We start from the raw sequence: 56,931 nt of genomic DNA, 5'->3' as shown, positions 1-56,931 counted from the left end.
ATTTTGTACTTGAGCGCAAGCGACGGCGTGCGTGTCGTCCGACCGGTGGATCGCACCATGATCAATACGTTCTCTTTTTCGAACTGAAGAATCCTGTCCGCGAATGTTTCATAGGTCTGAAAAAACGGCGTGAGCAGTTTCTCAAGCTCGCCTAACTCAATGGTTTTCTTTGAAAATTCTGTTAAACACTTTGTCACTTCATCCAATCACGCGCACCTCCGCTCACAGTTCGCTTATAGTCTCATTATACTTAACTTTCGATGTATTTGCGGCATAGTTTTTAAGCCAACGGGGATTTTACCAGGTGAACGTGGTATTTATGAATGAACACCTGAACTGCGGAGGTTCGGATTTCCTGATCTTATCGGCCTGTTTCCGGAGTTTATCGGTCCGTTTGAAGAATTTATCGGTCCGTTTGCGCGTTTTATCGGTCCGTTTCCGGAGTTTATCGGTCTCTTTATACGTTTTATCGGCCTGTTTAATTCTCTAGCAATCACAGATGGATCCATACCCATTTTTCTGCGAGCATCTATTCATTCTCCAAGCTCCTTGTACTTTCCTGAATGATCAGCTTCGTCTTGAGTTTGATGTTTGCAATCTGCGCTTTTGGTTGATGGATTTCCTGCATTAAATAGTAAATGGTCAACTGAGCCTTTTCTTTCACGTTCTGTTCAACCGTTGTTAGCTTTGGCCGGGATTGCTCCGAAAAAATATTATGATCAAATCCGGTAATCGACATGTCCTCTGGAATCCGAAAATGATTATCTTGCAGCAAATTCAACGCGTCAACGGCTAAGTAATCAGAAGTAAAAACGAGCGCTGTATAGGATTTAAATCGTGTTTTTATTAATTGAGTTAAATAGTCATGACGTTCATGAACTTTATAAGGAAGTCCAAAGAAATCTTTTTCTTGATCGAATTTAATACCGGCATCCGCCATTGCCTGATTAAAACCACTAAGTCTCTGCTCATCAACACCAATTAACTGATTTCCATCAGCACAAAACCCAATGTTCTTATGCCCTAAATGAATTAAATAGTTAGTCACATCATAACAACCTTCATAATCTTGCAAGCCGACGTTGATAAATCCTTTTTTCATTACAGGCTCGTCAACATACGTATCAATAAAAGCAATCGGCATCTGCGCGACCTGACTAAATTTTTCCGCATCAGCAGGTAAAGCCCCCAGGATAACAAGGCCTTCAATTTTCCACGCTGAGGCTAGATTGAGGCTTTCTTGAACACTCCCAGATGTGTACAGCATCATATAGTAGCCATTCATCCGTATCTGCTCCTCTAAATACCCAATAATTTGGTTGTAAAAAGGATCAGACACAACGTTAACTTCAGAACGTCGCGAATAATTTAAAATCACGCCAATGATTTTCGAACCATTTTGAGATAGAATTCTGCCACTCATATTGGAAACGTAATTTGCTTGATTCAGTGCCTCTTTTACCTTCTTGTAATTTTCTTCTGATACCTTATTCTTCCGTCCATGAATCACATTCGAAACCGTTGTCGGACTAACGCCAACCATTTCAGCTATTTTTTTGATAGTTACCATAGGAAACTCCTTTTGTCAGCATGGTTTTTTGGCTGCCTTTCATAAGCTATCGTTCTATTAACTACTGATATGATAGCGAATTAAGGGATGAATAATCAACTCATTATGTCAGCCGTCGGACGCACCGTGCTATAATCGGTACATAGATGAACACTTGAAAAATCCACCTTTAGAGGAGCAGATACGTCCCATGAACGAAACACTTAAGACCCTTTTGAACCACCGCAGCATTCGAAGCTTCACGAAACAGCATATCCCGCAGGAACAAGTCAATCTGCTCATCAGTGCTGCCCAGCATGCAGCGACAAGCAACTTTTTTCAGCAATACTCCATTATCGGTGTGACCGACCCGGAAAAGAAAAAAGCATTGGCTGAGATTGGCAACCAGCATTACATAGCAGAAGCAGACCGTCTTTTTGTACTTGTCATCGACATGCACCGCAATGCGAAGATTGCCGAAGCAAAAGAACAGCCGACCGACGTCCTGAGCTCTACGGATTTCTTTTTCAGAGCATTCAGCGACACGGTCATTGCGGCACAAAATATAGTCGCAGCAGCCGAAAGTCTGGGACTTGGCACCGTATACCTCGGCAGTATTCTGAATGATCCTCAGGCCGTGATTGATCTTTTAAAATTGCCAAAGTTCACCTTTCCGGCCTTCGGAATCGCAATTGGCTACCCGGATCAATCGCCACAGCTTAAGCCGCGTCTGCCTAAGGAAGCCGTCTATTTTGAAAACGAGTACCAGTCACCTCAACATCCGCTGGAAGAATTAGAGAACTATGACCATGACGTGAATCAGTATTACGATCTGCGCGATGCCAACCGCCGTGTGGATACTTTTACCAATCAAATTGCCAAAGCCGTTTCCGGCAAACAATCGGAAGCAAAGAAGAGAATGTTGGAGACATTAAGAAGTCAGGGGCTTGTAAAGTATTAAATAGAAAGAGGAAACTATATGGGGTCAAAACCCGTCTACAAAACATGGATCAGAAAACATAAGTTAATTACATTTTTAGCCATCAGTGTTTGTCTTATTGCTGCCGCTTTTTGTCCCATAAACCTGTATATACGTATTTTGTCGGGGCTGTTCGCACTTCCGTTTTGCTATATTTCCTTTATCGTTTCCTACACGTACTATCAATTTGCAACGTTTGGGAATAATTTTCAATCGATCATCCATGATTTGATTTTACAAAAATTAAAATGGGATGGAGAGGGGAAATTACTCGATATCGGTACAGGAAGCGGCTCCCTTACCATCAAAGGAGCGAAAGCATTTCCAAAGGGGCAATTTGTAGGAATTGATTATTGGGGCAGCAACTGGGAGTATTCGCAAAAGTTATGTGCGCGTAATGCTGAAATTGAAGGCGTTTCGGATCGAATTGTATTCATTAAGGCGAGTGCGTCGAAGCTTCCGTTTTTAGATAATGCATTTCAATCAGTTATTAGTTGCTTGACGTTTCATGAAGTTAAGGATGAAAAAAATAAAATTCTGCTTCTAAAAGAGGCTATCAGAGTCTTAGATTCAGACGGTGTTTTCGTTTTTATGGATCTATTTACAGACAATAAGACATACGGAAACTATAGTGACTTTTTAACCGAAGTGAAGAAACTCGGGGTTTCCGAACTCGAAGCGGTTAAGCTCAGTGATTTGATAAAATTGCCTCGTGTCCTTCAAAGTAAGAAAGCTTTGGGGAATGCAGTGCTTTTAATTGGGAGAAAAGGCTCAGCCGTCTGATTTTTTAATAAATGATCTAAAAGAGCCAATAGATACTTTAGAAAGAGGCGAGTGCGGATGTCTTTTGCGGAAACACCTACCCCACCTTATTACGCAGTTATTTTCACCTCAAAACGAACTGAGATTGAGGAAAAAGAATACGGCATTGTCGCCGATCGAATGGTTGTGCTCGCTAGAGAACAGCCTGGATTCCTTGGCGTCGAAAGTGCGCGGGACGAACGGGGCATCGGCATAACCGTTTCGTACTGGTCCTCACTCGACGCCGTCAAGCAGTGGAAAAAGAACGCAGAGCACCAAATGGCTCAGGAAAAAGGCAAACGTGACTGGTACGAATCGTTCGTCACGCGCATCAGCAAGGTCGAACGGGATTACACATTTAAGTGCTGATTACAAAAGTGCGCAGGGTGCGGTGGCTTTGCGTTCAGGACACATGCGCATTTAGCGAAAATTCCTCCATCTCACTTCTGCTCCCTGATTATGTAACGAGTAAAATAAGCGGAGAATTTCCGGTTATATGCATCATCGCGCTTGTTTTACAGGTACATAAGGGTAATTTTTCCGGTTATACACAGAAAAGCCCGCCATTTTCACGTTTTTCGATTCGATAAGCGGAATTTCTCCGTCTATTTAAGCTATTTTTTCGTTCATTTTCTAAATAAGGGTAATTTTTCCGTCTATTTATCAGATTGGGCGCTTAATCAGATCGCCCAACCGATAAGTGCTGATTAGAAACGCACGCAGACTATCCAATCTTCCATCTATTAAGGGGGTGTTTTATTAATGGCTGAATGGGGCACCCATTATCTGGATTTAAGTGAAGAAACAAGGGAAGAATTGTTGCACTATCTTGGCAAGAATGACGAAACCTATGAGAAACGGTGGACGAAAATGAGTGAAAAACGCCATTTTTTCTCGTGGAATTGGTCGGCGTTCTTTGCTTTCACTTTTTGGTCCGCACACCGAAAAATGTATTACTTGTCCTACGGATATTTAATACTCTCTACACTTTTCGGCTTACTCTTCAGCAGTATACCTGATCTTGCTAATCTGTTTTTTAGCCTTCTAATTGGCGTTTTGTTCGCTTTATTTAGCAACTATTTTTGCTTCGTAAACGCCTTGACAGCGATTAAAAAATTGAAAACAGAAATTCCGGATCGCAGCGACCGCATTCACTACCTTCAAACTCATCCCGGATATAGTTGGCCCGCATTTTGGATCTATTTGCTCGTTGATATTGCTGTAACGGTTGCTACAAGCTTTATTTGACTCCAGGTCCTAATCATTTTTTCTCGTTTGCAGCTGTGGTTTAAGATCAGATGCTAAATTCCCTTGTTAATCAAAATCGCAAGCTCGTGCAGGCGGTCATATTGCCAAGCACGCTCTTTCTCGACCGCTTCCTGTTCACTGTCCGCAACATAAAATACGCTTTTTGCAGCATAGGTAGACGCATGGATCGCGTGACCAAACATGTACGCAGTCGCAGCAGCTTGGCCTGCCGCTCGAGCAGCGGCGATGGCTGCAGCTCCTGTTGCTTCGCGCGCCGCGGCATCTGCCGCAAAAGCGGCTTTTCGCGCTTCATCGACGCTGATTCTGCCCCTTGCCCACAGACGAGCCGCTGCAATCGCTTGCCGAGGCCGCTCATCTTGAGGACGTTCCTGTTCAAAATACCGGATGACGTGATCGGAGCAAACAGCCGCCCATAATGCTGCTGTCTGTTGTTTTACCAATTCTAGCTTTGCATCAATTTCTTTTTTACGCTCTGTGTCCACAAATTTCATCGACAAATCCGCTCCTTTCCCTTAAACAAACATTTATATGCATCTTATGTTCCCTTTTTTACCCTTTCATCGTTCTTAACGAGATACATATAGAGTACCCTACTGGTCAGCGAAAATAGTCAAAGAAAAACGTCCACTTTAATCTTGTGGACGTTTTTATAGTTGTAGGCACTCAAGAAGACAAAATATTTTATAGGTTCTCCATTTACCTGTTTTTCGGAACTTGATGTGCTTTATACTATTCTTCCTGTTATCTCTTTTATGATTTTTGTAAAACAGTATCTGAAAGTTGGTGTTTGTTAAGGAATTGATCGAGAATTTCATTAAACCGATCCGCGTATTCCCAAAATAACAGATGATTGCCAAACGAATGCACGTCACTATTTGGAAATTCTTTTTGTATATAAGGCGTAGCGGCATCTGCGCGCGCGGATGAAGTAAATGTTAACGAGGGCACTGTTTCATCAATCGTTTTTGCCGCTGCTTTTTTGTCTGTAAGCCAGCCGTCGACATAGAGCGCATCGGCAATTTGATGCGGAATGCGCAAGCTTGGCGCTGTAAATCGACTCTTTTCTTCAGCAGTAATCGCGTGGTCGAATAGGAGATTTTCAGCAAATGAATCAATAAACTGACGATAATGTTCGGCAGAATCCAGAGAATGATTGTGGACGGCTATGAGGTCTTCAAGTGTCCCAGCTACCCACTCATCAGAATCCGAGCTAAGGGTCCGCGGGGATACATCAATGGTGACAGCAGCCGAAATGTTTTGAGTTCCAAATTGTTCCACATAAGACCATAAGGTTAGACCACCAAACGACCAACCGGCCAACACGACATTTTTTAAATCAAGGTGATCGATCAGTTTTCCAAGATCCGCTCCCTGCACATCGTACGTATTTCTGTTTACGCTGATCGTTGATTTTCCATGATTTCGCGGATCTACCGCAATCACTCGATAACGCGTGGAGAAGTAAGCAATCTGTTTTTCAAATACATCAATACTGAATGTCCAACCCGGAATAAAAATGAGCGGCCGTCCACTCCCTTCATCACGATAGTGCAACTCAATACCTGGCTCTACTTCAAAATAGTGTTCTGCCATGTTCATTCACCCTTTTTCGTTTTTTAATCACCCTTAATTTTTCTCGGACTAGCTCAGATGACTATTTATCCATTTATTGAGGCAAATAAAAAAGAGATTTCCCGTGTTCAGAAAACCTCTTTACAGGTTCTGTTTATCTGCCGGGATTACCGCTGGATTTAGCACAGTACCTCTTTGCAAGGTCCGCTGCTGAGGGATCATCAGGCCAGATCCTTTACCCTCTCTGGATAAACAAACATATAACCAAGTATTTAGGTGTGATTTATTGTATTATAGCACTATTCCCACCTGTGTCAATAAGAAAAACCGGGCACAGAGCGGGCGATCCTTACTTTCGCGTTGCGTACAGGACATACGCGTGCTTAGCGAAATTTCCTTACATACGAAAGTTCATTTGCTCCAAATACCATTTTGAATCATCAACCTTGTCTTGAACAGACATTTCTAGTTCACACTGGTAGGAAAGTATAAGAAAACATTTAAAGGAAACGAGTGTAAGCGGTCCGAAAAAACGCCGCGTCCTGCGGCTCACCGGACACTAGGCCGTCCATGGCCGTCGCAACTAAGGCTTCGCCTTCGCCAGGGGCTTGGCGAAGCCAAGTTTTCTAATAAATCATTTCGATCCTTAATTCAGTATCGCGGGGGAAAATAAGCGGAGATTTTCCGGTTATTTGCACCATAGAGCTTGTTTTGCAGGTAAATAAGGGTAATTTTTCCGGTTATGCACTGCAAAACCCGCTATTTTCACGTTTTTCGATTCGATAAGCGGAATTTCTCCGTCTATTTAGGGAATTTTTTCATTAATTTTCTAATTAAGCGGAATTTTTCCGTTTATTTATCAGATTTGACGCTTAACCTGATCGCCCAACCGATAAGTTCGGATTGGGAATCAGCCTCTTATGACGCTTATCGTCGTACCAGCGGGACAAAATCATAAGTTTTTTTACTTGTAAGAAAAATCGAGCGAAAAGTGCCCGGTCCTCTGCTGTCAATCTGTATGGAGCTTTGATCCATCAACCTTGTGACTTGAACGAGCGTCGCTTCAGCTGCTCGCTTGCCGTGGCGATCTGGGAGCCTTCTCAAGCAGACGCATGCCAGCGGTATCTCCCCTGGCGCGCGATTCTTTCTTTCGTTCATTCTCATCAAATGAACACACCAAAATGAGGGATAGCGTCAATGCTATCCCTCCTGCATTGCCTATTCGATTCAAATGACCCACATTAACGATAGTTGTTATGCGTCGGTTGAAACACGTCCTCGTCTGAATTCCGTACCAGCGAGAAATGGTCGTCATTGTCGTAACCGTTCAGCACTCGATTGTGATGTTGGATAATCTGCGCCGCAGATAATATCGGAGTATCCGCAGTCGAGTGGGCATCGCCGACCAGTGTCACATCAAAGCCGTTGACCGTAGCCATTCGAACGGCGGTATCAATACAATATTCGGTCTTACATCCTACAATAACGAGATGTTCACTACCACGCTCCTGAAGGAATTTTAATAAAGGTGTGTGATAAAAAGAACTTGTTGCGCTTTTATTAAAAATCTCAGCATCATCCGGTATATGAATTGCCGGGTGAACCTGGAATCCTTCTCCTTCACCGCCGGATACACTGGTGTCGCGGACAAAAACTATGGGAATATCCAATCCCACAGCTTTTTCGATTACAAGATTGATTTTCCGAAGCAACTCTTCTTTATTATATACGCCGCGCTCCTGTGAATCACCCTCAATCAGCGTCAGTTGTGAGTCAATAACAAGTAAAGCCTGGTTCATCAGCAGCACTCCTTTACCGTTTGCAGCATAACTAGTTGCCAAGTTATTGATTAAAGTATAACAGATTTGTATTGAAGCTGATCAACACTTATCGAGATCAATGTAAATTTTGCCCCGACCGGCGGATTTAGCGCGCTTCTCACGATACAGGCGGTTTAGTAAACGGCTGACGGTTTCCGGAGTGACACCAATGTACCCGGCCATATCCTGTTCCGTCATCATAGCCGAGATAAGGACCCAGCCGTCCGTCGCCCGGACACCTGACTGCTGAGCGAGCCGCTTCAATAGCGAAACCAGTTGAACGAGGGCCGGCTCAAGAACCGAATCAGAGTATCGGTTCATCAGCTCCTGACTTTTCTTAGCGAAAAATTGTGTAAGTTGACGTTCGATTGAAGGAAAGCAATTCATCAGTTCATGCATCTTCTCCCGTCTGATCATAAAAAGCGTACACGGTGTAATCGTCTCGCCATTCGCAGGATACCGATTTTCTTCATCAACCAAACCGGTATGCGGAAACAGGTCGCCACAAGAGAACAGACTTGCGATCCACTTCTTCCCATCCCTATTTTGATGATAGGCATGGATCAATCCGTCCACAACAAAGAAATAATGAGTCAATATTTCTCCTTGGACAAACACTGCCTCTTTAGCACGGTATTGTTTCATGATCCCCATTGCTTCCACTTGCTTCAGTTCATCATCCTTAAGATTTTGAAACCAGCCGATTGCCTTTAGTTCAGACATCGAACCTCTTCCTTTCCGTCATTTTTCATCACTATTCCATCCGTAGATAGACTTTTTCTATACAGTCAGTCGAAACTTGATCTCGATCATGTTCAAATTGATTCGAAACACTATATAGTATAGATGATAGCAGTTCTCAATTAAAGTAAACTTAAACGTATTTAAATAGAAAAGGAGCGAACACCAATGCAACTTCTTACATGCCAAAATCAGACAGCTTTAAAGGAACGACTTTATCATGACGAATACCAGACCGTCATGCATTTATCCCTGCAAAAAGGACAGCGCATTCCGGAACATCATGGAGGCGATGCGGAGGTTACCGTTATTCCTGTGCGCGGTGCGATCCTATTCACCGCATCCGGTCAATCGGAACATCTTGTACCCGGTAGGCTTGTGCACCTGAACGCAATGGAACTTCATTCCGTACATGCCGAGGAAGATAGCGATGTCATTCTCGTTAAATCGGCTGCCGGTCCCGTACGTGGATGCTGATCCACCTAATACATGAATAGGGAAGTGATTTCCATGGGAGAAAAGCCGAAGTATACACGAGTCGATCGGGATACATGCATCTCTTGTGGTGCATGTGAAATGGCTGCTCCGGACATTTTCAATTATGACGATCAAGGTCTTGCCTTTTCGATTATCGACGACAACAAAGGAATCAAAACGATTCCAGAGGAATTACTTATGGACCTGGACGATGCTTATGAAGGATGCCCGACTGAATCCATCCTTGTTTCAGATGAACCTTTTGAACAGTCAGACGCTCAGCATGGTGAATAAAATGGGCATAGCAATTAAACGTGTGTATGAACCTGCGCGCAGCTCCGACAGTTTGTAAGTTCTTGTTGACCGTCTATAGCTCAGAGGTTTATTGAAAGCCCGAGCTCATTTAAATCATTGAATGAAAGATATCGCGCCACACATCATTTAATAAATCAAACGACCGCCCACTCACTTCAATCGAAGGAGCAGAGCGGCCGTTTTGCTGTCGCTAATTTCATTTCGTCTGTAACTGATATTCTTTCCGTCGATCGATGATCCAAAAGGCCATACCGAAAAGGATCATCACCGTCATCACACCTGTATATAAAATGATTGAGTTGTTCAGCCCCACCCAACGGGCAGTGAATCCCAGGCCCAAGATTGGCAGGCTTACACCGAGATAAGTCAATACATAGAATGATGCAATGATATCGCCGCGCGATTCGTCCGGTGAAATGTGATTGGTGAGCGCCAGACTTCCCGCAAACGTTGGCCCATGTCCGAATCCAATCAGTACGGTTGTCAGGAATAAAAACAGGATTGATTTCGTTTCGAGCGTAAACACTAATGCTACTAACCCCAAAAGAATTAAGAAAAAGCCGAAAATGGACAGATTTTGCAGTGACATGCGTTTCAGCACAATTTGGCTGATTGTGGAAATGCTCAGTACTAAAGCCACAATCGCACCTGCAACCGCTAAATTTGAGCTTCCCACCAGTTGATCGGTATAACTTGGGATGATCGACAGCATTAAGCTCATAATTGACCATGCAATAAAAGAGGTCATGCCGGACAGGTAGAAGCGTTTTCGAATACTTTGCGGAACAGCAGGCCGATGCATACGTATTTTAGGAACTCGTTTAACCTTTTCACTCATACATAAAAGCCCGAAAAAACCTGGGAGTGCAAGAAACATATGAATAAAATAGGCCAATTTCAGTGGAAACGGTGCGTACTCGCCGAGGAAACCTGAGAGCACAGGACCGAGTGCGTTGCCTACTGTGACGGCCATTGATCCGATAAATGCGGCTTTGATTCGATTCCCTTTTTCATCAAGTTCCGTTAATGCTGCAACGGCAACGCCATTCATCATTCCGACTGAAATGCCTTGAAAGATCCGCGAAATGATCAGCATCGTAAAATTGGTGGAAAGAACAAATAATATGGAGCCGATAATAATGAAAAAAACGCCTGGAATCAGCAGCTTTTTCCTTCCTAATTGATCGGACAGCTGACCGGAGATAATAATTGTTGGAATAACGACAACGGCATAAATTGCAAAAAGCAGCGTCACCATGCTTGGTGACAAGTGCCACTGAACGCGGTATAGTGCGAGCAGGGGTGAGGGGATATTCGTCCCCAGCAATGTAATACATAGACTATATGCAACGAGCCAAAAGGCGACCGCGCGTTGTGAAAACAAGGCGCTTAATCTCCCGCCCATCGGTTTATTCGAAATAATTGGGTGTGCAACGTTCACTTGAATAACGTCCATTAACCCATTGAGTTGCTTAATCACTTGATCAAGGACTGTCTTTTCAGAGCGCAATGAAATCTTCATTCGTGATGTACGCATTTCTTTATAAGTGCCAACCGTTAATGTATCAATATTCAAGCCGCGTTGACTAAATAATCGGGAAACCTGTGCCAGAATTCCCGGCTGATTTTTGACAATCACTGAGATGCGGTGGGTTTTCATGTTGCTTCCCCCTTTTTGCTTGTTAATTTTTATGATATCATCCAATTAACCATACGAAAAATATCTGTTTTATTCATTTATCATACTTTTAATATATGAAGAAAGAAGGACTGCTAATGGATATCCGCCAGCTTCGTTACTTTCTCGCAATTGCCAAAGAGGGCCAAATTACGCGTGCTGCCAAAAAGCTGAATATCGAGCAGCCGCCTCTGAGCCGGCAGCTAAAGCAAATTGAAGAAGAACTCGGCGTCATCCTGTTTGATCGTCAAGGCAAAGGCATGACACTTACCGAAGCCGGTGCCGTTTTGCAAGTTAAAGCTGAAGCAATCCTCCAGCAAATGGACGAAACCGTTACTGAAATTAAGGAGCTTGATCTGGGCATTCATGGCACACTGAAAATCGGCTCGGTATTCTCATGTGTTTCCCTGCTCCCGGAGAAGATTGCCTATTTTCGCGAGCATTATCCTCAGGTCACGTTTAAGATTTTAGAAGGGGATCATGTTGTCTTAGGCGACTATTTGGCCAATCGCAGTATTGACTTGGTTGTCACACGACTTCCGTTTGAATCGAACTATGATTCCAGCAATTATGGAATCCTCCGCCTGCCTTCCGATCCATTCGTGATGATTGTGCCGACAAATCAAAAATGGCGACCATCAAATTCAGATGTCCATTTAAAAGATCTTGCATCCATGCCGCTTATTGCCTTGAAAAGCGACAAAACCGTACAGCTTAACGAAAAAGTTGTGAACGAATGCCGCCGGTTAGGCTTTGAGCCGAATATTGTCTGTGAATGCTCCAGTGTATCGATTACCATTGCTCTAGTGATTGCCGGAATCGGAGTCACTGTTCTTCCTAAATCTGTCCTTTCAGCCTTTTCGGTAGCCGACATTGATCTGTTCGAGCTTCCTGATATCACGGTCCAATCCGATGTTGGTATTATTTGGATGAAAAATCGCTATCTCACAAAAAAAGCACGTCAATTTATTGAATTGTTTAAAGCTAAGAATGAGGATGAGAAATGATGCATATTCGGAATGTTCGAAAAGAGGACTTAGAGCAGCTCATAGCCCTTGAAAATACAGGCTTTACTCCTGAAGAGGCTGCGACTAAGCAGGCATTTATCAATCGAATTGCGACGATATCCGATACCTTTTTGATAGCAGAGGAGAAAAATCAAATGATCGGTTATGTGAACGGTCCGGTTCTATCTGTTCCCTTTATTACCGACGACCTTTTCGACCAAACAATCCCTAATCCGAAAAGCGGCGGTTACCAAAGCATTCTGGGCATTGTTGTCGCTCCTGATTATCAAGGAAAAGGCGTAGCCGGCAACCTTCTCCATGCATTTGAAGACCAGGCTCGTGAAAAATATCGATTAACGGTAACGCTTACTTGTCGTCAATCGCTCATCGCCTTCTATGAGAAGAAAGGCTATACAAACCGAGGAATTGCCGCATCCCAGCACGGAGGCATTCAGTGGTTCAATATGGATAAAAAGCTGTCATGAAATGATGTTTCCCACCCATCTTCTATAAAAGCCGCATTTCTCTTGCATCATCTATACGTGTCTCAAGAGCGTTGCCAAGCATAAATTAGTTTAGCTGTACAAGGAGCATCTTTCCATGCACAGTAAACTAATTTCAGAAAGGATGCAGTTTTATGCCCATTGTTAAACCTTTTATGGCCAGTCGAAAATTCACGTCAACACTTGGTGGAGGAACAGGTACAGGCGCAACCTTTGCTGTGACAGCAACCAGCTTTACTGATGATACTGGTGCCGCGGCAACTGCCTTTCCAAGCTCTTTCGCCTATTATGAACTCTATATTAATGGTGTGATTCAAACCTCAGATACCTCTACGGTTACGACAACTGCCATTACAATTCCTGACGGCGACACCCTTGATGGTGCAACACCGATTACAGTCGCTTTTGTCGTTAACTGAACGTGACAGAGAAAGAAAGGTGCAGACTTAACAAGGTCTGTACTTTTTTTAACCCGATTGAATCTTAATGGTTTGAAGGATAATAGGTACACCAGTTGTAAGTACATCATTAGGACCAATAAAGGAAAGTGTTCCTGCGGATACCGTATAAAAGACGGATGGCTGAAGCATCCCATTGACAAATAAGTTAAAAAACGTAACATCGCCCGGATCAGGGATGCTCTGGCTTCCATATTGGGATAATCCGTCAGCATTTGTATAGGTTCGTTTCCCCTCCACCCCAGTAGTGATATAGTAGGTTGTTTCCGCTTTGAGAGAATTTCCCGGGACAGATACTGACCCATTACAATTAATCGTAATGGTTTGATTCAATCCATTTGAATTTGTATTCGTATTTATGTTTCTTTTTTCCGATCTCAGCTTTGTTTTCTGTAGTCTGCGGGCCGGTGTCTCTTTCTTTCTATGTGAGCTGCATTCATCCGGTCTGTCAAAAAAATCGGTCAACACATACCACCTGCCTCGCGCATTGATACCATAGTGTATTAAGTCATTTAACTACTTGTTTGTGCATCCGCCTTGTGTTCCGAAAATCTTATACTAAAAAAGCGAGTGGACACAGTGTCCGCTCGCTTTTTCATGGTTTCGTTTTTTCATCTGTTATTTTTCCGGTTTAAAGGTCTTGCAGTCTGTTTCTTCGACGTTTGATGCCTGCTTGCCTTTATGACTGATGACGTAAATGGCATTTGCAGAGCAATGGTTTCCTTCATCCCAAAACGTACAATTGTTCACTTCACAGAGTACATCTTTAGCCAAAGTCGCTCACCTCCTCCGGAACTAGTATGAGCAAGCTCCGAGGGTTCAATACGACAACAAATCGGGTTCATTCACTGTTTGCTACACTACTTTTACACGTTCAGTCCATGATGCTTATGGCTTTGACTGCTCGCTTGACCATGATCAATATTCTGGTGCTTGAGCGTTGGGAAAACCGTCTTATCAAACACGCCAACCAATGTGCCTTGAAACAGTAAAGCGAAAATAGTACCGACATTGATCGCGTAGAGCTGATGTGAATCGATCCAGCAAATGAGGAGGATCACAATCGGCGGAGAAAAGGTTACAAGCTGTGCGACCGTCGCATTACCTTTAAAAAATTTAAAACGAATAATCTGCATCAAATCATCGCAAGGATGAAGCATCAGATTCACACGTTGGTAGATCGAAATCGCAAGCGAAATAAAGCATACGCCTACAATATCTAGAACGACACGCACGATAAGCGGCAATTCATTAATCCCTATAGCAACAAGATAAGTGCTGATCATCCCAATTAAATAGCTGAACGGGACCATAAAGATCATGTTGCCAATAATGCGGTGCCAATCAATTTTACCGATAATCAGGGCATTGATGATAACGACAAGAACACCTGAGGCAATCAAAATGATGCTTAATGAAATACTTGTCAGTGCTGTAAAATTAACTGCTGATGCTGTCCAGAGCGCGCTTCCCAGATTCAGTGAAACGGTCAGCGCATTTCCAAAGGCGTTAAAGAAAATCGAAATCATGAAATACAAGAGATTCTCATTATGATTGTGAGTGCGAACGGGCAGTGCATGCTTAGCGTACACGAACATTTCCTTCCTTTAGTTCATTTCTTTTTTAATCGCTATGAATGAGTGCATAAAGCAACGGTGAAGAATAGTCAATAAGGTATTACATTCTTCACTCAAGTTGTTTCATTTTAACTCTTCCCCAGCATATGTTCAATGTATAATTCATGTCGAAGTGCACAGCACCCAAATAGTGCAATAAACTTGCACGTCATTAGATTAATTCTTTTTTGGCTTGTCTCATTGATGTAAACAATCCGCTCTTCATAAATAAGAGAAGAGAAATAAGAAAACAAATAATCGTAAACAGATCAAGCGTTTTAAATCCTCCGGCATGCGCGTAAAGCAAGCCACCAAGCGATGAACCGATGGTCGTGCCCAAATATATCGAGGCATTAGCCATTGATGAAATGGTGCCTTGTACCAAGGAACAAAAATAACAAAGACTGTCGCAAATGAGCGGCAGCCTTTGTTATTCATTAACTTAATTAGTTATCAGATACGGTCAGCTTATCATCCGGATAGATTAGATCAGAGGACAAATTGTTTGCTTTCATTAATTGATCCACCGTTGTTCCATGTTCCTTAGCGATCGACCAGAGCGAATCTCCTGACTTTATCGTGTATTTTTCGGATGGATCCTGTAACTGGATTTTCTGTCCCGGACGAATCATCGTATCCTCCAGCTTGTTGATTTGCTGGATCTTTTGCACGGAGATGCCGCTTTTATTCGATATTGCCCACAACGTATCCCCTGTCTGCACAATGTATACCCCATTATTTATCGTTTGTGATGAGCTTGTCTCATTTGAACTGGAATTTGAGTTATCTGCTGTAGATGCGGTCGTCTCAGAAGTCTGGTTTTCATTTACAGATGCTTGGTCATTTTGGGTCGATTTTGTCTGATCTGTTGTTACTGACCGGCTGCTTTGTGTTGATTGTGTCTGATCAGTAGTTGATGCTTGGTCACTTTGTGTCCCATTCGTCTGAGCAGCTGATGATGATTGATCAGTTGACGCACTGCTTTGTGTTTGATCGTTTGAACCCTGAGTTGATGAAGATTGAGAAGTCGCTGATTCTTGTGTCGTTTTTTGCGGCTGAACTGTTTTTACAGATTGCTGCGCTGCTGTTTGAGCGTTCGTTGCGATCCTTCGGGCAGTCACGTAACGCGGCTCCCAATAACTTGACGCGCCTCCACCAAATATCTGCGTTTCACGTACCCCGGTTTTTTCTGTTTCCGCACTAATCATGCGATTATTGCCAACATAAATTCCAACATGTGAAATACCTCCACCTGATGTGTTAAAGAAGACGAGATCTCCAGGTTGAAGATTCGATCGGCTGACTGCAGTACCATAACCCGCTTGTGCTGCCGCGCTATGAGGCAATTGAATACCAAAATGTGAAAAGACGCGCATTGTAAATCCCGAGCAGTCATTCTGTCCCCAAGAGTAAGCTGAGCCGACACCTTGCTGTGCTAAATTCACTACAGATGTTGCAGATGCAGCATCCGCTTGATGAGATCCAAGTCCGGTTACGGTCAACCCACCGATCAATGCTAACGATAATATGCTTTTTTTCATCATGTTTCCCCCTATGGTATGCTCCCAAAATTTCTCTCTTTCAGTCATTGTTCTATGTAACCTTGCAACACAACTAATCATAGGTCTTAGAGGTTGCATTCCAATAACATCCTATTGACAGCACTGATACATTCTGATGACAAAAAGGGTCAATAATTTCATATTCAAACTATATTCTAGAATCACTAGCATCCGGAAACAGTTATGGAATTATATGGGTGGGCAGCAATGAGTGCGCGGAGGCATACACCTCAATAGATCAGTCATAAGCTTTAGAAATGAGCATTCACTATTAGAAAAATCAGGCGAGTAAATAAGCGGAAATTTTCCGGTTATTTGCATCATGGCGCGTACTTCGCCGGTAAATAAGGGTAATTTTTCCGCTTATGCAAAGTAAAACCCTACCATCTTCACGTTTTTCGATTCGATAAGCGGAATTTTTCCGTCTATTCAAGCTATTTTTTCGTTCATTTTCTAATTAAGGGTAATTTTTCCGCTTATTTATCAGAATTAGGCGCTTACCTAATCACCCGGTCCTAAACCCCCAGCCGTGTGTTATTGGTTCATGCCTTTGCGGTACTGTTGAATCATCGCTTCGGTTACTCGCTTGCTGCGGGCGATGGCAAACATCTAGTTGCGCTTAAACTATAAGCCTTAAAATTATATTCTTTCTTATAATACAAAAAACATTGCTCTGCAAGGCATACTCTCGAGCAAATCAGGGAAATACATTAGTAAAGTGGAAAAGATGAAGTGAGTTGACAGTGATGGCGGGTTTATGAGGATGATTTATTCAACCGGTGATCATCATTGAGGATGCATTGGTCTGATTCCAAATAATCGCGCATGATTATAACTTACAAAAAGGAGTTTTCAAATGCTGCATGAGTTGTCTGCATTGAATCCGGTACTACTTTCTTTGCTTGCCGGACTTTTTACCTGGGGCTGCACTGCAGCCGGAGCATCACTCGTTTTTTTCTTCAAAGATTTAGATCAAAAGATGGCCAACGTCATGTTCGGCTTTGCTGCCGGTGTTATGATCGCGGCTAGTTTTTGGTCATTACTCGCACCTGCAATTGAGATTAGTTCCGGAATGGGTAAATTCTCGTTTGTTCCTGCACTTATTGGCTTTTTACTAGGCGGGGCTTTCTTAAGACTCGTTGATCGTCTCATTCCTCATTTGCATTTTGGTTTCCCTGTAGCTCAAAAAGAGGGGCCAAAGACTAAACTGCGGAAGATCATTTTACTCGTTCTTTCCATTACTATTCACAATATTCCGGAAGGCGCAGCGGTCGGAGTTGCTTTTGGCGCCATTGTCACCGGAGACACAGAATTATTAATCGCAGCACTTGCTCTTGCTTTCGGCATCGGCATTCAGAACTTTCCAGAGGGTGCGGCGGTATCCATTCCACTTCGAGGCGAAGGTCTTTCACGAGCGAGAAGTTTCTGGTACGGACAATTATCTGCCATAGTGGAACCGATTTTTGCTGTCATTGGTGCTTATTTGGTTGTCCACGTTTCCCCGGCCCTTCCCTATGCTCTTGCATTTGCAGCAGGCGCAATGATCTTCGTTGTTGTTGAAGAACTCATTCCAGAGTCTCAACGTGAAGGATCAACCGATTTAGCTACAGCCGCAACAATGCTTGGCTTTGCCGTCATGATGGTACTGGATGTAGCATTGGGATGACTTGTAGAGGAACAAACTTACTCATGTATCCCTTAATGAACAACGCTAATTGACGAATCAGTCTACTAAATAAATGTTTGTTTACCGATTATTCGTTTCAAGAAGTTCTCGATCGACAAATAGCCCTAAATCCCGATGTACCTTTTAAACAGAAAATAGTTATTCATTTCTTACTTCACTATTCCCGCAATTAGCTCAGCCGATTGCGACGCGGTCCGATTGCTAACATCCACTTTGGTGGTGTCCATCTTTTTATAGAATTCTAAGCGAGCAATGCTGCCTTCGATTGAATCAATGGTCCGTATTCCCTTTTGCACATCCTGCATGATGTGAGACCTGAGTACATCCTCGGAACAGATAAGCGAAATCTTGTGCAGCTCATAGTCACCATGGAGATGGCTCAAGATGTCTTCAAAAATTTGCTCTTGGTGCATGACCCAGCAAAAAATGATGTAGCGAAAGCCGGAATTCGTCAAATATGCGTTAAGCAGATGTGTTATGTTATCGATGACCATTCGCTTATTTTCTTCTGTGAACACCCAAGGATTCATCTTCCAGCACCAATCACCATCTAGATACACACTGGGCACGAGCTGGTCGGACAGTTGTTCGGATACAGTACTTTTTCCAACCCCCATCGTGCCATTGATCATAATTAATTTTTTCATGTTCTTACCCTCTTTTTATGATGACTTTTTGTTGCCAATGATGGGGGCGATCAAGCTCGGACGGCAGCTTGGTAGCCGCATCACCCTTTGCAGCATTCAACTGCGCCTGCGTCAGAAAAATGCTGCCCGTTAAATCGGCACCTCTTAGATCGGCATCGCGCAGATCAGCGCCAATAAAATCGGCGGCTCTTAGGTCTGCATTCCTCAAGTCGGCAGCGATTAAGTAAGCACCTCTGAAATTCGCGCCTACTAGATCAGCGCCACTCATCTTCTTCCCCATAAGATCGGCGCTCCGGTAATTTTTCCGCTTTTTCCGACTAAGCTTCATGTCTTGTCGCTGTGCTTCCTGCCACACAAGTTCGCTCGTTCTCAAAAAAAGATCATTCAATTTTGCATGCTGTAATTGAAGATCCAAGTTCATCATTGAATCTGAACTGAGTTGAGTCAGTTGTTCGATCTCATCGAATGCTTGGTAAATCTCATTATAAATGGGCTTTGACGCAGTCCGTAGCATCGACATTTGGAGGTACCAAAGCAGTTCATGCAGCATAATCATTTTTGGAAACACAGCAAACATATTGCGAGCAGTTTCCGCGTCCTCATGCCAGTCTACTCCATGAAAAGTGATTTGGGACACTTTTTGCCCCGCGCCAAAGCACTCAAAAGCTGTGCATCCTTTAAATCCTTTTTCCTTCAGTCCACTATGGATACGGCAGCGAAAGTCTTGTTGCAGATTTGAACAGGGCACACCCGCCTGCTTATTGAAAGCAAAATCCGCAGAATTCGAGAAGGGCAGCGCCACGCAGCAGAGGCCAAAACATTTTTCACATTCTGGTCGCAGCATACTTCGAATCATCTGGTTATTACGGGTCTCAGGCACAATCAACACTTCCGTTCATATAACTCGCATGGTACAAGTATACAGGATCCATCGTTCAATTGTTCGTCTATCAAGAGCAAAAAAAATAGATCATTTCCATTTCGAAACAGATGAACTGATCCACTCATTGGACTAAAATTAGGTAAAGGAGCTGTTTTGATGAGACACTGCGCATTCAAGAAATTTGGAAAAGGAACGGAAACGATCCTGTTTTTTCCTGCTGCCGGTTTTTCCGGAATGGAGGGCGAAATGATTGCCGATTTTTTTCAGGAGGATTATCAATTCTATCTCTGTAATTCGCCGGGATACGGAGAGAGCTCGGGCTTTGATCGTTCCATTAAGCCGAGAGCTATTGCCGACTGGGTAATCAACTTTCTAGATGAAGAAAAAAAAGATCAGGTTCATCTGATTGGGCACTCGGCCGGAGGCTTCGTCTGTCTCTGCTACGCCTCCTATGAAGGCATTAATCAAAAAAGAGCACAATTTGAGCAAAAAAATAGTGCAGCATTTACTGCTCAATCAAATTGTGACATCGTAAAGGTTCCTGGTGCGCATTATGTACTGTGGGCAAAGGAATTCCCGCTGTCGAAACTCAGAGCATTTATCACTAATGCCTCGTCACGTTGAACGTTTGCCTGCCAACAATCGTTTATAACATTTTTGTCATAAAAACACTATTTGGATCTGCCCTGTATTCTGAAAACGGAGGACACTCATCAATTCCAAAACATTCGCAAAGTCTTCTCGCTGGTTCAAAAGCATCCATTGATCCGGTTTCCAAACTGATTCGCCGATAGGCACGCTACCTTGCGACGTCAATGATGTGCTGAAGAATATTCCTTGCGACCATCTTCCTCAAATGCAGCAAGGATGTTCGCATTGATTTTAACTCTCTATGTTGATCATCAAGCTCCTTCAGTGCGCCGCAGCCAAGCAGTTTTTCTCCTTTCCACGCACTCCAGAATGTGATTTTCGGGCCTCTCAATGCGGCAAGATCAGGAGCATGAATACTTTCGGGCGGCGAATTTTTTGCCATCCCTTAGATGCTCGCTGATCAATTCAATGACCGTGGTTCCGGTCAAATCATCCTTTTTGATCTCCATTCATTGCCTCCAAAAATCATTTATTTTATTTGGAATCATAACGTTTCCGACTGAGGAGATACAAAGAAACATGTACCTACCCAGATCAAACCTATGAAAAAACAATAGATCACTAAGAATAAGATGGGAGAAACATTCAGTATATACTTCAAAAAAACTGCTCTAATGGTTGTGCGAAGATCCTTACGGCGCAACCTCTTTTTTCTATTTGATCGTTGATCGTACATGAATGACGCGTTAGAGCGATCAATTATCAATAACGCCTTTCATTACCTTCCATTTCACTGAATCTCAAAATAAGAAAGAATGCGCATGGCGCTTACCCAACCTGAAGGTACGGAGCTCTTTTGAGATTTAAGGTAATAGTAAGTATCCTGTTCCCGAGTCCGTTTTACAGCCTTAGTGACTTTAAATTCAGCCTTGCTTGGAATTGTTGAGTTTATAAAATCAGATTTTTGAGCTAAACTCTTTGTCTTATATTGCGTGTAAGGAGGATAATTCCAAATATTACCTGGAGTGTGAATCCCGACGACGTGATCCTTATAGATAGCAGGAATTGTTGTGGGCTGGGTAGTCATTGCTTTTTTAACTCCGCCAGCAAATGAGCCGACTTTTTTGCCCCCATAGACGTAACCCCGATATTTACCATTCATCGTCACGACACGATAATAAACGGAACCGGTGTGGGTGACTTTATAACCGTAGGCACGGAAATAATAAGTTGAACCCTTATAAGCGTGGTTCCTCAGACTACCATAGTAATAATCAGCATCTGCATGAGTATAAGAAGCAAATTTTGCCATCTTGCTCTTGGAAACCACTAGTTTAGCCCCTTTTACCGTGCCGGGTTTCGTATAAAGGGCGTATTTACCTGTAGCAACCACATTACGAGTGGAGCCAGCTGTCTTTAAAGGCGTGTAGCCCACTTTAATTGTTGCCGTATTGGTTTTAACGGTTTTATTGGGTTTATTGGATGTATTGCATGATGTTATAGTCAGTAAGCTCGCTACAGCAAGGACTGAAACCATGAATAATTTTGTCCATTTGTTCATACCTAAATCTCCCTCGTCAAATACGTTTGGGGCTTAATCGTAATGCCCAGTTCAGCTCAGGGACTGCGTGATGATCCTCTTATTTTGCTCCATTATAACGCATAAACCGGTCAAGTCCTTTTTGTGTGTCAATATCTCAGTTGGAACAAGTCGTTAGCTAGGTGAAATAGTGGCTTCCATAGTGGATATATCCCGTTTTACTCACCTGGATTTATTATAGCAGACCTTTCAGAGGACAAAGAAGTTCCCACGAGTCCTAAAAGGGTCTACTGGAGTGGGTTTAGATCAGAAGCTCATTGACTTAAAAATGGTCCATGAAATCCCAAGGATTTTCATGAACCATTCTTTGATTAGAGACTGCTTACGGAGCAACCTCTTTTTTATTTGATCGTTGATGAGTGACATATAATGACGCGTTAGAGCAATCAATTATGAGTAATGCCTTCATTGCTTTCAACTTCACTGTAAGAAATAACGTAACGGCTACTGACCCAACCTGAAGGTACGGAGCTCTTTTGAGATTTAAGGTAGTAGTAAGTATCTTGTTCCCGAGTCCGTTTTACAGCCTTAGTGACTTTAAATTTAGCCAGACTTGGAATCGTCCAGTTTACTTTACCTAATCGCTTAGTCTTGTATTGCGTGTAGGGAGGATAATTCCAAACACTACCTGGAATGATAACTCCGACGTAATCTTTAAAGTTAGCAGGAATTGCTGCCGCTTGGGTAGTTGTTGCTTTTTTAACTCCACCAGCAAAGGAACCAACTTTTTTACCTCCATAGACGTACCCCCGATATTTACCATTCATCGTCACGACCCGATAATAAACTGAACCGGTGTAGGTGACTTTATAACCATAGGCACGAAAATAATAAGTTGAACCCTTATAAGCGTGGTTCCTCCCTATTAACTCGTAATAATCAGTATCTGCACGAGTATAAGAAGCAAATTTTTTCATTTGGCTCTTGGAAGCCACTCGTTTAGCCCCCTTTACCGTGCCGGGTTTTGTATAAAGGGCGTATTTACCCGTAGCAACCACGTTACGGGTTGATGCAGCTGTCTTTAAAGGCGTGTAGCCCACTTTAATTGTTGCTGATGCATTAGTTTTATTGCATGAGGTTATAGTCAGTAAGCTCGCTACGGCAAGGACTGAAATCATGAATAATTTTGTCCGTTTGTTCATACCTTAATCCCCCTCGGCTAATAAGTTTTGGACTTAATCGTAACGCCCAGTTCAGAGACCGCGTGATGATCCTCTTATTTTGCCTCATTATAACATAACGTCACGCATCGACTAAACGCCTTTGCGGTTTTCCTTTTTCTTAAAGAAAAGCTTATATTGCTTAAATCAACCCACAATAGTGTTATAATGAAAGAGGTTTTAATAATGCGAATATTATTACAAACCGAATTTTTAGACGGGGAGAAATTTGTTATGAGTGGAAATGATAAAGCCGTCCCATTAGATGAGCGATTTGATGCTGGTGAACCTGTTCCGACCGACCAATTAGTTATGAACCGAGACGATTTTGATTCCGATGAAGCCATGGAGCACTATTTTAAGGATCACCCTGAAGCCCCTCGGCAGGCCTATGACGCGTATAAAGAAGAAAAATCAGCAGGTCATCAACAAAAAGTAACTGTTTCCTCTCAGGCGGCAACTGGTACCGCGGTTTTTACATTAAATGGTTTACACTACAAAAATGTTGTCCAAACTGCCTATGTAGGAACTCAATACGTTTACACCACTCAACAAATTAATAATAGTGGTGTGGGAGCCACCCAAATCATTACACGTTTTCCATTGAACGGCTCATCACTAAATGCGAAAGATTACATGACTCTCAGGCGATTTGGGCATGGTGAAACGTTACAGTGGGGGGATCACAATGGAAAAGATTATTTTTGGGTAGTTGCAAAGGCTACGCAGGTAGATAACCCAGATGCTTCTGGTATCGACTGGGGAACACAAATTGCCCGGATTCAATATCAAGCCGGCGCTTCGATTGATTACACGGATGTTCCTCGTTTCTCGAGCATCAATCATGCCAATAAATCAGGTTCATCTTTTGGTACATTAAAGCGTTGTGAAGCGGCTTTAGATAGCTCTCGTAACTATTTAATGATCTGGTCAATGAATACGTCCAATACGGTTCAATTTGCTTATTACAATGCTGCTGGACTAAATAATATTTTGGATACTTAGGAAGCTCAAGCTTCAAAGTATATTTCAGCTGGTGACGCTTCTGTTGTGGCTCAATGTGTAAAGTCATATACGTCAAGTGATTTTTACAATAAAGTTGCACATCAATCTGTTCAAGGGATTGAGTTTTCTGACGGACAAGCCATTTATATTTCAAGTGGTGGCGTTGGTAATCAGCCAGTTATTCAAAAGGGCAACTGGGGCACAACTGACTTTACTCCATACGCTGTTGCTGTTGAAGGGGCTGAAGGTAGCGTCTTAAACAATCCAGTTGGTAATGAGGTTGAAACTGAAGGGATTCAGTTAAAGGGGGATTATGTTTATTTAAATGTATCTCTGCATAGCGATAGTTCTAAAGTAATTTTCACAGTACCCAAAAGTGACTTTTAATCAACTTTCATAAAAATGTAAACTAAGACTTAAGCTTCAAAGATGGATCATTAAAACATTCAAGTTTTAATGATCCATTTTAAATAGAAACACCAATATCGCAACTAATTTTTTATCGATCATTGTTTCATTTGGGCCTGATTGAGAATCGCCTCCAAAAGTACATTAACAGCAGGGATTCTTTAGAATATCCTAGAAAAAGTTGATGCAAGATCTGATCATTTAGAGTAATCTGTACTTGAGTCCTATGAATCTCTCCTTTTAGAAAAAGTTATTGGTTCACTCAATTCTAATTGGGATCATGGACTTTGGTTCATTTTCTATGGGAACTCAATAAGAAGGCGAAGATCAAATTTTTGCGTTTTCACTGTGGTGGAGCGCGGCCCACCACAGTGAAAACGAACTTCTCATCACCTCATTGTTACCTCATAGATAACTCTAATTTACACAACTATACGTCCTCAACTTGAGATTCTTTCGCAATCAAAATTTTTCCTGTGAGGTGTTCCATGAAAACACTCTATGTATCGGACCTTGACGGTACGCTGCTAAACAGTCAATCCAAGCTTTCCGAATACAGCATGAGCACCATCAACCAATTGATCGAATCCGGAATGTCTTTTTCCTATGCCACGGCACGTTCACTTGTCTCAGCTTCTGTTGTTACGAAGAGACTGAGAACACCGATTCCGGTCATTATCTATAACGGTGCATTCATTGTCGATGCGCAAACCGGCGAACGGCTGGACTCTGCCTCATTCAATGAGCGAGACATACGCAATGTCGCGGAATGGCTCACGGAGCGAAGCCTTTATCCGCTTGTCTACTCATTCGTCAACGAAGTGGAGCGTGTGAGTTGGCTAAAAGGATACGAAAATGACGGGATGCTCCATTATCTTCATTCAAGAAGAGGAGACCCTCGCCTTCGCAGTGTAGACACGATCAGCGATCTGTATGCCGGGGATGTATTCTACTTTACCTGTATCGGTGAGCAGAAACCTATGTCTAAGATTCATCAATGGTTTGACCAAGACAGCAGATATCAGTGTATTTTCCAACAAGAGCTCTACCGTGAGGAATACTGGTGCGAAGTGATGCCCTCACAGGCAACGAAGGCCAATGCCATTGTCCGACTTAGAGAACTCATGGGCTTTGATCGCATCGTTTCATTTGGCGATCGAGTGAACGACTTGTCCATGTTTTCAATATCGAATGAATCCTACGCTGTTGAAAATGCGGTAGATGAATTAAAAGAGCAGGCGACCGGAATCATTGAATCAAACGATGAAGATGGTGTCGCTCGTTGGCTGGAGCTGCACTTCCATTCAGATGAATGAACGAAGAAAGGGTCCAAGTTTCACGCTTGAATAGCTTTTTGAATGGCTTCGGCCAGGCCCTGCGGATTCTCCCACGCCATTGAGTGTCCGGCATTTTCAACGATTTCAATTGTGACACCGTGCGCTCGGAGTACCTGTACGTCCGCGTCCGGCAGTGAGCGTTCACCAAAGATAAACGTCCTCGGACAGTCAAGTGAGTATAAAACTTCTCTTCCTGAAGGTTGTTGCCCCTTTGCTGCAGATTTACAAATTAAGTAGGCTGCCCTGGGCGACCATAGAGATAAAGATGCCGCCCACATTTGATTTCCGCTATTCCGACTTTCCTCTACTAACTCTCTAAATCCATTTTTCAAAAATTCATTTCGATCAAAATCCGCAATATATTTGCTGGACGATCCTTCATCACTTTTATCTAAATTTGCTTCACTCAAAATGATTCGATCGATTCGTTCTCTGCATTGATCCGCTAAAGACAGAGCTACTGCTCCTCCCAAGCTATGTCCAAACAAGATAAACGACTCGAGTCCTATCGATTCAACAAATTCCTTAAGATACTCTGCATGTTCCTGAACGGTATAACCGAAGTCATTTGGTTTGTCACTGTAGCCGGAGCCCAAAAGATCGACAATTACACAGCGATGTTTCGCTAACGCTTCCTGGGCTGCCACTTGCGGATAGTCAAAAGAACCGGCACAACCAAGTCCATGAATAAACAAAATAGGTTGTTCAGTACCTGGAAAATCGTTATAGCGAAGGACTGCATTCGCTTTTTTCACAAAATACTCGTTCATCAAATCACCTTCTGCGATAAATTTGCCAAAGCTTGTCCGCCAAAAAGAAACGGTCATAATCGACGTTCAAGTGAATCATTAATTTCTGCTTTAAGCACTTCAAAAATATAGCACATATGTTCTGCTATTGTCAAAAAAGATCCCTAAACGTTGACTTATCTCAGAAATGTAGTACCGAGTATCCATTCGTTTCTCATCACCTGATTGCCCTTTCTTAATCACCTTCATGCTTTCCTGCCTTCATTCCCGGTTCAAATTTTCGGGCTTGATCAAGCGGTTTTTCTTTTGCGGTCAGAACCTCCGGATCCAGACAGAATACTGCTGTCGTACTGCCCATGGATGAACGGTACTTTTCCAAATGATTTCGTGATAATGATCGATCGTAGTAACCGGGAACATACTTATCCAGCAATTTTTGCATAGCCTCTGTCGCTTCATCCCAATCGGTGAGATGTGTCACTTTGCCAAAAGCCATAACACTCATATAAGCCGTGTCCGTGTGAGCGGGTACAGGATGCGCCATTGTTCCAAATTCTTCACATACAGTAAAGCAGATGTTCGCATTCGCCTTCATTAAATCTGCCTTTTTGCCTTCATCCGCCCCATGAAAATAAAACTTATTGTTGTACCAAACAAAATTAAGCGGCACAACATAGGGATAGTCCTCATCGGAAAGGCCTAAAAATCCAATCCGTGCTTGTGTCAAAAAATCACTAATCTTCTCAGAGTCACGACATTCGAGCATCTGTTTCCGTAAAGGGCGCATGTTATTTTCCACCTTTTCTGTCATTTATCGTTTATAATTCTAATTATAAAAGCGATTGTACCTTTTAAAAGATACAGATCATGAGTTGTGAGGCAGTACAGAGGTGGGATGAAAATGGAGATTATTCCTCGGCTGGATGAAGATTCAAAGGATCCTTTATATATCCAGTTGTATCGTTATTTTAAAAATGAGATTGAACACTCCGTCCTTGAAAAAAGCACACGTCTTCCATCCATCCGCTATCTTGCGGAAAATCTGAAGGTAAGTAAGACAACCGTGCAGATGGCCTATCAACAGCTTCTTGCCGAAGGATATATTGAAAGCCGCGCGCGCAGCGGTTATTTTGTCGCAGAATTTGAAGGAGATTGCATTGATTCCTACGTAAACCGAGATGTACATTTTTCTGCCGGATATTCTCCCAAACAGAAGACAAGCCCCATCTTATACGACTTCTTTATGTCGGACATTGATACCGCACATTTCCCGTTGGATGAATGGCAAAAATGCGAACGCAAATTGCTGAGTCATGAGAATAGAGAGATCCTGAAATACGGTCATTTTCAGGGTGAACCACGATTAAGAGCGGCACTTTCCGACTATCTGCATCGTTCTCGAGGTGTCCAATGCATACCGGAACAAATCGTTATCGCTGCCGGCACCCAATCAATCCTTGAGCTGCTTTACCATCTGATTGAATGGAATAATCATCAATTAGCGATGGAGGATCCAGGCTACCAAGGCGTCCGCAGATCGCTGCAAGGATGGCCGATTCACTTAGTGCCCATTCCAGTTGAAGAAGACGGACTGTCCATAGATGAATTGAGTAAAAGTCAGGCAGACGCGGTCTATATCACACCTTCGCACCAATATCCGCTCGGCATGGTGATGCCGATTGCAAAACGAATGAAGCTACTTTCATGGGCTTATGCGCATAACAGCTGGATTATCGAGGATGATTATGATGGCGAATTCCGTTACAGAGGGAAACCGATTCCTTCGTTGCAAGGGATCGATGAACACAATCGTGTCATTTACATCGGAACTTTTTCTAAATCGCTTATGCCTGCGATTCGAGTAAGCTATATGGTTCTGCCGCCCGCTCTGCTTGAAGCCTACCAAAGCTTTGAGTGGAGACAAACTGCTTCACGGCTGCACCAGAAGACATTGGCGCTATTTATCGAAAGCGGACAATGGGACCGCCATATTCGCAAAATGCGGACGCTGTACAAGAAAAAACAGATACTGCTTCTTGATACCATTAAATTGGTAATGGGCAGTCATGTTCGTGTCAGCGGACAGGATGCGGGCTTGCATATCGTCATTCATGTCAAAAGCCGGTACCCGTCGGAAACACTGATCAAGCAAGCAAAAAAGGCGGGTATACGAGTATACGAGACCTCTGCCTACCTCGTTCAAAACAAAGATATGAATGATTCGTCTCTTTTACTTGGATTCGGCGGATTATCGCCAGATGAGATCAGACAGGGGATTAAACGTTTGCACAAAGCTTGGCTACCTTATTACTCATAACCCGAGCCACATCGTGAAATCAACGATCCTTTTAACTTATCTGTTTTCAGCTGTGAATGAAGGGAACAAGAAGAAATACATGTTAGGGGACATTAAGTCAAAACGTGTGATCAGGAAACGCCCGATATACTTAATAACGGTTCACTCCTTTAATGGGAATGTTCATTAAATAATTCCGCCATCGTCATAAACGCTTTCGTTGTCTTATCTTGAGCCGCTTCAATCTTTGAGAGCCGGACGTTGGTTTCAATTTGAGCCGTTTCCAAATTGCCAATGCGGTGATTCATGACCGATTGCTGGGCACTCAAATCATCCAAACGTTTGTCTATCGAATCAAAACGCTGATCCATTGAGTCTAAACGCTGGTCCATCGAATCAAAACGCTGATCCATTGAATCTAAGCGCTGGTCCATCGAATCAAAACGCTGATCCATTGAATCTAAGCGCTTGTCCATCGAATCAAAACGTTGATCCATTGAGTCTAAACGCTTGTCTATCGAATCAAAACGCTGATCCATTGAGTCTAAGCGCTGGTCTATCGAATCAAAACGCTGATCCATTGAGTCTAAGCGCTGGTCTACATCCTCCTTAAAATCCAGCATAATTTTTCTTGTATCCGTGAGCACCTCAAACAATTGGTGAAATTCGCTTTCCTTATTCGGCATTTAATCGCCTCCTTTTATTTGGTTGCTTTTATTATACAATGCTTTTGGTCTGACCAAAAGTATTTTCGGAGTATTCCATGAACTTATAGACTCGATGAAACTGCAGTCGAAAACGTTGAGGCTGCATATCTATAGATTAGAATCAATGATTCGTTGCACGCCGGATAAACCTGTCACTTGTGAATAAGCCGGAGCAGATATACTTGGAGTCGGAGGCGGGAAAATGCATACGTTGAAAAAAAGTCATATGGCCTTTATGGCGGCCGTTTTATCCGGAGCGATTCTCAATCCGTTGAATTCATCAATGATTGCGCTCGCACTGCACAGCATTCAGCAAGATTTTCATCTCACATTTGCAACGGTTTCTTGGCTCGTCTCCGCCTTTTATCTGGTCAGCGCTGTCGGTCAGCCGGTTGCAGGAAAAGTAGGTGATCTCATCGGACGCCGAAAGCTGTTTATCGGTGGACTGCTGCTTTCCGCGGTTGCCTGCTTATTTGCCCCGCTGGCATCTACCTTTCTCGTGCTGCTCTTGATGCGTCTGCTTCAAGCCATTGGCAACAGCACCATTTATCCGTCCAGTGTCGCACTGGTACATCAATCCGTCAATAAAGAACGTCAAGGTTCGACCCTCGCCGCTCTGGCGATCTGTGCTTCAGTCATGACCGCGTGCGGGCCGTCAGTCGGCGGATTATTAATTGTCTGGGGCGGCTGGCCAAGTATCTTTTACGTGAATTTTCCCTTTATCGTTGTCAGCCTCGCGCTTGGTCTGATAATCTTTCCCAAGGACATCAATAATCGGTCGCATCGTTTGAAAAGCTTGCTGAAACACTTGGATATTCCGGGAATTATCCTTTTTTCCATCAGTATTGTCAGCTTGCTTTGGTTTTTACTCACGATCAAGGAGCGCGTGAACATTTGGGCTGCTGCAGCAGGTTTACTTTCCGGCGGTTTGTTTGTTTGGAGAGAATGCAAAACACGCGCTCCATTTGTTAACCTGCATCTGTTGAAAATAAATCATCGCTTAACCCTTGTCTATCTGCTGTTTATCCTGCTTAACGTCGCCAACTACTGCCTTTTTTATGGGATGCCTACTTTTTTTCAAAGCGGTATGCACTTGGGTATCCGCTTAAGCGGAGTCATGATGCTGTCCATGTCACTCGCCAGTGTGATTGCATCATTAATTACCGGCCACCGAATCGATCATTCCGGACCCACCGTACCGCTTAAGCTTGGTGCATTTCTGACCGCGATCGGTTCGTTGCTTCTCATGATCGTCGCTTTTGAACGATCACTCCTTCTCATCGGACTTTTTCTGCTGCTGATCGGCTGCGGTTACGGCATCGGAAATGTCGCCCTGCAAACGATGATGCTGCGCGAGTCTCCTGAAGAAATGGTCGGTACAAGCGCCGGACTTTTCCAAACCTGTCGTTTTATCGGTTCCATCAGCGCTTCAGCCGTACTCGGCGTCATCTTTGCAACAACCATCACATCAACGGATTTCCTGATCCTGACCTGGGTGCTCGCCGCCGTCAGCGTTCCTGCACTCTTTATCAGTGTAACTTATTTCCGAGCGACTCGAGCTGATTAAACCAAGCAAACCCATGTGCTCAGTTCAGCAATCGGGCAACATCACGAATCTTCCATTTTTTATGCAGGTTATCCCTTGTATAAATCTTTTCTGGACTCGCCGATACTTCATCGTAGGTGCCATCCTTATGTGTACCAATGACAAGTGTCGCATGATACCTGCTGTAAAAAACAATGTCGCCTACCTTGGGTTTTGCCGCCTGACGAACAAGCATCCCATTGGCACGAGCATAATCATAGACATTGCGCACGCGGCGATAAAAGTATGGCGTTGCAGGCGTATTGGTTCCGCCTTGAGTCTCATAATGGCTTGGATGCCGCGCGTAATCCGCTTTAAGCAGCTGATCCAAAGAAATTCCCGCATCTGCATAGGCGATCCGCGGAACATCAATACATACAATAAACCCCATCTTCCCACCTATATTTCCATGTCCGCCTTTAAGCGGATCATAGAGGACACCTACGAGACGTTTTGCCTCGGAGACAACATCCTGTTTATTCGATTTCCCATTTTCATTGGCATCACTGTCTTTCAAATTAGCAACACCGTCTCCATCCGTGTCGGCATCAAATTCATTGCTGATATGATCTTGATCGATATTGCCTGAAAAGACCTTTTGATCATGAAAGCCGTGAAATTGATAGAGAAATAAGCCCACGAGTGCAAAAACCACGAGAAGTGCCGAAGCAGAAATAGCGAAAATATGTATCTTTTTCAATGTGCCCTCCCATATCTACGACATCGTTCATTTGTATCGTATTATACAACAAAAAATGGAGATCGTTTATTAAGTGAAATGTTTCTTAGGATACAAAAAGAGCTTGCGATAGGGATCCAAGCTCTTTTTGGCAACAGACACGTACGGTAACAGTAAGAAATCTTTCACTTGCCAATGACAGAACTTCTCCGTTCAACGAGAACAACATCATGCCAAGCTCCATCAGGCATTTGAGCAACTTTTTCTCTAAACCCTATTTCCCTAAATCCACACTTTTCATGTAACGCTCGGCTTGCTCTGTTTTCCTTAGTAATTGAAGACTGTAATGTCCAGAAACCATTTTTTTCTGATTCACTAATCAAACGCTGCAGAAGTGCGCTCCCAATTCCTTTGCCTTTACACCTTTCGCTAACGTAAACACTCACTTCACCAATTCCTTTATAACAACAGCGACTGGAAGTGGGACTTAACGCGGCCCATCCTAGAATAAGATCTTCCGAACGCGCAACGATTCGGCATGACGGAACATGAGCCTTGTCCCAACCTTCCCATTCAGGTGCCTCGGTTTGGAAGGTTGCAATTCCTGTTCTAATTCCGTCTAAATAAATCTGTTTCACCTGATCCCAATCGGATTCTTTCATATAATCAATCTGAAAGTTTGCTCTATTAAACGTCAATGAGACTCACTTCTTCCTAGAGAATAAACGATGTTTACTTAGATTTTTCAGCATCCGCTTTTTCAGAATGGCAGCAAGACTTTGTTTGCTCCTCAGCCTTAACTTCTTCAATCTTAATGTTGCAGCAGGAGTGATCTTTCTTCTTTTCGAATAACTTTATTTTGAAACTCATTGATCTCACCTCCTTTAATAAATGGCTTTGATTGCTATATTAGGTAGAACAGGAAGCCCGAAATTGTTGCCATGGCAAAGACCGAGATGACAAAAGCTGTCACCAATTTTTTTTGGAAAATTGAGTTGAGCAGCGCAAGTTCCGGCAAACTTGCACCGGCTGAACTGATCATCAAAGCCATCACCGGAGCGACCGCCATGCCTTTAACAATTAACATTTGCGACATCGGGATCATCATTGATAACCGAATATATAACGGAATACCAATGATTGCTGCTATCGGAACAATCCACCACTGGTCTCCTCCAAAAGTAGAAGAAATCCATTCAGTGGGTACGGCTCCATGGATCACTGCACCGATCGCCGCTCCGATAATTAAGTACGGGTAAACTGTTTTCATAAGCCCGATTGTTTCCTGAAGTGCCCTTCTTAAACTAAATTTCTGTGCGCTCTCCTCATATCCTGTCATGATTATTTGCTTCACCGACTTTTCAAAACCTAATTTTTCGAGCAGCAGGCCGATGACCGTTGACAAAATCGCCGTGATCAACGTATACGTCACAGCAACTTTAACGCCCAGCATTGCGCCCATCAGCGTAATAATCGTAGGGTCGAGAACCGGAGAAGAAAAGAGAAAAACCATAACAATTCCGAATCGAACTTTTTCTTTTAACAAATTGACGATAACCGGAATCGTAGAACAGGAACAAAAAGGGGTAACAAAAGCGAGAATCAGAGCAGCCAGCACACCCAAAGCAGTGCTTCTTCCGCTTAAATAACCATTCAATTTTTCATAAGGGATCAATCCCTGAATCAAACTAATAAGTAAAGAGATGCCAATAAACAGTACGGTAAGTTCCAAAGCAATTGATAGGAAACTTTGAAAAATTGTCCAGAGCATTTTGAAGCCCTCCTTTTATTTGCATAATGCAAATATATGATGTGAATGAAGAAAATAAAAAAAACCATGTGCTTCGTCATCATCCAACTTCCAAACAGAATTAGTCTTGATTTTTTTTGCACAAAAATGGGGAGCAGCAATGTTCGGACTCAGCCATTGATCGGTTTAGCAAATCAATGGAGTGCATGACCGTATCCTTTTCAAAACTGCTCATCCTCGAAAAAACATCTCCAAGAAACGCATTCATTTGCATGTCAATGCTTTCAGCCGTTTGATGGCCTTCGTCTGTCAAGGTAAGAATGAATACTCTTCCGTCATCCGGGCTTGGCGACTTTTTCACAAGATCCATCTTGACGAGTGTCTGGATCTGTCTGCTGAATGTCGTAATATCAATACCGAGTGTTTCAGCAACCATTTGCATGGACTGACCGGGTTTACGCTCGATCTCGTACAGAATATGGCTTTGCACAAGCGATATATTGTATCCGTCGGTGGAGCAGCAGTACTTGGCCAGCAAACCGAAACGTCTGACCATAATTTGAAAGGGTTCTCTAAGGTTTTCCATAGCTATTCCTCCATTGATTCAAATTATAAATCATGTATTTGCAATATGCAACTATTAATTCATGAACTTTATTATTTTTATATACTATTTCCCGCAAAAAAAACAATCATGTTCGTCAGCATGATTGTTTCCTCTTTTCTTTATCGGCATCATTTCTTCAATTGACGGTACATCTGATAATTTTTATTCCCACCAGATAGATTAAAAACCTGCTTAAATCCTAAATTCAGCAAAATATTTTGAGCAGCGTTCCCTGTTACCCCTTTATTACAATAAGTAATCGTGGGAATTGACGGATCCAAAGTTTGTGCTTTTTCCCGGAGATCAGCCAGTGGAATATTGATCGCACCTTCTACAGAAGAAGCCGCATATTGCTTAGGTGAGCGCGCATCAATAATTTGTAAACGCTCATTCACTTGCTGTTTTTTTATCAATTCTTCAGGGGTGATTAATGGATTCCTTCTCAATGCGTTGTCTAAAGCCATTCCAGTATACAAAACAGGATCCTTCGTTGTCGCAAACGGCGGCGCATAAGCAAGGTCTAAATGAAACAGATCTTCCGCTTTCGCCTTAAAAGAAATCGCCGTTGCGAGCACATCAATACGTTTATCAACACCATTTATCCCTGTAATTTGGGCACCCAGTACACGTCCCGTTGCTTTATCCGCAATCGCTTTAATCGTCAGTTCGATTCCGCCCAGATAATCCGCTTTATCTGGCTTGATATTAAATAAAACCGCTAGATCGTAACCTGCTTTCCTAGCTTCTTCTTCTGTCAGCCCTGTTTGAGCGACAGCCATGTCAAACACACGGACAATACCCGTACCTAAAATGCCACGATGTTCCAGACGGCCTCCGGTTATCACATCGCCTGCAATTCGGCCCATTTTATTTGCGGTCGATCCTAGCGGGCGATAAATTGGCTTTCCAGTGATTAATGAGTAACTTTCCGCGACATCACCAACCGCATAGATAGTGCTCACGTTCGTCCGCATTTTCTTATCAACTTGCACGGCTCCTGTGCCGCCTATAGTTATGCCCGCTTCTTTGGCCAGTTTTGTATTTGGCCTGACCCCAGTTGCAAGGATAACCATATCCGTATCAATAATCTCACCGGTGTTCGTCTTCACAGCGGTCACCAACGGTGTGCCAACCACTTCTGCGACGGTTGTTTCGAGGAGCACATGAATACCTTTATCTCGCAAAAGTTGCTCAACTCGAAAAGCCATATCCGGGTCCATATGCTTCATGACTTGTTTCCCGCGCTGGATCAGAGTAACCTCTATGCCTTCATTAAAAAGTTGTTCCGCCATCTCTAAGCCAATAAAACCTGCCCCCAATATCACCGCTCTTTTCGGTTGACGCGCTTCAATATAAGAACGAATAGATCGGGCATTTTGAATAGACCTTACTTGAAACACGTTGTCCCATTTTTGATCGATAAAGGCTTCCGGAGTAACCGGCGCGGCCCCCGTTGCCAGAACAAGTACGTCATAAGTGTCGGTGATTGCCTGGCCTGTTTGTAAATTTGTCATCTGCAATTCTTTCTTATAAGGATCAATATGGGTGACGCGATGCTCTGTAAAAATATCAACGTTATAACGTTTCTTAAACCATGCCGCGTTTCTCGGTGTTAACTTATCGATTGATTCCACTTCTTCACCAACAAAGTAGGGAATACCACATACGGAATAGGAAATATCTTTATCTTGGTCATAAACCACAATCTCAGCATTTTCTGTATTTCTTCTTGCTTTCGCTGCAACACTCGTTCCTGCTGCTACCGATCCTATAACGACAACTCTCATTGTTTCCCTCCAGCTCATTAAGCTTATCATTGTATGCTTATTTCATTATATAAGTGGATAATTATATAAAACAAGCCATCCGCCAATACCTTTATATAATCTTTACAAAAGAAACGAAAAGCTAAAATGAATCACAATCTTTTACCCCAAGAGAATGATAGATACATAAACGCCAATCAAGGTCACAAACAGAACGGGAATGGTAATCACAATGCCGATTTTGAAATACTCTCCCCATCTGATCTTCACGCCTTTCTCGGAAAGCACATGGAGCCACAGCAAGGTTGCAAGTGAGCCGATCGGCGTCATTTTCGGTCCGAGATCTGCACCGACAACATTTGCATAAACTAGTGCTTGATGCATGACTCCGTTGATTGATGCCGCGTCAATAGATAACGCATTGATCATGACGGTTGGCATATTGTTCATGAGCGCAGACAGAACTGCAGAAAGAAAGCCCATGATGAGCGTGCCGGCAAACAGGCCTCCATGCGCTCCGAATTCAATGACTTGAGAAAGGAGGTGAATAATACCTGCATTTCTTAAGCCATAAACCACGACATACATACCTAAAGAAAAGAACACAATACTCCATGGCGCACTTTTTAAAATCGCTTTGGTATGAATGGCCGTACTCCGACTTCCGAGAAAAAGGAAAACAAAGGCTACAGCGAGCGCAATAAAAGACACTGGAATCTTAACCAGGCTGCTGGCAAAATAACCGATGACCAGGACGGCTAAGACAAACCATGAAATGTGGAACATTCGGATATCCTTGAGTGCAGATGACGGCTTTTTCAAATCAGCCATCTGATAGTTTTGCGGCCAGTCTTTTCGAAAATAAAGATAAAGCACAACAATACTGGTAATCAGTGAGAAAATTGTCGGTATGATCATATGCAATGCATATTGACCAAATGATAGGCCAAAAAAGTCTGCGGAAACAATATTTACCAGGTTACTCACAACTAAAGGTAACGACGTCGTATCGGCAATAAAGCCGCTGGCAATCACAAAAGGAAACACACGCCGCTCATCAAATTTCAGTGCTCGAACCATCGCTAATACAATTGGTGTTAGAATCAAAGCACCACCATCGTTCGCAAAAAGTGCAGAGATGAAGGCACCCAAAATCGAAATAAAGATGAACATGCGTATGCCATGCCCATTAGCCAACCGAGCCATGTGCAGAGCCGCCCATTCAAAGAAACCAATATGGTCCAAAATTAATGAGATAATGATAATCGCCACAAATGCGAGAGTGGCATTCCAGATAATACCGGTAACTGTCCAGACATCATTTAAATGAACGACACCAACAAGCAGTGCAACGAGTGCGCCTCCGCATGCCGACCAGCCGATCGATAAATTTTTTGGCTGCCAGATCACAAGCGTCAGCGTCAGCAAAAAGACAACAATAGCTAAGAGTGCAAACATCATCGTTTCTCCTTTTCCCCTATAAAGATAAAGTCAAAATAAAAATGGAGTTAGAATACTATCTTCTCTAACTCCGATACATAAAATGCTCTGCTTCAACAGCAACCGGAAGAACCACAGCCGCAGCTTCCCCCGTCAATGACAAGCTCGCCATCGTCGGCATTGATCGTCAGGGCATCCGTCTGTTCCTGGGCTTGCTGATCCATGACAACAGGAATGCCATTAATTACGATCGGCAGTTCGCCTGATTTCAACTGATCGAGCGTAAAATTAAGCGAGGCACCGCAGCATCCGGGCTCAGCTGTAATCCGCAGGCAATCACAATCATGCTCTTTCATACTTTTTTCGAGTAAGTCCTTTGCTTCGTCGGTTATTTTCATGATTTATCGAACTCCTTTTTTAAGACCTGGCTGCTGACTTTCTTTCCAGGGGATAACAGCAAATCGATGGTTCGCGTCTTGATCAACGCGTTCAATCCAGTCGCGTTCGTTTTCCGCACGTTTTTTCAGTAACGAATTCGTGGTACGGGTCATAATCAAGCTTTGATTTACGATCCACCATGACGGAAGGATACCGGCTCTTTTCAAATCGGCAGCCAGGCGCTCTGCCTCAAGAACAGGCGTTGTTTCCGCGAGTGTGACAATAACAACGGCCGTTTCTTCCGGATTTCGCAATCGGGGCAAAAGTTTCTGAACAGAAACGGGTACTTCTCCAGCTGAATGCGCAATCTCGCGATGGTATTCCTCCGTTGCATCCAAAAGCAGCAGAGTGTGCCCGGATGGCGCCGTGTCGATGACCACAATCTCATCCTTAGCTTTTTCAACGACATCGGCAAACGCACGAAAAACGGCAATTTCTTCGGTACATGGTGAGCGAAGGTCTTCTTCCAGATAAGCCAATCCCTCGTTGTCCAGCTGATCGCGAGAACGCTCAATAACCAGTCGCCGATAGTTTTCTACTTCTTTTTTCGGATCAATACGGCTGACGGTAATCCGTCCGTCTTCCCCTGATTCGGTTGAATCGAAGCGGCCTGCCGGGTCTGTCGTTGTTAAATGAACCTTATTCCCACGTGCTGCAAGCTCTTGTGCAATGCGTCTGGCAATCGTTGTCTTCCCAACGCCGCCTTTGCCCATTGTAAAAATCACACGCTGCTTTTTGTTTAGCAGATCATCAATTAAATCGTGAAGTTCTGGATACTTAGCCGTAACCTCTTCTTCCGCCGGATGCTCGTTCTTTCTTTCCCTGTCCGACACTTGATCAGACAGCAATTGTCGGATGTTTCGGATACCGGTCATGTTGAATGGCGCGAGGAAAAGATCAAATGTCGGCACGTCCTTCAAATTTTCCGGCAGATTCGCCAATGCCTCATGTTCACGTTTCATAAAAGCAGCGGCTAAATTATCATCGGAGTCGGTTTGCCTCATCCGACCATTCATTACCAAGCATTGATTGTTCATGCCTATTTTCTTTAGTTCACTTGATGCCCGAGCAGCTTCTTTTATGGCCGATCTCTCTGGTCTTGTAACTAGCATCAGCGTTGTTTTCTTCCCATCTGAAAGTGCGCGAACAGTCTCTGCATACTGCTGTTTTTTATCATTTAAGCCAGCGAGCGGGCCAAGACAAGAAGCGCCATGGGTGTTCTCATTGAGAAAGCCGCTCCAAGCGGTCGGCAGCTGCAAGAGTCGCAGTGTGTGGCCGGTAGGTGCCGTGTCAAAAATGATGTGATCAAATGATTGAGTGACGGACTGATCCGTCAGCATCGAAGAAAATGCATCAAAGGCTGCAATTTCAACGGTGCAGCTTCCGGACAGTTGCTCTTCCATTTGCTGAACAGCTGCATCCGGCAGTATACCACGGTATGGACCAACTACTTTTTCTCTATATCGCCCGGCTGCTTCTTCCGGATTCAGATTGGACACAAATAGATGAGGCACATCAGGTATTTCTTTGTTATCCATCGTCAGATCTGTACCAAAAACATCCTGCAAATTGGAAGCAGGATCCGTACTGACAAGCAGCACCCCTTTTCCCATGTCTGCTAAAGCGGTCGCCGTCGCACAGGCAATCGAGGTTTTGCCAACGCCCCCTTTTCCCGTAAAAAACAGGAAGGGCGTCAACTCCATAGATTGAGGATTAAATAGACGCGTCAAAAGAATCTCCTTCTTTCCCCTACTTGCTCACGTTAAGCTTGATCTGAAACTGCTGTTTTTTACTGATTTCGTCAATGGATACTTCAGACAACTCAGCCAGTTCCTGATTAGTCGGATAAGTTCCCTTTTTAACAACTTTTCCATCAGCTACTGTTACGGGCAAAACACTCATTCCCTCGTCCTCCAGCAAATCATGAATCGCCTGATTTTGAACAAAAGCTGCCGGATCACTTGTTAAGTTAAAGCGCGAAATATTAAATCCATTCTTTCTTAGATTACCTACAGCTCCAGTAATGCGAATGAGATCCTGATCAACACTTGGTCCACAGACACCGGTTGAACAGCACATAGCAGGTTCAAAAATCTGAATCGTTTTCAATTGGATTCATCTCCTTTTTCAAATGTTCAATGCCTTCTCTTCCTCTGCAAATTGTTTGATTCGTTTACCAATACCATCACGGACATGCTGGAATACCGCCCATTTTTCTTCATCGGTTCCCTCTGCCTTCGCCGGATCATCAAATCCCCAATGTTCGCGTCTCACATGCGGAGGCGTCATTGGGCATCGTTCTTCAGCGTCACCACAAAGCGTCACGACAAGGTAGGCGCGGTTTAAAATATCCTGGTCAATCAGCTTAGATGTTTGGTTCGAAATATCGATACCGACTTCTTTCATCGCTTTAACCGCATTTGGATTTAATCCGTGGGCTTCAATGCCGGCTGAACGCACGTCATAATCTTCTCCCAAATATTTTTCCCCGAACCCTTCAGCCATTTGGCTGCGGCAGGAATTACCCGTGCAGAGAAAGTAAATGATTTTTTTGGTCATCGTCACTGTTCCTTCCGTTTTTGGCTTTTGCTTGGTCTGTATCAGCTGCAGACAGTCGATTCAATTAACAACATTCCGGACTTCCGCAGCTTTCGACATGTTGATCCGGCAGGGCATCCATAATTACGGACACGTAATTCGGTATGTTTTCATTCAAGCTGTAATAGACCCATGTCCCTTGTTTCCGTTCCCGAATAATCCCTGCGAGCCTCAGCTTTTTGAGATGTTGACTAATCGCCGGTTGAGAAACGTTCAATACGTCCACTAATTCACATACACACAACTCTTTGTACTTTAAATAAGAAAGGAGGGTTAGCCGTGTTTTATCACCAAGAAGCTTTAGCATAGAAGAAAGTTCAGATACACGTTCCAGTTCGGTTATCATATATTCGCCTCCATTTATATTTTCATACACTTATATTATGATACACTTATTTATTGTGCAACGTAAATGCTCATTTTCGGTTATAGCGCCAACGAAAAGATGATCCCATAAAAAGATAAAGGGAAAGTCCCCATAAGAAGCCTCTCCCATTACTGTTTTTATGCTTAACTGCATGAATCCAATAGCCCTGTTCCATTAACGTCTTATACTCTTACAGACGCAAAAAATTCTTCATAAAGCGCTTGTACGGCTTTTTTCTCAACGGCTTCCTTTACCCCGAACATCATGCTCGTCTCGGATGAACCTTGGTTGATCATTTCAATATTAATCTTTGCATCAGCGAGCGCCCGTGATGCTCTTGCCATCGTTCCAACTTTTTTCCGCATTCCTTCACCAACCAGCATGATGAGGGCCAGATCATGCTCAACCCTGACCTCATCCGCGTCAAGATCGGTCATAATCCTTTGCATGATTCTTTTTTCGATCTTTTCTTCCATTTGATTTTGCCGGACAATGACCGTCATATCGTCAATGCCTGACGGAATATGCTCAAAGGATAGGCCGAATTCCTCTAAAATCAGCAGAATCTTACGGCCAAATCCTATTTCTCTATTCATTAAATATTTACCTACATAGATGCTACAAAATTTGTCATCGCTTGCAATCCCTACAACGGGACCGTCTATATTCTTCCTGGCACTTACGATTCTTGTTCCTGGCGCTTCCGGGTTATTCGTATTTTTCACATTGACAGGAATATCCGCACGAAACGCCGGAATAAGTGCTTCGTCGTGAAAAACAGAAAATCCCCCATAGGAAAGCTCGCGCATTTCACGGTAGGTCAGTTCGCGAATTTCTTTCGGATTTTTAACAACATGTGGATTGACTGCGTATACCGCATCGACATCGGTAAAATTCTCATAGAGTTCGGCTTTAACACCATTTGCCAGAATTGATCCGGTAATATCCGATCCGCTGCGGGAGAAAGTCACGACATCGCCGTCTGTGTTGTAGCCGAAAAATCCCGGGAAAACGATAATGCCCGATCTGTTTCTTAACTCATATAGCCGCTCATACGATTGAGGCAGTACTCGAGCATTCCCCGGATCGTTGCTCACTAAAAGTCCGGCTTCTTTAGGGGAAACATAATGTGCATCCAGCCCTTTATGTTTCAGAGCAGCTGCAACCAGCTTGGCATTATTGTCTTCACCGCTCGCCTTCACCGCTTCGATGAACGATGCGGGATTCGATTTGTCACCGCTCAGCAAGGTTAGAAGATCATCTGATATTTTCCCAATAACTTTATTTGAAAGATGCAGTTCTTGAGCGATGCTTTCATATCTGCTCAGTATCGTTTCAACCAGCTGATGTGCATCTTGCCCATTAAGATATTTTTCTGCACAGCTGATTAGTAAATCGGTAACCTTAATATCATCCGAATAACGCTTTCCCGGAGCTGAAACAACTACGATTTTTCGCTCAGGATCAGCTGCAATAATATGATAGACTTTCTCGACTTGTGCTCCGGAAGCGAGTGAGCTTCCGCCAAACTTAACGACTTTCATTCCGGCAACCCCTACTCTTTATAAATGACTGAAAATGTACCCCTAGTATCACTTATTTCTGAATAAGAATCAAACTTTTTTTACATTTTTTCCGAATAATCAATAACGGCGGTCACGAATCAAAAGAAAAAACCAGGCTTTGACCTGGTTGCTCGCATCCTTTCGTTAAGGGCATTCGAAGGCGTTAATTATCAATGTACTTATGGTACCAGCTTGCCGCAGCTTCCGCTTCTTTTTGCGTGAGCCGGTGACCTTGATTCTCCCAGTACAAAACGGTCTCTGCATGTGCGGATTCAAGCAAGGTTTGCAGTTCTAATGTTTCGTCCACTAAGCAGATGGGGTCGTTCGATCCGGCAGCAATGAATACTTGTGTCCTAGTAAGATCCGGTAATCTTATGCCACGCCTCGGTACCATCGGATGATGAAGCACTGCACCTCGAAGCGCTTTGGGAAGATGAAAAAGCAGGCTTGCAGCGATATTGGCTCCGTTTGAATAGCCGATCGCAATCACATTTTCCCGATCGAAGGAATAGGTTTCTGCTGCCTGGTCAATAAACCGATGAAGCTCATACGTACGAACGATCAAATCTTCCTCGTCAAAAACTCCTTCAGCTAAGCGGCGGAAAAAGCGAGGCATGCCATTTTCCAAAACAGTTCCCCGCACGGCGAGAATTGATGCATCAGGATCGATCAGCCTCGCCAACGGCAACAGATCCTTTTCATTGCCGCCGGTTCCATGGAGAAGCAGCAATGTCGGCTTCGACAGATCGGTTCCTTTAATAAAGAGATGGCGCATACTGAATCTCCTTCTTTGCGTTTATTTTGGACAGAGTCGTCACAAAAGCAATCGGTCTCGGAACGATTTCTCCAATTAGCAACTTATCATGTTCTTTTTCCGTCACTGATGACGGATTGATGGAAAGCAACAGTGCCCGCTTTCTTGGCCGTCAGTCGCGTGTTCGAACGGTGATCGGCAGTAAAATTTTCTCCAGTTGCGGCCGCAATTCTTCATATTGCGGCGGCAGCATCAGGTTTTCACCTAATTTTTCTTTAGGCTCATCGATGGCAAAGCCCGGAACATCGGTAGCCATTTCAAAAAGAATACCGCCAAATTCCCGAAAATAGATTGAATAGAAATAATTACGGTCCTGGACAGGGGTCACGCCGAGCCCATTTGCTTCAAGATATTGCTTCCATTCAAGCTGATCCGAATCATCCTCGACCCGGAAGGCAATATGATGAACCGTTCCAACGCCCATGCGTCCGCGCTCAGAAGGCGTCTTAACCACATCAATCACATTGCCAAGATCTGCCTCACTTTGAAAACGAATATAGCCGTCTTCTTCACCGATACGCGCAAAACCCATCACTTTTTCAAGCAGCCTAGTGGTTTGCTGCGGCTGAATGGAGCGCAACACGGCCCCGCCGAATCCCTTGATTGCTGTATCGGCTGTGACGCCGGCGAATTGCCAGGTACTGGTCTTCCCTTCTTCCCGTTCAACCAATTCCAGCGCGATTCCATCCGGATCATGAAACTGCAGACTCTGCTCGCCAAAGCGCACCGCTTTGGAAAAAACAACCTTGAACTGAGCCAGACGACTTTCCCAGAATGCCATTGCCCCCTTAGGAATAACAAATGATGTAAGCCCGACCTGACCATCACCGACTTTTCCGCGATGCCCTTCATCCCATGGGAAAAAGGTAATCGCCGTGCCCGGGCTGCCGTCTTCATCACCAAAATAGAGGTGGTAGGTTCCCGGATCATCGAAATTAACGGTTTTTTTCACTAAGCGCAACCCAAGAATGCTCGCGTAAAAATCAACATTTTGCTGAGGATTGCCAACGATGGCCGTGATGTGATGAATACCTGCTGTTTTTTTCATGAATCATTTCACCCTTTCTTTTTTACCTTTTTATTCTCAATCGAACAACGTTTCTCCGAAATTTTAGAATAAGAATGCATCGACCGCATAGTATCCAGGACCAGCGATTGCTATACCAATCGTGACAGCAAGCAAGACCAAATTATACTCAAAACCATTTTGTGTTGCCCACAAGCCATTGGAACCGTGCACCTTAACAATGGCAACAACCATCGTACCTGCAATCATGATCCCTGCTAAGGGAGTCAGAAATCCCAGAGCAAAGAAAAGTCCGCCGACGAGCTCTGATCCGCCTGCAAGAATAGCCATAACGACACCTGGTTTCATTCCGATCGAATCCATCCAGCCCGCTGTTCCTTTTAATCCATGACCGCCGAACCAGCCAAATAATTTTTGAGCACCATGACCGATAAACAAAATACCAATAACCAAACGAATCACGAACAAACCGACACTAAACATAAATAATCTCCCTTTTTTATACTACTAATTCATATATTCTTAATTCGAGATATTAGGCAGAAAAATGTCAGTGCTTTTCCGCATACCTGCCTAATTTCTTTAAGTGATCAATCAACTGATGTTTTTCCTCATCAGTGACGCCGCTGAATAGTTCATGAATGGCTTTCTTATGCTTGGGAAAAAGATCATCCATAAATTCTTTTCCTTGTGGCGTAATCTCCGCAAACGTGACACGGCGATCTTCCGGACATGGCTTGCGCTTAATGAAGTTCTTCTTTTCTAGTTTATCTACGACGTAGGTAATACTGCTGCTTGCAAGTAAAATGCGCTCACCAATTTTTTGTATCGGCTGTGCCCCTTTATGATCAAGCAGTTCAAGCACTGCAAATTCTGTAGGATTGAGTCCATACTTTTTAATATTATCCTCATCACGTTTCGCAATGGTTTGCATCGCCCTTGAAAGAACAACAAATAATTTGAGTGATAGATCCTGATCCCCGGTATTTGGCGAACTGCTCATAAGCACGCTCCTCTCAATTATCTCGAATTCGAGATAATTGTATAATGATCGACTGCCTATGTCAAGATGAGCAGATCCTAAAAAAATAAAGACCGCGATGAAACGGTCTTTATTGTACCCACAAGTAATATCCGTAAAATGATCGGATCAGTTCGCGGATTGCTCCTGAATAATCTTCACGATACGATTCAATACAGGCAGATGCTTATTTTTGCTTTTGCAGGCGATATAGATAACATTTTTAACGCTTAGCGATTCAAAGATTACCTTGGCTTTTGTTTCATCCATAGAATGATTGAGTATATAGGTTGGGATTAAACTGATCCCATCGCCATTTTCAATAGCCTTTAACATTAAGTGCAGATTAGGAATGATATGCTTCGGTTTCATCACCGGGCGCTTCTTAAAGTGTACCCGCCAAAACCTTCTGATGATCGGCAAGTCCAGACCATAGCTGATCCAATCTTGTGACAGCAGCCATTTTTCCGTCGCCTTTAAATCATTATTAACGGGTATTCCTATTCGTATTGGTGCAGTAAGGACAAATTTCTCTTCACATAGTTTGCTGAATTCAATGCCCGGCACTTGCGCTTTTTGCGACGTAATGATGAGATCCACTTTGTCTTCTTTTAATAAATCCAATAATTGATCAGCCGTTCCAAAATAGGAGACGGTGTCTGTTTGATAGGCTTGAAGCTGTTGGAGAATGTTTTCCTGAAAATAGTCAATCGCCGATCCAATTCTCACCATAGAACGTGTAGGCAACGAGGTTGCTTTGAAGCTCAATGTGGCTTTCTCCAATGACTCGACAAGAGGCGCGAGCTGTGAATATAATGCCTTGCCTCGCTCAGTCGGCACCATTTTCCTTGGCATTCTTATGAACAAAGGCTCTCCAACCTCAGCCTCTAAAGCAGCTAAGTGCTGACTCATCGCCGGTTGTGTCATGATTCGTTTGTTGGCAGCTTCAGACACCGAATGATACTTATAAATCGAAACAAAGCTTCGATACCATTCAAAATCCACCAAATGACAAAATCTCCTTTTCAGATAAGTTCATCAACGTAATAAACGGTTCCGTTCACTAATTGCTCATCTAATATCAAATGAACTAGTGCATGTGCTACCTCGACGGGATTGCGCAAGGCGCCACTTGTCTTAAACCGTTTAAATTGATCAATGTCCGTGAATGCTTCTTTTTCAGAATCTCTTATTCGGCCCTGCATGTCTGTGTCCATAATGCCGGGGCTGAATGCGATCATTTTATGAGAAGCTTCTGTTTGTTCCTGCTCAAGACCGGCTACTTTTGTGTGCATATTAACCGCTGCTTTCGTTGCCCCATAGACACTCCATCCATGAATCGGTCGCTCGGCCGCGCCGGAGGTTACGTTGACAATTACCACCTCAATCGCTTCATTCTTTAATTCGTTCAACAATGTATTATTTATAAGCATCGGGGCCAACAGATTTAAATGGACTGCTCGCTGAATCGCGCTATTGTCTAGAAAGCCGACGCGCTCAATGGGCTCCACCGTGCTCGCATTATTCACCACATACACTTTTTGAGGCTTTCGCGCAGCGATTTGCCGGCATATTTTCTTAATAAAGGGCTCAATCTCTTCCACATGACTAAGATCGATACATTCATGTGAAAATCTCCCGTCGCTCTTTGCGATAAGATTTCGCACCTGTTCATTGATGCTCCGGGACAACCCGATAACCTCTTTACCCTGCTCCGCTAAGGCTTTGCTGACCTCAAACCCAAGCCCTTTTGATACGCCTGTAACAAGTGCCATTTCCATAGTGTCCGCCTCATTTCCTAAAAGAAAAGCTGATACCCTATAAGATACCAGCTTTTCGTTGATTAACCTAGTTTTTCGATCACTGCGTTAGCTACAGCTAAAGTAGACTGAGGATTTTGGCCGGTGATCAGGTTACCGTCCACTTCGTAATGCGTCGACCAGTTTGGCGCGGCAACGAAAATAGCGCCTAGATCACGAATCTTACTTTCCAACAAGAAAGGCAGTACCGGTTCTAGTCCCGTCTGTGCCTCTTCTTTGTCCGTAAATGCATTCACACGCTTGCCGGCGACAAGCGGCTCGCCGTTGGACAGCGTTGCTCCGGTCAATCCTGCCGGTCCGTGGCAAACAGCAGCTACAATCTTGTCTGCTTCATAGAAATCGCGCAGCAATTCCTGCAACTTTTTGTTCCCAGGAAGATCGAACATTGCTCCATGTCCGCCCGGTAAGAAAATGGCATCGAAACGCTCATAAGACACATCATCGAGTTTCACAGTATCTTGCAGGTACTTTTCCGTATCCAGGATCTCTTGCGGTGTGCTCTCATCGATACTTCCGGGATCAACGGTGCTTTTTCCGCCAAGAGGGCTTGCAACCGTAACCTTATACCCTTTCTTTATGAATTCACTATATGCTTCAGCAAACTCGGATAACCAAATACCCGTGGTTTTGCCTTCTGTAAGTTCCGTATGATTCGTGACAACCATCAAAATACTTTTGGACACAATCATGACCTCCTAAATGGATTATCTAGTACCCTGTTAGTCTAATCGCGTCAAACTGATAAAACAAATTATGTTTTTATAGTCTATCGATAAATATATTTATACATAGGCAAAAAAATCACCCTAATGCTTCGAGTGATGACCTACTATTTTTCTTTCAAATAACTTGTGAACTCTTAATAAATTTCTCAATCCGATCCATGCCTTCCTTGATTTTCTCCATGGATGTGGCATAGGAGATGCGGACGTATCCGGAAGCGTTACTGCCGAAGTTGTCTCCAGGCACCACGGCAACATGCTGCTCATCCAGCAAACGGTCGCAGAATTCTTTGGCTGAAAGACCTGTCTCTTTTATGTTCGCAAAAATGTAGAAAGCTCCCATCGGCTTGATGCAGGAAATTCTATTGATCGCATTTATGCGTTTATAGATATAATTACGACGTTTTTCGTATTCCTTCACCATCATTTCCCGATACTTTGCACCATTGGTCAGTGCCTCGATTGCGGCATACTGAGCGGAAGAATTGACGCAACTCCAGACATCTTCGGTAATTTTGGTCATTTCACAGATAAGATCAATCGGACCCGTGGCAAAACCAACACGAAATCCGGTCATGGCATGCGTTTTCGAGCAGCTGTCCACGATTAAGGTCCGTTCCTCCATGCCAGGGAAAGAAGCAATACTCGTGTATTCTTGATGATCGAACAGGATGTGACGGTACACCTCATCACTGATGACAAAAAGGTCATGCTTCTTAGCAATTTCTGCGATCTCACCGAGCGATTTCTTATCCATCACACTGCCGGTCGGATTGCTTGGAGCGTTTAAAAGAATGACCTTGGATTTTGGTGTGATAACCTTGCGCAGTTGATCGGCCGACATGTTAAACTCATTTTCTTCTGTCACATCAACACAAACAGGAGTGCCTCCGCAAAGGACGACTTGTTGGCCATAATTGGTCCAATATGGTGAGCTGAAGATAACCTCATCGCCAGGGTTCAAGAGCGTGGTCAGACCGAGGAAAAGGGCGCCCATACCGCCTGTAGTGACAAGACAATTTTCTATATTATAGGAAACGCCGATCGTCTTCTCTAAATAGTTCACATAGACCTCTCTGAGTCTGGTCATGCCCGCACCGGGTGCGTATTTTGTCTCCCCTTCATCAAGGGATCGCTTAGCCGCCTCAATAATATTTGGTGCCGAAATGAAATCCGGCTCACCAACGGCAAAAGAGATCACGTCGTCGATCTGTGCTGCTCGCACCATCATCTCTCGAATGGGCGAAGACTGAATCGCCGCCACTTTATTTGAATACTTCAAAGCTGCAACCTCCTGTTCTATGATGTTGAAAGAATAGCTTCCGAAATTTTTTCCATAAAGTTAAAATAACACAGAAGAATGCTTTTTGGTAAAGATGTTTTCTAGATTCCAAAAAAGGAAATTTAAATGCCAGCTGCTTCCATGAAAATTAAGCATGTAATTTATATTTCAAATAGTAATGACCAGTTAAGAAAAAAATGAGTGAGATACCTAGATTTATTAATGTTTGCGGAGAAACACTGGCTTGAATGGATGCAGCAGGTTGAAACAGCATCACATGATAATAGGGAATGATTTGCCCTCCTGTCAAATATTCTGTTGAAACGTAGGAGCCTATAAAAAGCAAGGGGACCCAAATCAGCTTAAACAAAATAATGATCATAAAACTTAGTGACGTGTAGACCAAAGCCTCAGATACAAATTGAAAGAACAAGGCAATGAATGGTACGTGGTAAAGCCTCACTGCCAATAATAAGCTGCAAACGAAAATCAGTACAACATAAGCTAGGAAAAAGAGCAGTACCCTGAAAAATCCATGCTCTATGGTCCTTAGCGGATAACTGAACAAGAACGTACTCCCTCCTTCCTCAAAATACCCATAAAATAAAAATGAGATCCACCATGCAGAAAAAGGAGCAACAATAAATTCCATTTGGTGCAGCAACGTGTCCGGAAGCGTCTGATCACCAAAAAAGTACGTAGCGAGAAACACAAGAAACGGACAAAAAGGAACATAGAAATTGTAACCCATCGCCTTTATTTCAAACGGCCAATCCATTCGTTTAAACATGATCAGCCTCCTTCATGTAATAAAGATAGGCATCTTCCAAATTAGGTTCCACCTGTCCGGCACCCGGCAGTTCCGTATCATGGTAAAAACGAATACGGTAATGATCCCCCTGCTGCACTGTTGAAATGATTGCCTGCTCAGGAATAGGCGGATCCGCATCTATCGGGCTGTCCATTTCCCAAATATGTCCGTCAGCATGTTTTGTCAGTTCACGCCTTGTCCCTGATGTAATCACTTTCCCCTCATTAATAATGGCAATATGATCACAAGTGGCTTCCAGATCTTCGACAATATGCGTGGATAGGATAATAATTCGATTTTCTGCTAGCCGTCGCAGAAGCTTACAAAACCGGACACGCTCCTGTACATCCAGGCCAGCTGTGGGCTCATCAACGATCACTAATTTTGGATCACCGAGAATGGCCTGTGCAATACCCAGACGACGAAGCATGCCCCCGGAAAGCGCGTGAATCTTTATGTTTTTTTGATCCTGCAGATTAACGGCTTCCAGAATATAATTGATTTCCCTCTTGCGTTCGTCTTTCTCACTGATTCCTTTTAAGACAGCAAAGTGATTCATGACTTCATAAACGTTTAGCGACTTATAAATGGAGAAATGTTGCGGCAAATAGCCCAATAAATTTCGAACCTGGTGAGGCTGCTTCCAAGATAAGTCATTTAACTTTATTTCTCCGCTGTCCGGAGTATCCAATGTAGCGATCAAGCGCATCAACGTTGTCTTCCCAGCCCCGTTAGGTCCTAAAAGTCCAAATGTTCCAGTAATACTTAGTGTTACATCATTAAGTGCGCATTTTTTACCGAAGGTTTTAGCGATACTGTTGATTTTTAATGTAGCCATTTAAGATCTCCCCATTTCTTTCTTGAGCAACTGATTTAAAGAGTCCCACGATGTGTCACCGGATTTCATTAACCGATACCAAGAGCGACAAAAGTCTTTTTTCTTAGCCACGCTGGTATCTATGTTTTTCGCGACTTGTCCCTTCATCCAATGAGACAACCATTCAAGAACTTCCTGCTTTTCCCCTGTACTCTTTACGCCTTGATACCAATCCAATACTTCTGAATCATTGCGACTATGTGCGGACTGATTATACAGATAGGCATAGGTCATGTCGAATGCTCGTACATAATCTAGGTCACTCACGTGGATACCATCATATTTCCAAGTGACTGCAGGCACCAGCCAGTTCACATAAGAATCCAATCCTTCTTTAAGCAAATACTCGGAAGCATCGCTAACAATCAAGGTGTCATCGGTATACCAAGCAAACTCTTCGGAAGATAAGTCCGAGATGGAAAGGATCGGTATTCTAAAAATCGTTTTTGGAACTGCTCGATGTCCTAGATCTAAATCCTTTTTTGCCGTTTTAATAAATGTTTCGGTTTGTTTCTGCATGTCATTCATTTGAGGATTTTTTAAGTTTGTTGTATGAACGTAGCGTTCTCCATTCTTGTTTTCGCTCTGCACTTCACCGGACACAAGTGTGAGACCGTGCGTGTTTCCTGACCACTCATTATGGGTTCGTTCTGGAATATTCGTATAAAGCGGTGTTCTGCCCCTGTAGTGCAGCACATAAGAGATCTTTTGCCTGTTTTGATGATTCATTCGCGTTAAATTCCCGTTATCGAGCGTAAACGAAGGACTTAATTGTGTGGATGGAAGCCAATTAAAATAATAGGGCAGATAAACGGATTGTCCATTCGCATAAAAGAGCGGTGAACTTAGCCCTTGATAGTTGAGATCAACCTTAAGATTGCGGCCTGGTATCCATTTATTTTTCAACGTAAGATGAAGAAGATCCTTCTTCTGTGAAAAAGAAGCTGATTTTCCATTGACCCGGATTGTTTTGACCTTAAATCCATGATAGAGAGATAGATCCACATGACGTAAAGAGTGCTGCTCTTGATTTTTAAGTGTCATGTTGACTTGTGCAGTTACCAATCTTTTTACGCGCAGATCGATCGTGTATGAGGTCGCTCTTATAGTGTACTGTTTCGGAACTACTTGTTTCTTAAAATAATAGTATTGTTCCACCATTTCTCTTGGCTTTGTGCGTGCATTCCCTGCTGAATAAACCTGTCGATCCAAGTTCAAAGAAATTGTGAGGATCAATACAATAACACTCAAACTAATCACAAGCACATTTGTTTTTCTTCGCGTAAACACACGATACTTCAATGAAAGAGTAAGCAAAAAAATTCCAAGAAGAATAACAAACCATAAGAGGTGTTTTTGCCAATAAACACTGTCATTAGCAAACCCATAAAGGCCATCATAACCAATCGTTGGATTCGGTTCTCCAAGATTTAAAATTTCCGCAGCCCGTTGAAGTGTTCGTCCAAGAAAAATAAAATTTGCCGGTCCGATCAATCCCCAAATAATTATTGAATACAGATAGACCACGCGATCTTTTGTAAGGAAAGCAAGCATAAAGCCGAGTAAATAACTAATATAAAAGGTAAAAGAAAAGTAAAGCATGACATAGAGAAAAGCACTGAAGAATAGATGATTCAACGAAAAGCCTTCAGCCAAATAAACAATGGCATATTCTATGTATAAAATGACACCAACAAAGATTGAAATGAGCGCCCCAAAGATCCATTTTGCAAATAGCCTGGGAACAAATGCATGATGTATGCTGAGATAGAGATCATCAACACGATGAACGGTATCCATTCGCACACTCCAGATTCCAATAAAAAGGAAGGCAAGTATTCCCCCTTGAACCAAGAAACTAGACCTAGGCATAAATTCTCCTGGGTTAACAATCTGATGTAAACCCAGCCCCTCATAAATCATTCCACCTAGCAAAAGAACCAAGAATAAAGGTTGACGTAGTAACTGTAACCATAGAATATTTAGCGTATTGATTATTCTACTTTTCATCAAATCGCTTCCCTTTATCGAAATTTGCAGAAAAATATTTTGAATAGTGTTCGTGTAAAAAGCACACTATTAATTCAAAAATTTAAAAACATAAGATTGTTTACAATACGAGGGGGGATATTAATGTCTTTTCAATTAACAGGCAGAAGTAAGATTTCCGTAGTAGATTTTTGGTGAATAACTCTTTCATTTTTATTATTTTACTCCTGTAACGTATTTGCAGCTAGTTCAAACGTGGATATATATAGCACACCGCAACATCGCTATTAGATGAACTTTGGGGCCAGCCTGTTCGCAGCATCGGTACCACATTGTCGAGATTGCAGCCAGACCAGGAGTATCAATTGGATCTCTTTTGACAACTCATCCAGGATAAACTTAATCGTGCTATGGATCAGATTTTTGCCCGCATGTATGCCCTGAGTAATTTTTTTAGTGCCTTAATCTCAAACTCAGTAAAGATTTGACGCTGTTTACTGTTGAGTGAGAAGTCTAACTTTTTTTATCTTGAATTTTGGAAAAATGTAATCGATAATGTTTTCTTTTTTTCCAGGTTGAATATATAGTTCAACATCTTGTTTGTTTATTTCTGTTCCGTAATAGTGTAGATTATCTGGTGTTAATCCTTGGAATCCAGATGTATGTTTAGCGTTCTCTCCTTTTTTTAAGTTTAAGAGAAAACGTCGAGTTTTTCTGTTTGCAGCAACTGCATTTATGGTCATTTTATTTTTGGAAGCAAGTAGTTGATTGATTTCTTTATCTACTACATTATTCTCCCAATCTTCTGAGTCTCCAAGTTCAAATGCATAATAACCTATACCAATAATAACAATTAGCATAAGCGAGATAAAAATGGCCGTTTGTAACTGCTAAACTAAAATCAACAGATTCTGCTAAATAGAAATGAACACTTTTCGCTAAATAGTAATCCAGATAAGTTATGATAGTTTTTCAACATGATTTGTCTGGAGGATTCGAAAGGTGGAAAAATTACTCTTGTATGTACAGGTTCATCAATTGAGTGAACAAGGATTCAAAGTGGCGAAAATCGCCAAAAAACTGGGTATTTCAAGAAATACTGTTTATAAGTTTTTGAAAATGTCTTTTGAGGAAGCCAGTGATTGGGCGAATTCTCTTAGTCAAAGGAGGAAGAAGCTCGATCCCTATCGGGATCAAATGATAAGTTGGTTAAAAGAACATCCCGACCTTTCTTCCGCCCAAATTGAGGATTGGTTGAAGGAAAAACATCCGGGTCTAACCATTGGAGGGAGCACCATTCGATTATTCGTCAAAGATCTGAGGGAAATCTACCATATCTCAAAAGAGATACATGCTCGTAGTCATGAAGCGGTTGATGAACTTCCAATGGGATATCAGGTTCAGGTGGACTGGGGAGAAATAACGCTTAAAAACGTACTGAACAAGGAGGTGAAGCTCTACTTTATCACATTCGTTCTGTCTCATTCTCGATATAAATATGTGGAATGGCTGGGAAGACCTTTCACCACAAAAGATACGATTCGATGCCATGAAAATGCCTTTGCTTATTTCGGGGGCATGCCGGAGGAATTGGTTTATGACCAAGATCACTTAATCACGGTCAGTGAAAATGCGGGTGACGTTATTCTGACCGGTGAATTTCAGGCTTATAAAGAACAACGTAAATTTCGTTTACATCTATGTCGAAAAGCAGATCCCCAAAGTAAAGGGAAAATAGAAAATGTTGTCAAGTATGTTAAGTATAATTTTGCCAAGAACAGGGTCTTTACGAACATCGATACATGGAATGAAAAAGGCATCGCTTGGTTAGAACGGACAGGGAATTATAATGTACACAATACAACAAAAAAGAGACCGGCTGAAGTGCACGCCCTCGAAAAGCAACACTTGAAACCAGTCTCTCCGCTGCTCTCCATTGAGAGCGACTATAGTTCCAGTATAACAAGAACTGTCTGTCCAGACAATGTCATCAAATATAAATCCAATCGTTATTCCGTGCCCTTGGGAACGTATCGTCGAAATGGTGATAATAAAGTTTTCATTGAACTCAAAGAAAGTGAATTGATCATCAAAAAGCAATCACAAGGTGAAGTCCTTGCTCGGCACATCCTAAGCACAGGAAAAGGCGAGCTCATCAAAAACAGGCAACATGCTCGTGATCGCTCAAAAGGAATTCAAGCCTATAAGGAGACGATTATCCGTCAATTCAATGATGGCGATCAAGCGGCATTATTCATTCAAGAATTGAGTAAGCGGTATCCGAGATATGTCCGTGATCAGCTTCAAATCATCCAGTATGCCCTTCATCATTTCCGTCAGGAAATGGAACAAGCCTTGACTATCTGTATAAAAGACCAACTCTGGAGTGCCAACGATCTTCGAGATGTTTCCCAACATCTGGCTCGCCAAAAAGAAACAAAAGTCGTACAAGCATCGTGCCAAACTCAGGGATCACAAAATGATCGTGTCGCACGAACACGCCAAGTTGCTGCAACGGTGAGAGAAATGGACGATTATATCCAGATACTCGGAGGCATGGGGCAATGAACAGTACAGTCAAAGAGATACAAGAGCACTTCCGCCATCTTCGGATGGCGGAGACAGCCAATGGGCTACCGCATCTCTTGCGAAAAGCCGAACAATCTTCTTGGACCTATCAAGAATTACTAGAGGAACTTTTAACTTTCGAATTAAAGCGGAGAGAAGAAAAAAATGTAGAAAGAAGATTGAAGTGGGCCAAGTTCCCTTATCAAAAGACACTGGATGAATTTCGCATAGACGAACAACAATCCATTAGCAGTCGGCAGATCAACCAGTTAAGGGAATTGAATTGGCTAGAACAACAATATAACCTGATTCTTCTTTGCCCGCCAGGAGTGGGTAAAACCCATATTGCGATTGGTCTTGGTCTTGAGGCTATCTACAAAGGCTTCAAGGTAAGCTTTATCACCATGGGGGAGCTCGTCCATCTGCTCAAGACAGAGGAGTACCTATCTAAATCCAAAACGCAGCTGAAAAGGCTACGGGAATCGGACCTTGTCATCATTGATGACCTGATGTATCTAGCAATGGATCAGCGAGAAGCCAACTTGTTTTTTCACCTGATTAACCATCTATACGAACGAAGTTCGGTCATCCTGACATCGAACAAAGGGCCGAAACAATGGGGAGAATTAATGGGCGATCAGGGGATCACAACAGCTATATTAGACAGAATTCTCCATAGAGTAGAAGTCATTCACCTAAACGAAGACAGCTATAGAATTAAACACCGAAGTACAATTTTCAAAGAGAAAAGTGTTCAAAATTAATTAGCAAAAAGTGTTCAAAACTACTTGACGGTTACACCGTTTTATGACGACTTATTATTTTCATCGTATTCTCCTTTTTTTTGCAATTATAGGGGATAGTTTGTGAAAGATTATTTATTTCGTTCTTGGGTTAGTCTCATCATTATCTTTTCCACAGTTATTTTTTGCTGAATCCATCATCTCATAGTATTCCTAACTTTTTTCAATCTCGCAACATGATGAGTATTCGTAAATATTTTTCTTGTTCTTCATTTTCCTCACTTTTTACCAACAGTTGCCTGCGAACGTTCCTTTTCTCTGCTTTCGGATGGCTATCATTTGCAGTCATGTATTTCATTTCAATTTGTGTTAATCATTCCTTAAGCTATTATTATTATAATAAATTGATCTTTGATTCTGTCCTTTATGTCGCCCTGTTTCGGTTTTTCTTCCAATCGGTGCGATCATAAATCGTTTCAAAAGAAATAATTATTCTGCCATCATCTCATTTTTTGAGAATGGACGAGCAAAAAAAGTTGGGGAGTGACACGATGAAAAAATACCGCTGGCTCATGTGGCGAAAGGTATTGATTTTCTTCATTATCGCCGTAATTATTGCTACAGCGATTTGGACAGGAGGACAGGTCGCTCAAAATATCGCCATGACAGCATTTAATCTGATCTTTCAATTGTTCTTTGCCGTACTCTTTATGATCATCCAATTTGTTGCCCTCTTTTGGTTTCTTGCCAGAGGCCGAACCTATTGGATTATGCCCGGCGAAACGGGATCGAGTTGGGACGATTACCGAGGCAATCCTGAGGTCGTTGACAATGCTAAACGCATTGTCACCTTGCTCAGAGGTGTCAAAGATTTCAAGAAAATGGGTGGCCAGGCAATCCGTGGTATGCTGCTTTGCGGACCACCGGGAACAGGAAAATCTTATCTCGCTCAGGTCGTCGCAAATGAGGCTCAGGTTCCTTTCGCCTATGCTTCGGCACCAAGCTTTCAAAATATGTTCTTCGGTGTCGGCAATCTTAAAGTAAT

Annotated in this window: 62 protein-coding genes, 4 pseudogenes and 1 riboswitch (2 of these 67 only partly in view); of the genes and pseudogenes, 19 read left to right on the top strand and 47 right to left on the bottom strand. The window is 43.0% G+C overall.

The window, feature by feature from the left end; translation table 11 throughout:
- Window positions 1–197 carry the 5' portion of a Wadjet anti-phage system protein JetD domain-containing protein gene (locus AC6F33_RS01865; RefSeq protein ID WP_500778125.1) on the bottom strand. 829 nt of this gene lie to the left of the window's left edge, so the window shows 197 of its 1,026 coding nt (coding positions 1–197); the start codon lies at window positions 195–197; its stop codon lies beyond the left edge, outside the window.
- A 332-nt stretch (window positions 198–529) separates the two neighbouring features.
- Complete coding sequence (locus tag AC6F33_RS01860; protein WP_093673241.1) at window positions 530–1,570, bottom strand: LacI family DNA-binding transcriptional regulator; 1,041 nt, start codon at window positions 1,568–1,570, stop codon at window positions 530–532.
- 190 nt (window positions 1,571–1,760) lie between these two features.
- Between AC6F33_RS01860 and AC6F33_RS01855 the strand changes: the two genes are divergently transcribed.
- The 4 genes from AC6F33_RS01855 to AC6F33_RS01840 all read left to right on the top strand — a co-directional run bounded on the left by AC6F33_RS01855 (window position 1,761) and on the right by AC6F33_RS01840 (window position 4,577).
- Window positions 1,761–2,510: an NADPH-dependent oxidoreductase gene (locus AC6F33_RS01855; protein ID WP_093673231.1), complete on the top strand. Its 750-nt coding sequence runs from the start codon at window positions 1,761–1,763 to the stop codon at window positions 2,508–2,510.
- Between the two features lie 18 nt (window positions 2,511–2,528).
- Window positions 2,529–3,311 carry a class I SAM-dependent methyltransferase gene (locus AC6F33_RS01850; protein WP_500777602.1) on the top strand — a complete coding sequence of 261 codons (783 nt, stop codon included), beginning with the start codon at window positions 2,529–2,531 and terminating at the stop codon, window positions 3,309–3,311.
- Window positions 3,312–3,368: 57 nt separating this feature from the next.
- Window positions 3,369–3,698: an antibiotic biosynthesis monooxygenase family protein gene (locus AC6F33_RS01845; RefSeq protein ID WP_500777601.1), complete on the top strand. Its 330-nt coding sequence runs from the start codon at window positions 3,369–3,371 to the stop codon at window positions 3,696–3,698.
- Window positions 3,699–4,091: 393 nt separating this feature from the next.
- Window positions 4,092–4,577 (top strand): DUF2628 domain-containing protein, encoded by a 486-nt coding sequence (locus AC6F33_RS01840; protein WP_500777600.1) that lies wholly within the window; start codon window positions 4,092–4,094, stop codon window positions 4,575–4,577.
- Between the two features lie 53 nt (window positions 4,578–4,630).
- Here AC6F33_RS01840 and AC6F33_RS01835 read toward each other — a convergent pair whose 3' ends face one another.
- From AC6F33_RS01835 to AC6F33_RS01815, 5 genes are all read right to left on the bottom strand, one after another.
- The gene (locus tag AC6F33_RS01835; protein WP_093673224.1) at window positions 4,631–5,089 is read right to left on the bottom strand and encodes a putative immunity protein; all 459 of its coding nucleotides are present in this window, start codon (window positions 5,087–5,089) and stop codon (window positions 4,631–4,633) included.
- A 259-nt stretch (window positions 5,090–5,348) separates the two neighbouring features.
- Complete coding sequence (locus AC6F33_RS01830; RefSeq protein WP_177184765.1) at window positions 5,349–6,191, bottom strand: alpha/beta fold hydrolase; 843 nt, start codon at window positions 6,189–6,191, stop codon at window positions 5,349–5,351.
- 130 nt (window positions 6,192–6,321) lie between these two features.
- Window positions 6,322–6,425, bottom strand: a riboswitch (SAM riboswitch).
- A 672-nt stretch (window positions 6,426–7,097) separates the two neighbouring features.
- On the bottom strand, window positions 7,098–7,334 hold the full coding sequence (locus AC6F33_RS01825) for a hypothetical protein (protein ID WP_143128460.1): 237 nt from the start codon (window positions 7,332–7,334) through the stop codon (window positions 7,098–7,100).
- 77 nt (window positions 7,335–7,411) lie between these two features.
- Window positions 7,412–7,969: a cysteine hydrolase family protein gene (locus AC6F33_RS01820; RefSeq protein WP_093673222.1), complete on the bottom strand. Its 558-nt coding sequence runs from the start codon at window positions 7,967–7,969 to the stop codon at window positions 7,412–7,414.
- A gap of 81 nt (window positions 7,970–8,050) precedes the next feature.
- Window positions 8,051–8,713, bottom strand: coding sequence for a Crp/Fnr family transcriptional regulator (locus AC6F33_RS01815; protein WP_093673221.1), 663 nt, complete (start codon window positions 8,711–8,713; stop codon window positions 8,051–8,053).
- 186 nt (window positions 8,714–8,899) lie between these two features.
- Between AC6F33_RS01815 and AC6F33_RS01810 the strand changes: the two genes are divergently transcribed.
- Together AC6F33_RS01810 and AC6F33_RS01805 are read left to right on the top strand one after the other, a co-directional pair.
- Window positions 8,900–9,208 (top strand): cupin domain-containing protein, encoded by a 309-nt coding sequence (locus AC6F33_RS01810; protein ID WP_093673220.1) that lies wholly within the window; start codon window positions 8,900–8,902, stop codon window positions 9,206–9,208.
- 33 nt (window positions 9,209–9,241) lie between these two features.
- Window positions 9,242–9,502, top strand: a complete 261-nt coding sequence (locus tag AC6F33_RS01805; RefSeq protein ID WP_093673218.1) for a ferredoxin — start codon at window positions 9,242–9,244, stop codon at window positions 9,500–9,502.
- Between the two features lie 217 nt (window positions 9,503–9,719).
- On the opposite strand, the gene ilvN is transcribed toward AC6F33_RS01805, so the two are convergent.
- Entirely contained in the window at window positions 9,720–11,183 is a 1,464-nt protein-coding gene (ilvN, locus tag AC6F33_RS01800; protein WP_500777599.1) for an acetolactate synthase small subunit, read from the bottom strand.
- Between the two features lie 116 nt (window positions 11,184–11,299).
- Here ilvN and AC6F33_RS01795 point away from each other — a divergent pair, with 116 nt between their 5' ends.
- The 3 genes from AC6F33_RS01795 to AC6F33_RS01785 all read left to right on the top strand — a co-directional run bounded on the left by AC6F33_RS01795 (window position 11,300) and on the right by AC6F33_RS01785 (window position 13,130).
- Window positions 11,300–12,208, top strand: a complete 909-nt coding sequence (locus AC6F33_RS01795; protein ID WP_093673214.1) for a LysR family transcriptional regulator — start codon at window positions 11,300–11,302, stop codon at window positions 12,206–12,208.
- Complete coding sequence (locus AC6F33_RS01790) at window positions 12,208–12,693, top strand: GNAT family N-acetyltransferase (RefSeq protein WP_093673271.1); 486 nt, start codon at window positions 12,208–12,210, stop codon at window positions 12,691–12,693. Before AC6F33_RS01795 ends, AC6F33_RS01790 begins: the two co-directional genes overlap by 1 nt.
- 152 nt (window positions 12,694–12,845) lie before the next feature.
- Window positions 12,846–13,130 carry a DUF4183 domain-containing protein gene (locus tag AC6F33_RS01785; protein WP_093673212.1) on the top strand — a complete coding sequence of 95 codons (285 nt, stop codon included), beginning with the start codon at window positions 12,846–12,848 and terminating at the stop codon, window positions 13,128–13,130.
- A gap of 48 nt (window positions 13,131–13,178) precedes the next feature.
- Here AC6F33_RS01785 and AC6F33_RS01780 read toward each other — a convergent pair whose 3' ends face one another.
- The 5 genes from AC6F33_RS01780 to AC6F33_RS01760 all read right to left on the bottom strand — a co-directional run bounded on the left by AC6F33_RS01780 (window position 13,179) and on the right by AC6F33_RS01760 (window position 16,329).
- On the bottom strand, window positions 13,179–13,634 hold the full coding sequence (locus tag AC6F33_RS01780) for a DUF4183 domain-containing protein (RefSeq protein WP_177184764.1): 456 nt from the start codon (window positions 13,632–13,634) through the stop codon (window positions 13,179–13,181).
- Between the two features lie 153 nt (window positions 13,635–13,787).
- On the bottom strand, window positions 13,788–13,943 hold the full coding sequence (locus AC6F33_RS01775; protein WP_093673208.1) for a DUF1540 domain-containing protein: 156 nt from the start codon (window positions 13,941–13,943) through the stop codon (window positions 13,788–13,790).
- Between the two features lie 92 nt (window positions 13,944–14,035).
- Window positions 14,036–14,761 (bottom strand): YczE/YyaS/YitT family protein, encoded by a 726-nt coding sequence (locus AC6F33_RS01770; protein WP_218143251.1) that lies wholly within the window; start codon window positions 14,759–14,761, stop codon window positions 14,036–14,038.
- 196 nt (window positions 14,762–14,957) lie between these two features.
- Window positions 14,958–15,146 carry a hypothetical protein gene (locus tag AC6F33_RS01765; RefSeq protein WP_093673204.1) on the bottom strand — a complete coding sequence of 63 codons (189 nt, stop codon included), beginning with the start codon at window positions 15,144–15,146 and terminating at the stop codon, window positions 14,958–14,960.
- Between the two features lie 85 nt (window positions 15,147–15,231).
- Complete coding sequence (locus AC6F33_RS01760) at window positions 15,232–16,329, bottom strand: C40 family peptidase (RefSeq protein ID WP_500777598.1); 1,098 nt, start codon at window positions 16,327–16,329, stop codon at window positions 15,232–15,234.
- Between the two features lie 874 nt (window positions 16,330–17,203).
- On the opposite strand from AC6F33_RS01760, the gene AC6F33_RS01755 reads away from it, so the two are divergent.
- Entirely contained in the window at window positions 17,204–18,013 is an 810-nt protein-coding gene (locus AC6F33_RS01755; protein ID WP_500777597.1) for a ZIP family metal transporter, read from the top strand.
- A 170-nt stretch (window positions 18,014–18,183) separates the two neighbouring features.
- On the opposite strand, the gene AC6F33_RS01750 is transcribed toward AC6F33_RS01755, so the two are convergent.
- Both AC6F33_RS01750 and AC6F33_RS01745 read right to left on the bottom strand, forming a co-directional pair.
- Entirely contained in the window at window positions 18,184–18,681 is a 498-nt protein-coding gene (locus AC6F33_RS01750; RefSeq protein WP_500777596.1) for an AAA family ATPase, read from the bottom strand.
- 4 nt (window positions 18,682–18,685) lie between these two features.
- Window positions 18,686–19,525, bottom strand: a complete 840-nt coding sequence (locus AC6F33_RS01745) for a pentapeptide repeat-containing protein (protein WP_255748246.1) — start codon at window positions 19,523–19,525, stop codon at window positions 18,686–18,688.
- A 195-nt stretch (window positions 19,526–19,720) separates the two neighbouring features.
- On the opposite strand from AC6F33_RS01745, the gene AC6F33_RS01740 reads away from it, so the two are divergent.
- Window positions 19,721–20,188 carry an alpha/beta fold hydrolase gene (locus AC6F33_RS01740; RefSeq protein ID WP_093673196.1) on the top strand — a complete coding sequence of 156 codons (468 nt, stop codon included), beginning with the start codon at window positions 19,721–19,723 and terminating at the stop codon, window positions 20,186–20,188.
- Window positions 20,189–20,210: 22 nt separating this feature from the next.
- Here AC6F33_RS01740 and AC6F33_RS01735 read toward each other — a convergent pair.
- The 3 genes and pseudogenes from AC6F33_RS01735 to AC6F33_RS01725 form a co-directional block, all read right to left on the bottom strand.
- Window positions 20,211–20,664 (bottom strand): annotated as a pseudogene (locus tag AC6F33_RS01735) (GNAT family N-acetyltransferase).
- A 281-nt stretch (window positions 20,665–20,945) separates the two neighbouring features.
- On the bottom strand, window positions 20,946–21,716 hold the full coding sequence (locus AC6F33_RS01730) for a hypothetical protein (protein WP_093673194.1): 771 nt from the start codon (window positions 21,714–21,716) through the stop codon (window positions 20,946–20,948).
- Between the two features lie 425 nt (window positions 21,717–22,141).
- Entirely contained in the window at window positions 22,142–22,897 is a 756-nt protein-coding gene (locus tag AC6F33_RS01725) for a hypothetical protein (protein WP_093673190.1), read from the bottom strand.
- 186 nt (window positions 22,898–23,083) lie between these two features.
- Between AC6F33_RS01725 and AC6F33_RS01720 the strand changes: the two are divergent.
- A pseudogene (locus tag AC6F33_RS01720) lies at window positions 23,084–24,307 on the top strand (helveticin J family class III bacteriocin).
- Window positions 24,308–24,816: 509 nt separating this feature from the next.
- Complete coding sequence (locus AC6F33_RS01715; RefSeq protein ID WP_093673186.1) at window positions 24,817–25,644, top strand: HAD family hydrolase; 828 nt, start codon at window positions 24,817–24,819, stop codon at window positions 25,642–25,644.
- A gap of 20 nt (window positions 25,645–25,664) precedes the next feature.
- On the opposite strand, the gene AC6F33_RS01710 is transcribed toward AC6F33_RS01715, so the two are convergent.
- Window positions 25,665–26,435: an alpha/beta fold hydrolase gene (locus AC6F33_RS01710; protein ID WP_093673184.1), complete on the bottom strand. Its 771-nt coding sequence runs from the start codon at window positions 26,433–26,435 to the stop codon at window positions 25,665–25,667.
- Window positions 26,436–26,649: 214 nt separating this feature from the next.
- Window positions 26,650–27,201, bottom strand: a complete 552-nt coding sequence (locus tag AC6F33_RS01705; RefSeq protein WP_500777595.1) for a pyridoxamine 5'-phosphate oxidase family protein — start codon at window positions 27,199–27,201, stop codon at window positions 26,650–26,652.
- Between the two features lie 114 nt (window positions 27,202–27,315).
- Between AC6F33_RS01705 and pdxR the strand changes: the two genes are divergently transcribed.
- On the top strand, window positions 27,316–28,731 hold the full coding sequence (gene pdxR / locus AC6F33_RS01700) for a MocR-like pyridoxine biosynthesis transcription factor PdxR (RefSeq protein WP_500777594.1): 1,416 nt from the start codon (window positions 27,316–27,318) through the stop codon (window positions 28,729–28,731).
- Window positions 28,732–28,880: 149 nt separating this feature from the next.
- Here the strand turns inward: pdxR and AC6F33_RS01695 are convergent, their stop codons facing one another.
- Window positions 28,881–29,396 (bottom strand): DUF16 domain-containing protein, encoded by a 516-nt coding sequence (locus AC6F33_RS01695; protein ID WP_255748239.1) that lies wholly within the window; start codon window positions 29,394–29,396, stop codon window positions 28,881–28,883.
- Between the two features lie 223 nt (window positions 29,397–29,619).
- On the opposite strand from AC6F33_RS01695, the gene AC6F33_RS01690 reads away from it, so the two are divergent.
- Window positions 29,620–30,984 carry an MFS transporter gene (locus AC6F33_RS01690; protein ID WP_500777593.1) on the top strand — a complete coding sequence of 455 codons (1,365 nt, stop codon included), beginning with the start codon at window positions 29,620–29,622 and terminating at the stop codon, window positions 30,982–30,984.
- A gap of 19 nt (window positions 30,985–31,003) precedes the next feature.
- Here AC6F33_RS01690 and AC6F33_RS01685 read toward each other — a convergent pair whose 3' ends face one another.
- The 25 genes and pseudogenes from AC6F33_RS01685 to AC6F33_RS01565 form a co-directional block, all read right to left on the bottom strand.
- Window positions 31,004–31,702, bottom strand: a complete 699-nt coding sequence (locus AC6F33_RS01685; RefSeq protein WP_500777592.1) for a DUF1287 domain-containing protein — start codon at window positions 31,700–31,702, stop codon at window positions 31,004–31,006.
- 164 nt (window positions 31,703–31,866) lie between these two features.
- Window positions 31,867–32,379, bottom strand: a complete 513-nt coding sequence (locus tag AC6F33_RS01680; RefSeq protein WP_255748233.1) for a GNAT family N-acetyltransferase — start codon at window positions 32,377–32,379, stop codon at window positions 31,867–31,869.
- A 34-nt stretch (window positions 32,380–32,413) separates the two neighbouring features.
- On the bottom strand, window positions 32,414–32,551 hold the full coding sequence (locus AC6F33_RS01675; protein ID WP_177184760.1) for a hypothetical protein: 138 nt from the start codon (window positions 32,549–32,551) through the stop codon (window positions 32,414–32,416).
- Between the two features lie 34 nt (window positions 32,552–32,585).
- Window positions 32,586–33,452: a permease gene (locus AC6F33_RS01670; protein ID WP_480948054.1), complete on the bottom strand. Its 867-nt coding sequence runs from the start codon at window positions 33,450–33,452 to the stop codon at window positions 32,586–32,588.
- 100 nt (window positions 33,453–33,552) lie between these two features.
- Window positions 33,553–34,017 (bottom strand): MarR family winged helix-turn-helix transcriptional regulator, encoded by a 465-nt coding sequence (locus AC6F33_RS01665; protein WP_255748227.1) that lies wholly within the window; start codon window positions 34,015–34,017, stop codon window positions 33,553–33,555.
- 149 nt (window positions 34,018–34,166) lie between these two features.
- Window positions 34,167–35,825, bottom strand: a complete 1,659-nt coding sequence (locus AC6F33_RS01660) for an FAD-dependent oxidoreductase (RefSeq protein WP_255748225.1) — start codon at window positions 35,823–35,825, stop codon at window positions 34,167–34,169.
- A gap of 141 nt (window positions 35,826–35,966) precedes the next feature.
- Window positions 35,967–37,265: an arsenic transporter gene (locus AC6F33_RS01655; RefSeq protein WP_370646023.1), complete on the bottom strand. Its 1,299-nt coding sequence runs from the start codon at window positions 37,263–37,265 to the stop codon at window positions 35,967–35,969.
- Between the two features lie 92 nt (window positions 37,266–37,357).
- The gene (locus AC6F33_RS01650) at window positions 37,358–37,642 is read right to left on the bottom strand and encodes a hypothetical protein (protein WP_255748223.1); all 285 of its coding nucleotides are present in this window, start codon (window positions 37,640–37,642) and stop codon (window positions 37,358–37,360) included.
- Between the two features lie 3 nt (window positions 37,643–37,645).
- Window positions 37,646–39,412: an arsenical pump-driving ATPase gene (gene arsA, locus AC6F33_RS01645; protein WP_500777591.1), complete on the bottom strand. Its 1,767-nt coding sequence runs from the start codon at window positions 39,410–39,412 to the stop codon at window positions 37,646–37,648.
- Window positions 39,413–39,431: 19 nt separating this feature from the next.
- Complete coding sequence (gene arsD / locus AC6F33_RS01640; RefSeq protein ID WP_255748221.1) at window positions 39,432–39,791, bottom strand: arsenite efflux transporter metallochaperone ArsD; 360 nt, start codon at window positions 39,789–39,791, stop codon at window positions 39,432–39,434.
- Between the two features lie 18 nt (window positions 39,792–39,809).
- Window positions 39,810–40,241, bottom strand: a complete 432-nt coding sequence (gene arsC, locus AC6F33_RS01635) for an arsenate reductase (thioredoxin) (RefSeq protein ID WP_255748220.1) — start codon at window positions 40,239–40,241, stop codon at window positions 39,810–39,812.
- Window positions 40,242–40,305: 64 nt separating this feature from the next.
- A complete protein-coding gene (locus tag AC6F33_RS01630; protein ID WP_255748219.1) occupies window positions 40,306–40,626 on the bottom strand; it encodes an ArsR/SmtB family transcription factor in 321 nt (106 codons plus the stop codon).
- A gap of 203 nt (window positions 40,627–40,829) precedes the next feature.
- Complete coding sequence (locus AC6F33_RS01625; RefSeq protein ID WP_500777590.1) at window positions 40,830–42,191, bottom strand: aspartate kinase; 1,362 nt, start codon at window positions 42,189–42,191, stop codon at window positions 40,830–40,832.
- A gap of 184 nt (window positions 42,192–42,375) precedes the next feature.
- Window positions 42,376–42,987 (bottom strand): alpha/beta hydrolase, encoded by a 612-nt coding sequence (locus tag AC6F33_RS01620; protein ID WP_255748217.1) that lies wholly within the window; start codon window positions 42,985–42,987, stop codon window positions 42,376–42,378.
- A 25-nt stretch (window positions 42,988–43,012) separates the two neighbouring features.
- Window positions 43,013–43,117 (bottom strand): annotated as a pseudogene (locus tag AC6F33_RS01615) (flavin reductase family protein); the annotation flags it as partial.
- Window positions 43,118–43,138: 21 nt separating this feature from the next.
- Window positions 43,139–44,074, bottom strand: a complete 936-nt coding sequence (locus AC6F33_RS01610) for a ring-cleaving dioxygenase (RefSeq protein WP_255748216.1) — start codon at window positions 44,072–44,074, stop codon at window positions 43,139–43,141.
- A 63-nt stretch (window positions 44,075–44,137) separates the two neighbouring features.
- Window positions 44,138–44,536 (bottom strand): DoxX family protein, encoded by a 399-nt coding sequence (locus tag AC6F33_RS01605; RefSeq protein WP_255748215.1) that lies wholly within the window; start codon window positions 44,534–44,536, stop codon window positions 44,138–44,140.
- 67 nt (window positions 44,537–44,603) lie between these two features.
- A complete protein-coding gene (locus tag AC6F33_RS01600) occupies window positions 44,604–45,056 on the bottom strand; it encodes a MarR family winged helix-turn-helix transcriptional regulator (protein WP_255748214.1) in 453 nt (150 codons plus the stop codon).
- 147 nt (window positions 45,057–45,203) lie between these two features.
- Window positions 45,204–46,079 carry a LysR family transcriptional regulator gene (locus AC6F33_RS01595; protein WP_370646021.1) on the bottom strand — a complete coding sequence of 292 codons (876 nt, stop codon included), beginning with the start codon at window positions 46,077–46,079 and terminating at the stop codon, window positions 45,204–45,206.
- A 20-nt stretch (window positions 46,080–46,099) separates the two neighbouring features.
- Window positions 46,100–46,855: a (S)-benzoin forming benzil reductase gene (locus AC6F33_RS01590; RefSeq protein ID WP_255748212.1), complete on the bottom strand. Its 756-nt coding sequence runs from the start codon at window positions 46,853–46,855 to the stop codon at window positions 46,100–46,102.
- Window positions 46,856–46,917: 62 nt separating this feature from the next.
- Window positions 46,918–47,577, bottom strand: coding sequence for a type 1 glutamine amidotransferase domain-containing protein (locus AC6F33_RS01585; RefSeq protein ID WP_255748211.1), 660 nt, complete (start codon window positions 47,575–47,577; stop codon window positions 46,918–46,920).
- A gap of 157 nt (window positions 47,578–47,734) precedes the next feature.
- Complete coding sequence (locus AC6F33_RS01580; protein WP_255748210.1) at window positions 47,735–48,898, bottom strand: pyridoxal phosphate-dependent aminotransferase; 1,164 nt, start codon at window positions 48,896–48,898, stop codon at window positions 47,735–47,737.
- A 148-nt stretch (window positions 48,899–49,046) separates the two neighbouring features.
- Window positions 49,047–49,688, bottom strand: coding sequence for a hypothetical protein (locus tag AC6F33_RS01575; RefSeq protein ID WP_255748208.1), 642 nt, complete (start codon window positions 49,686–49,688; stop codon window positions 49,047–49,049).
- Entirely contained in the window at window positions 49,681–50,547 is an 867-nt protein-coding gene (locus AC6F33_RS01570; RefSeq protein ID WP_255748207.1) for an ABC transporter ATP-binding protein, read from the bottom strand. Before AC6F33_RS01570 ends, AC6F33_RS01575 begins: the two co-directional genes overlap by 8 nt.
- A complete protein-coding gene (locus tag AC6F33_RS01565) occupies window positions 50,548–52,386 on the bottom strand; it encodes a hypothetical protein (RefSeq protein ID WP_255748206.1) in 1,839 nt (612 codons plus the stop codon).
- Between the two features lie 473 nt (window positions 52,387–52,859).
- Between AC6F33_RS01565 and AC6F33_RS01560 the strand changes: the two are divergent.
- A pseudogene (locus AC6F33_RS01560) lies at window positions 52,860–52,955 on the top strand (DinB/UmuC family translesion DNA polymerase); the annotation flags it as partial.
- A gap of 114 nt (window positions 52,956–53,069) precedes the next feature.
- Here the strand turns inward: AC6F33_RS01560 and AC6F33_RS01555 are convergent.
- A complete protein-coding gene (locus AC6F33_RS01555) occupies window positions 53,070–53,435 on the bottom strand; it encodes a hypothetical protein (RefSeq protein ID WP_480948055.1) in 366 nt (121 codons plus the stop codon).
- A gap of 142 nt (window positions 53,436–53,577) precedes the next feature.
- On the opposite strand from AC6F33_RS01555, the gene istA reads away from it, so the two are divergent.
- The 3 genes from istA to AC6F33_RS01540 all read left to right on the top strand — a co-directional run.
- On the top strand, window positions 53,578–55,143 hold the full coding sequence (gene istA / locus AC6F33_RS01550; protein WP_255749772.1) for an IS21 family transposase: 1,566 nt from the start codon (window positions 53,578–53,580) through the stop codon (window positions 55,141–55,143).
- Entirely contained in the window at window positions 55,140–55,907 is a 768-nt protein-coding gene (gene istB / locus AC6F33_RS01545; RefSeq protein ID WP_480948056.1) for an IS21-like element helper ATPase IstB, read from the top strand. Before istA ends, istB begins: the two co-directional genes overlap by 4 nt.
- Window positions 55,908–56,437: 530 nt before the next feature.
- Window positions 56,438–56,931, top strand: partial view of an AAA family ATPase gene (locus AC6F33_RS01540; protein ID WP_500777589.1) — the start only. Its footprint extends 1,225 nt past the window's final position; the window shows 494 of its 1,719 coding nt (coding positions 1–494); it begins with the start codon at window positions 56,438–56,440; its stop codon lies off the right edge, out of view.

The organism is Sporolactobacillus sp. BBK16-2 (genome assembly GCF_059878335.1).
The sequence above is the reverse complement of the archived record's forward strand: the minus strand, read 5'-3'. Positions and strand labels throughout refer to the sequence as shown.

Bases quoted from the DNA above. Each gene is read 5' to 3' on its own strand.
- AC6F33_RS01715 (WP_093673186.1), top strand. From the start codon at position 24,817: ATGAAAACACTCTATGTATCGGACCTTGACGGTACGCTGCTAAACAGT.
- AC6F33_RS01600 (WP_255748214.1), bottom strand. From the start codon at position 45,056: ATGAGCAGTTCGCCAAATACCGGGGATCAGGATCTATCACTCAAATTA.
- AC6F33_RS01745 (WP_255748246.1), bottom strand. From the start codon at position 19,525: ATGCTGCGACCAGAATGTGAAAAATGTTTTGGCCTCTGCTGCGTGGCG.
- AC6F33_RS01625 (WP_500777590.1), bottom strand. From the start codon at position 42,191: ATGAAAGTCGTTAAGTTTGGCGGAAGCTCACTCGCTTCCGGAGCACAA.
- pdxR (WP_500777594.1), top strand. From the start codon at position 27,316: ATGGAGATTATTCCTCGGCTGGATGAAGATTCAAAGGATCCTTTATAT.
- ilvN (WP_500777599.1), bottom strand. From the start codon at position 11,183: ATGAAAACCCACCGCATCTCAGTGATTGTCAAAAATCAGCCGGGAATT.
- AC6F33_RS01750 (WP_500777596.1), bottom strand. From the start codon at position 18,681: ATGAAAAAATTAATTATGATCAATGGCACGATGGGGGTTGGAAAAAGT.
- AC6F33_RS01620 (WP_255748217.1), bottom strand. From the start codon at position 42,987: ATGCGCCATCTCTTTATTAAAGGAACCGATCTGTCGAAGCCGACATTG.
- AC6F33_RS01795 (WP_093673214.1), top strand. From the start codon at position 11,300: ATGGATATCCGCCAGCTTCGTTACTTTCTCGCAATTGCCAAAGAGGGC.
- AC6F33_RS01825 (WP_143128460.1), bottom strand. From the start codon at position 7,334: ATGAGAATGAACGAAAGAAAGAATCGCGCGCCAGGGGAGATACCGCTG.
- AC6F33_RS01705 (WP_500777595.1), bottom strand. From the start codon at position 27,201: ATGCGCCCTTTACGGAAACAGATGCTCGAATGTCGTGACTCTGAGAAG.
- AC6F33_RS01805 (WP_093673218.1), top strand. From the start codon at position 9,242: ATGGGAGAAAAGCCGAAGTATACACGAGTCGATCGGGATACATGCATC.
- AC6F33_RS01785 (WP_093673212.1), top strand. From the start codon at position 12,846: ATGCCCATTGTTAAACCTTTTATGGCCAGTCGAAAATTCACGTCAACA.
- AC6F33_RS01740 (WP_093673196.1), top strand. From the start codon at position 19,721: ATGAGACACTGCGCATTCAAGAAATTTGGAAAAGGAACGGAAACGATC.
- AC6F33_RS01660 (WP_255748225.1), bottom strand. From the start codon at position 35,825: ATGAGAGTTGTCGTTATAGGATCGGTAGCAGCAGGAACGAGTGTTGCA.
- AC6F33_RS01855 (WP_093673231.1), top strand. From the start codon at position 1,761: ATGAACGAAACACTTAAGACCCTTTTGAACCACCGCAGCATTCGAAGC.
- AC6F33_RS01570 (WP_255748207.1), bottom strand. From the start codon at position 50,547: ATGGCTACATTAAAAATCAACAGTATCGCTAAAACCTTCGGTAAAAAA.
- AC6F33_RS01610 (WP_255748216.1), bottom strand. From the start codon at position 44,074: ATGAAAAAAACAGCAGGTATTCATCACATCACGGCCATCGTTGGCAAT.
- arsC (WP_255748220.1), bottom strand. From the start codon at position 40,241: ATGACCAAAAAAATCATTTACTTTCTCTGCACGGGTAATTCCTGCCGC.
- AC6F33_RS01710 (WP_093673184.1), bottom strand. From the start codon at position 26,435: ATGAACGAGTATTTTGTGAAAAAAGCGAATGCAGTCCTTCGCTATAAC.
- AC6F33_RS01605 (WP_255748215.1), bottom strand. From the start codon at position 44,536: ATGTTTAGTGTCGGTTTGTTCGTGATTCGTTTGGTTATTGGTATTTTG.
- AC6F33_RS01670 (WP_480948054.1), bottom strand. From the start codon at position 33,452: ATGCTCTGGACAATTTTTCAAAGTTTCCTATCAATTGCTTTGGAACTT.
- AC6F33_RS01850 (WP_500777602.1), top strand. From the start codon at position 2,529: ATGGGGTCAAAACCCGTCTACAAAACATGGATCAGAAAACATAAGTTA.
- istB (WP_480948056.1), top strand. From the start codon at position 55,140: ATGAACAGTACAGTCAAAGAGATACAAGAGCACTTCCGCCATCTTCGG.
- AC6F33_RS01565 (WP_255748206.1), bottom strand. From the start codon at position 52,386: ATGGATACCGTTCATCGTGTTGATGATCTCTATCTCAGCATACATCAT.
- AC6F33_RS01650 (WP_255748223.1), bottom strand. From the start codon at position 37,642: ATGAAAATAACCGACGAAGCAAAGGACTTACTCGAAAAAAGTATGAAA.
- AC6F33_RS01810 (WP_093673220.1), top strand. From the start codon at position 8,900: ATGCAACTTCTTACATGCCAAAATCAGACAGCTTTAAAGGAACGACTT.
- AC6F33_RS01840 (WP_500777600.1), top strand. From the start codon at position 4,092: ATGGCTGAATGGGGCACCCATTATCTGGATTTAAGTGAAGAAACAAGG.
- AC6F33_RS01695 (WP_255748239.1), bottom strand. From the start codon at position 29,396: ATGCCGAATAAGGAAAGCGAATTTCACCAATTGTTTGAGGTGCTCACG.
- AC6F33_RS01760 (WP_500777598.1), bottom strand. From the start codon at position 16,329: ATGATGAAAAAAAGCATATTATCGTTAGCATTGATCGGTGGGTTGACC.
- AC6F33_RS01575 (WP_255748208.1), bottom strand. From the start codon at position 49,688: ATGTTTAAACGAATGGATTGGCCGTTTGAAATAAAGGCGATGGGTTAC.
- AC6F33_RS01835 (WP_093673224.1), bottom strand. From the start codon at position 5,089: ATGAAATTTGTGGACACAGAGCGTAAAAAAGAAATTGATGCAAAGCTA.
- AC6F33_RS01690 (WP_500777593.1), top strand. From the start codon at position 29,620: ATGCATACGTTGAAAAAAAGTCATATGGCCTTTATGGCGGCCGTTTTA.
- AC6F33_RS01555 (WP_480948055.1), bottom strand. From the start codon at position 53,435: ATGCTAATTGTTATTATTGGTATAGGTTATTATGCATTTGAACTTGGA.
- AC6F33_RS01725 (WP_093673190.1), bottom strand. From the start codon at position 22,897: ATGAACAAACGGACAAAATTATTCATGATTTCAGTCCTTGCCGTAGCG.
- AC6F33_RS01845 (WP_500777601.1), top strand. From the start codon at position 3,369: ATGTCTTTTGCGGAAACACCTACCCCACCTTATTACGCAGTTATTTTC.
- AC6F33_RS01665 (WP_255748227.1), bottom strand. From the start codon at position 34,017: ATGGAAAACCTTAGAGAACCCTTTCAAATTATGGTCAGACGTTTCGGT.
- AC6F33_RS01655 (WP_370646023.1), bottom strand. From the start codon at position 37,265: ATGATGTTTGCACTCTTAGCTATTGTTGTCTTTTTGCTGACGCTGACG.
- AC6F33_RS01815 (WP_093673221.1), bottom strand. From the start codon at position 8,713: ATGTCTGAACTAAAGGCAATCGGCTGGTTTCAAAATCTTAAGGATGAT.
- AC6F33_RS01730 (WP_093673194.1), bottom strand. From the start codon at position 21,716: ATGAACAAATGGACAAAATTATTCATGGTTTCAGTCCTTGCTGTAGCG.
- AC6F33_RS01790 (WP_093673271.1), top strand. From the start codon at position 12,208: ATGCATATTCGGAATGTTCGAAAAGAGGACTTAGAGCAGCTCATAGCC.
- AC6F33_RS01755 (WP_500777597.1), top strand. From the start codon at position 17,204: ATGCTGCATGAGTTGTCTGCATTGAATCCGGTACTACTTTCTTTGCTT.
- AC6F33_RS01765 (WP_093673204.1), bottom strand. From the start codon at position 15,146: ATGGCTAATGCCTCGATATATTTGGGCACGACCATCGGTTCATCGCTT.
- AC6F33_RS01630 (WP_255748219.1), bottom strand. From the start codon at position 40,626: ATGATAACCGAACTGGAACGTGTATCTGAACTTTCTTCTATGCTAAAG.
- AC6F33_RS01590 (WP_255748212.1), bottom strand. From the start codon at position 46,855: ATGGAAATGGCACTTGTTACAGGCGTATCAAAAGGGCTTGGGTTTGAG.
- AC6F33_RS01860 (WP_093673241.1), bottom strand. From the start codon at position 1,570: ATGGTAACTATCAAAAAAATAGCTGAAATGGTTGGCGTTAGTCCGACA.
- AC6F33_RS01675 (WP_177184760.1), bottom strand. From the start codon at position 32,551: ATGAGTTTCAAAATAAAGTTATTCGAAAAGAAGAAAGATCACTCCTGC.
- AC6F33_RS01820 (WP_093673222.1), bottom strand. From the start codon at position 7,969: ATGAACCAGGCTTTACTTGTTATTGACTCACAACTGACGCTGATTGAG.
- AC6F33_RS01830 (WP_177184765.1), bottom strand. From the start codon at position 6,191: ATGGCAGAACACTATTTTGAAGTAGAGCCAGGTATTGAGTTGCACTAT.